This window comes from Pseudomonas sp. TR47 (genome assembly GCF_044143025.1).
GTDB lineage: Bacteria > Pseudomonadota > Gammaproteobacteria > Pseudomonadales > Pseudomonadaceae > Aquipseudomonas > Aquipseudomonas putida_E.
In genome coordinates, this window is record NZ_JBHFCS010000001.1 from 225,949 (window position 1) to 283,619 (window position 57,671).

At 62.0% G+C, this 57,671-nt stretch carries 53 protein-coding genes (2 of these 53 only partly in view); 21 read left to right on the top strand and 32 right to left on the bottom strand.

Going from position 1 to position 57,671, the window contains the following annotated elements; translation table 11 throughout:
• The 3 genes from ACEWE8_RS01080 to ACEWE8_RS01090 form a co-directional block, all read right to left on the bottom strand.
• On the bottom strand, positions 1-840 hold the 5' portion of the coding sequence (locus tag ACEWE8_RS01080) for an AEC family transporter (protein ID WP_046784456.1). 102 nt of this gene lie to the left of the window's left edge; 840 of the gene's 942 nt are visible here — the first part of the coding sequence; its start codon is at positions 838-840; its stop codon lies off the left edge, out of view.
• 207 nt (positions 841-1,047) lie between these two features.
• On the bottom strand, positions 1,048-1,608 hold the full coding sequence (locus tag ACEWE8_RS01085; RefSeq protein WP_039604181.1) for a response regulator transcription factor: 561 nt from the start codon (positions 1,606-1,608) through the stop codon (positions 1,048-1,050).
• On the bottom strand, positions 1,608-2,864 hold the full coding sequence (locus ACEWE8_RS01090) for an ATP-binding protein (protein WP_046784457.1): 1,257 nt from the start codon (positions 2,862-2,864) through the stop codon (positions 1,608-1,610). The genes ACEWE8_RS01085 and ACEWE8_RS01090 overlap by 1 nt, the downstream gene beginning before the upstream one ends.
• Positions 2,865-3,066: 202 nt before the next feature.
• On the opposite strand from ACEWE8_RS01090, the gene ACEWE8_RS01095 reads away from it, so the two are divergent.
• The 9 genes from ACEWE8_RS01095 (at position 3,067) to ACEWE8_RS01135 (ending at position 14,697) form a co-directional block, all read left to right on the top strand.
• Positions 3,067-3,783, top strand: coding sequence for an SIMPL domain-containing protein (locus tag ACEWE8_RS01095; RefSeq protein ID WP_046784458.1), 717 nt, complete (start codon positions 3,067-3,069; stop codon positions 3,781-3,783).
• Positions 3,784-4,091: 308 nt separating this feature from the next.
• The gene (locus tag ACEWE8_RS01100) at positions 4,092-5,717 is read left to right on the top strand and encodes an ABC transporter substrate-binding protein (protein ID WP_046784459.1); all 1,626 of its coding nucleotides are present in this window, start codon (positions 4,092-4,094) and stop codon (positions 5,715-5,717) included.
• A gap of 136 nt (positions 5,718-5,853) precedes the next feature.
• Positions 5,854-7,446 carry an ABC transporter substrate-binding protein gene (locus ACEWE8_RS01105; protein WP_395589207.1) on the top strand — a complete coding sequence of 531 codons (1,593 nt, stop codon included), beginning with the start codon at positions 5,854-5,856 and terminating at the stop codon, positions 7,444-7,446.
• 231 nt (positions 7,447-7,677) lie between these two features.
• Entirely contained in the window at positions 7,678-9,057 is a 1,380-nt protein-coding gene (locus ACEWE8_RS01110; protein ID WP_046784461.1) for an OprD family porin, read from the top strand.
• A 73-nt stretch (positions 9,058-9,130) separates the two neighbouring features.
• On the top strand, positions 9,131-10,726 hold the full coding sequence (locus ACEWE8_RS01115; protein WP_046784462.1) for an ABC transporter substrate-binding protein: 1,596 nt from the start codon (positions 9,131-9,133) through the stop codon (positions 10,724-10,726).
• A 76-nt stretch (positions 10,727-10,802) separates the two neighbouring features.
• Entirely contained in the window at positions 10,803-11,813 is a 1,011-nt protein-coding gene (locus ACEWE8_RS01120; protein WP_012316108.1) for an ABC transporter permease subunit, read from the top strand.
• Positions 11,814-11,823: 10 nt separating this feature from the next.
• Entirely contained in the window at positions 11,824-12,750 is a 927-nt protein-coding gene (locus ACEWE8_RS01125) for an ABC transporter permease subunit (RefSeq protein WP_012316109.1), read from the top strand.
• A gap of 10 nt (positions 12,751-12,760) precedes the next feature.
• The gene (locus ACEWE8_RS01130) at positions 12,761-13,729 is read left to right on the top strand and encodes an ABC transporter ATP-binding protein (RefSeq protein ID WP_046784463.1); all 969 of its coding nucleotides are present in this window, start codon (positions 12,761-12,763) and stop codon (positions 13,727-13,729) included.
• Entirely contained in the window at positions 13,729-14,697 is a 969-nt protein-coding gene (locus ACEWE8_RS01135; RefSeq protein ID WP_046784464.1) for a peptide ABC transporter ATP-binding protein, read from the top strand. The genes ACEWE8_RS01130 and ACEWE8_RS01135 overlap by 1 nt, the downstream gene beginning before the upstream one ends.
• 211 nt (positions 14,698-14,908) lie before the next feature.
• Here the strand turns inward: ACEWE8_RS01135 and ACEWE8_RS01140 are convergent, their stop codons facing one another.
• Positions 14,909-15,796 carry a hypothetical protein gene (locus ACEWE8_RS01140; protein WP_012316112.1) on the bottom strand — a complete coding sequence of 296 codons (888 nt, stop codon included), beginning with the start codon at positions 15,794-15,796 and terminating at the stop codon, positions 14,909-14,911.
• 443 nt (positions 15,797-16,239) lie between these two features.
• On the opposite strand from ACEWE8_RS01140, the gene metG reads away from it, so the two are divergent.
• The 5 genes from metG to ACEWE8_RS01165 all read left to right on the top strand — a co-directional run bounded on the left by metG (position 16,240) and on the right by ACEWE8_RS01165 (position 21,677).
• Complete coding sequence (metG, locus tag ACEWE8_RS01145) at positions 16,240-17,790, top strand: methionine--tRNA ligase (RefSeq protein ID WP_052750390.1); 1,551 nt, start codon at positions 16,240-16,242, stop codon at positions 17,788-17,790.
• A gap of 100 nt (positions 17,791-17,890) precedes the next feature.
• Positions 17,891-18,700, top strand: a complete 810-nt coding sequence (locus ACEWE8_RS01150) for a nuclear transport factor 2 family protein (RefSeq protein ID WP_046784465.1) — start codon at positions 17,891-17,893, stop codon at positions 18,698-18,700.
• A gap of 64 nt (positions 18,701-18,764) precedes the next feature.
• Positions 18,765-20,171, top strand: coding sequence for an FAD-binding oxidoreductase (locus ACEWE8_RS01155; RefSeq protein ID WP_039604407.1), 1,407 nt, complete (start codon positions 18,765-18,767; stop codon positions 20,169-20,171).
• 32 nt (positions 20,172-20,203) lie between these two features.
• Positions 20,204-20,545 carry a cupin domain-containing protein gene (locus ACEWE8_RS01160; protein WP_039604408.1) on the top strand — a complete coding sequence of 114 codons (342 nt, stop codon included), beginning with the start codon at positions 20,204-20,206 and terminating at the stop codon, positions 20,543-20,545.
• A 52-nt stretch (positions 20,546-20,597) separates the two neighbouring features.
• Positions 20,598-21,677: a polyamine ABC transporter substrate-binding protein gene (locus ACEWE8_RS01165; protein WP_046784466.1), complete on the top strand. Its 1,080-nt coding sequence runs from the start codon at positions 20,598-20,600 to the stop codon at positions 21,675-21,677.
• Between the two features lie 98 nt (positions 21,678-21,775).
• On the opposite strand, the gene ACEWE8_RS01170 is transcribed toward ACEWE8_RS01165, so the two are convergent.
• The 3 genes from ACEWE8_RS01170 to ACEWE8_RS01180 all read right to left on the bottom strand — a co-directional run bounded on the left by ACEWE8_RS01170 (position 21,776) and on the right by ACEWE8_RS01180 (position 24,141).
• Entirely contained in the window at positions 21,776-23,359 is a 1,584-nt protein-coding gene (locus tag ACEWE8_RS01170; RefSeq protein WP_046784467.1) for a peptide chain release factor 3, read from the bottom strand.
• A 100-nt stretch (positions 23,360-23,459) separates the two neighbouring features.
• Positions 23,460-23,789 carry an XRE family transcriptional regulator gene (locus ACEWE8_RS01175; protein ID WP_046784468.1) on the bottom strand — a complete coding sequence of 110 codons (330 nt, stop codon included), beginning with the start codon at positions 23,787-23,789 and terminating at the stop codon, positions 23,460-23,462.
• Positions 23,773-24,141 (bottom strand): type II toxin-antitoxin system RelE/ParE family toxin, encoded by a 369-nt coding sequence (locus tag ACEWE8_RS01180; RefSeq protein ID WP_046784673.1) that lies wholly within the window; start codon positions 24,139-24,141, stop codon positions 23,773-23,775. Before ACEWE8_RS01180 ends, ACEWE8_RS01175 begins: the two co-directional genes overlap by 17 nt.
• 399 nt (positions 24,142-24,540) lie before the next feature.
• On the opposite strand from ACEWE8_RS01180, the gene ACEWE8_RS01185 reads away from it, so the two are divergent.
• The 4 genes from ACEWE8_RS01185 to ACEWE8_RS01200 are packed head-to-tail and all read left to right on the top strand — an operon-like array spanning position 24,541 to position 27,985.
• Positions 24,541-25,254 carry an ABC transporter permease gene (locus ACEWE8_RS01185; RefSeq protein ID WP_012316118.1) on the top strand — a complete coding sequence of 238 codons (714 nt, stop codon included), beginning with the start codon at positions 24,541-24,543 and terminating at the stop codon, positions 25,252-25,254.
• Between the two features lie 15 nt (positions 25,255-25,269).
• Positions 25,270-26,181: a glycine betaine ABC transporter substrate-binding protein gene (locus ACEWE8_RS01190; RefSeq protein ID WP_046784469.1), complete on the top strand. Its 912-nt coding sequence runs from the start codon at positions 25,270-25,272 to the stop codon at positions 26,179-26,181.
• Positions 26,178-26,831: an ABC transporter permease gene (locus tag ACEWE8_RS01195; protein WP_012316120.1), complete on the top strand. Its 654-nt coding sequence runs from the start codon at positions 26,178-26,180 to the stop codon at positions 26,829-26,831. Before ACEWE8_RS01190 ends, ACEWE8_RS01195 begins: the two co-directional genes overlap by 4 nt.
• Positions 26,828-27,985, top strand: coding sequence for a betaine/proline/choline family ABC transporter ATP-binding protein (locus ACEWE8_RS01200; protein ID WP_046784470.1), 1,158 nt, complete (start codon positions 26,828-26,830; stop codon positions 27,983-27,985). The genes ACEWE8_RS01195 and ACEWE8_RS01200 overlap by 4 nt, the downstream gene beginning before the upstream one ends.
• A gap of 60 nt (positions 27,986-28,045) precedes the next feature.
• On the opposite strand, the gene ACEWE8_RS01205 is transcribed toward ACEWE8_RS01200, so the two are convergent.
• From ACEWE8_RS01205 to ACEWE8_RS01215, 3 genes are all read right to left on the bottom strand, one after another.
• On the bottom strand, positions 28,046-30,475 hold the full coding sequence (locus tag ACEWE8_RS01205) for a TonB-dependent receptor (protein WP_046784471.1): 2,430 nt from the start codon (positions 30,473-30,475) through the stop codon (positions 28,046-28,048).
• A 108-nt stretch (positions 30,476-30,583) separates the two neighbouring features.
• A complete protein-coding gene (locus ACEWE8_RS01210) occupies positions 30,584-31,546 on the bottom strand; it encodes a FecR domain-containing protein (protein ID WP_367903740.1) in 963 nt (320 codons plus the stop codon).
• Between the two features lie 17 nt (positions 31,547-31,563).
• On the bottom strand, positions 31,564-32,052 hold the full coding sequence (locus ACEWE8_RS01215) for an RNA polymerase sigma factor (protein ID WP_046784675.1): 489 nt from the start codon (positions 32,050-32,052) through the stop codon (positions 31,564-31,566).
• 508 nt (positions 32,053-32,560) lie between these two features.
• Between ACEWE8_RS01215 and ACEWE8_RS01220 the strand changes: the two genes are divergently transcribed.
• Positions 32,561-33,724: a type III PLP-dependent enzyme gene (locus ACEWE8_RS01220; protein WP_046784472.1), complete on the top strand. Its 1,164-nt coding sequence runs from the start codon at positions 32,561-32,563 to the stop codon at positions 33,722-33,724.
• A gap of 46 nt (positions 33,725-33,770) precedes the next feature.
• Here the strand turns inward: ACEWE8_RS01220 and ACEWE8_RS01225 are convergent, their stop codons facing one another.
• Both ACEWE8_RS01225 and ACEWE8_RS01230 read right to left on the bottom strand, forming a co-directional pair.
• On the bottom strand, positions 33,771-34,520 hold the full coding sequence (locus ACEWE8_RS01225; protein WP_046784473.1) for a tetratricopeptide repeat protein: 750 nt from the start codon (positions 34,518-34,520) through the stop codon (positions 33,771-33,773).
• 3 nt (positions 34,521-34,523) lie between these two features.
• The gene (locus tag ACEWE8_RS01230) at positions 34,524-35,204 is read right to left on the bottom strand and encodes a Fe2+-dependent dioxygenase (RefSeq protein ID WP_039602751.1); all 681 of its coding nucleotides are present in this window, start codon (positions 35,202-35,204) and stop codon (positions 34,524-34,526) included.
• 221 nt (positions 35,205-35,425) lie between these two features.
• On the opposite strand from ACEWE8_RS01230, the gene ACEWE8_RS01235 reads away from it, so the two are divergent.
• Both ACEWE8_RS01235 and ACEWE8_RS01240 read left to right on the top strand, forming a co-directional pair.
• Complete coding sequence (locus ACEWE8_RS01235; protein ID WP_046784474.1) at positions 35,426-37,708, top strand: TonB-dependent siderophore receptor; 2,283 nt, start codon at positions 35,426-35,428, stop codon at positions 37,706-37,708.
• Between the two features lie 102 nt (positions 37,709-37,810).
• A complete protein-coding gene (locus tag ACEWE8_RS01240; RefSeq protein ID WP_046784475.1) occupies positions 37,811-40,366 on the top strand; it encodes a sulfite reductase flavoprotein subunit alpha in 2,556 nt (851 codons plus the stop codon).
• Between the two features lie 163 nt (positions 40,367-40,529).
• On the opposite strand, the gene ACEWE8_RS01245 is transcribed toward ACEWE8_RS01240, so the two are convergent.
• The 20 genes from ACEWE8_RS01245 to cysE all read right to left on the bottom strand — a co-directional run.
• Positions 40,530-41,321, bottom strand: coding sequence for an amidohydrolase (locus tag ACEWE8_RS01245; protein ID WP_046784476.1), 792 nt, complete (start codon positions 41,319-41,321; stop codon positions 40,530-40,532).
• The gene (locus ACEWE8_RS01250) at positions 41,309-42,457 is read right to left on the bottom strand and encodes a pyridoxal phosphate-dependent aminotransferase (RefSeq protein ID WP_046784477.1); all 1,149 of its coding nucleotides are present in this window, start codon (positions 42,455-42,457) and stop codon (positions 41,309-41,311) included. Before ACEWE8_RS01250 ends, ACEWE8_RS01245 begins: the two co-directional genes overlap by 13 nt.
• Positions 42,458-42,576: 119 nt before the next feature.
• Positions 42,577-44,040, bottom strand: coding sequence for a ribosome biogenesis GTPase Der (gene der / locus ACEWE8_RS01255; protein ID WP_012316132.1), 1,464 nt, complete (start codon positions 44,038-44,040; stop codon positions 42,577-42,579).
• 117 nt (positions 44,041-44,157) lie between these two features.
• The gene (gene bamB / locus ACEWE8_RS01260) at positions 44,158-45,300 is read right to left on the bottom strand and encodes an outer membrane protein assembly factor BamB (RefSeq protein ID WP_046784478.1); all 1,143 of its coding nucleotides are present in this window, start codon (positions 45,298-45,300) and stop codon (positions 44,158-44,160) included.
• 1 nt (position 45,301) lies between these two features.
• Entirely contained in the window at positions 45,302-45,943 is a 642-nt protein-coding gene (locus ACEWE8_RS01265) for a tetratricopeptide repeat protein (RefSeq protein WP_039602044.1), read from the bottom strand.
• Positions 45,944-45,982: 39 nt separating this feature from the next.
• Positions 45,983-47,272 (bottom strand): histidine--tRNA ligase, encoded by a 1,290-nt coding sequence (gene hisS / locus ACEWE8_RS01270; RefSeq protein ID WP_012316135.1) that lies wholly within the window; start codon positions 47,270-47,272, stop codon positions 45,983-45,985.
• Positions 47,273-47,296: 24 nt separating this feature from the next.
• Positions 47,297-48,406 (bottom strand): flavodoxin-dependent (E)-4-hydroxy-3-methylbut-2-enyl-diphosphate synthase, encoded by a 1,110-nt coding sequence (gene ispG / locus ACEWE8_RS01275; protein ID WP_046784479.1) that lies wholly within the window; start codon positions 48,404-48,406, stop codon positions 47,297-47,299.
• 3 nt (positions 48,407-48,409) lie between these two features.
• On the bottom strand, positions 48,410-49,441 hold the full coding sequence (locus ACEWE8_RS01280) for a RodZ domain-containing protein (RefSeq protein ID WP_046784480.1): 1,032 nt from the start codon (positions 49,439-49,441) through the stop codon (positions 48,410-48,412).
• The gene (gene pilW / locus ACEWE8_RS01285; RefSeq protein WP_046784481.1) at positions 49,438-50,199 is read right to left on the bottom strand and encodes a type IV pilus biogenesis/stability protein PilW; all 762 of its coding nucleotides are present in this window, start codon (positions 50,197-50,199) and stop codon (positions 49,438-49,440) included. The genes ACEWE8_RS01280 and pilW overlap by 4 nt, the downstream gene beginning before the upstream one ends.
• Before the next feature lie 13 nt (positions 50,200-50,212).
• On the bottom strand, positions 50,213-51,358 hold the full coding sequence (gene rlmN, locus ACEWE8_RS01290) for a 23S rRNA (adenine(2503)-C(2))-methyltransferase RlmN (protein ID WP_012316139.1): 1,146 nt from the start codon (positions 51,356-51,358) through the stop codon (positions 50,213-50,215).
• 28 nt (positions 51,359-51,386) lie between these two features.
• On the bottom strand, positions 51,387-51,812 hold the full coding sequence (gene ndk / locus ACEWE8_RS01295; protein ID WP_033701183.1) for a nucleoside-diphosphate kinase: 426 nt from the start codon (positions 51,810-51,812) through the stop codon (positions 51,387-51,389).
• 89 nt (positions 51,813-51,901) lie between these two features.
• On the bottom strand, positions 51,902-52,102 hold the full coding sequence (gene iscX / locus ACEWE8_RS01300; protein WP_003248529.1) for a Fe-S cluster assembly protein IscX: 201 nt from the start codon (positions 52,100-52,102) through the stop codon (positions 51,902-51,904).
• Positions 52,103-52,112: 10 nt separating this feature from the next.
• Complete coding sequence (gene fdx / locus ACEWE8_RS01305; protein ID WP_039604293.1) at positions 52,113-52,454, bottom strand: ISC system 2Fe-2S type ferredoxin; 342 nt, start codon at positions 52,452-52,454, stop codon at positions 52,113-52,115.
• Positions 52,455-52,457: 3 nt separating this feature from the next.
• Complete coding sequence (gene hscA / locus ACEWE8_RS01310) at positions 52,458-54,320, bottom strand: Fe-S protein assembly chaperone HscA (RefSeq protein ID WP_046784482.1); 1,863 nt, start codon at positions 54,318-54,320, stop codon at positions 52,458-52,460.
• Positions 54,321-54,362: 42 nt separating this feature from the next.
• Positions 54,363-54,884, bottom strand: coding sequence for a co-chaperone HscB (gene hscB / locus ACEWE8_RS01315; RefSeq protein WP_046784483.1), 522 nt, complete (start codon positions 54,882-54,884; stop codon positions 54,363-54,365).
• 8 nt (positions 54,885-54,892) lie between these two features.
• The gene (gene iscA / locus ACEWE8_RS01320; RefSeq protein WP_008092567.1) at positions 54,893-55,216 is read right to left on the bottom strand and encodes an iron-sulfur cluster assembly protein IscA; all 324 of its coding nucleotides are present in this window, start codon (positions 55,214-55,216) and stop codon (positions 54,893-54,895) included.
• A gap of 42 nt (positions 55,217-55,258) precedes the next feature.
• Positions 55,259-55,645, bottom strand: coding sequence for a Fe-S cluster assembly scaffold IscU (gene iscU, locus ACEWE8_RS01325; RefSeq protein WP_007929523.1), 387 nt, complete (start codon positions 55,643-55,645; stop codon positions 55,259-55,261).
• Between the two features lie 46 nt (positions 55,646-55,691).
• Positions 55,692-56,906 carry an IscS subfamily cysteine desulfurase gene (locus ACEWE8_RS01330; RefSeq protein ID WP_012316144.1) on the bottom strand — a complete coding sequence of 405 codons (1,215 nt, stop codon included), beginning with the start codon at positions 56,904-56,906 and terminating at the stop codon, positions 55,692-55,694.
• A 51-nt stretch (positions 56,907-56,957) separates the two neighbouring features.
• Positions 56,958-57,449 carry a Fe-S cluster assembly transcriptional regulator IscR gene (iscR, locus tag ACEWE8_RS01335; protein WP_046784484.1) on the bottom strand — a complete coding sequence of 164 codons (492 nt, stop codon included), beginning with the start codon at positions 57,447-57,449 and terminating at the stop codon, positions 56,958-56,960.
• 179 nt (positions 57,450-57,628) lie between these two features.
• On the bottom strand, positions 57,629-57,671 hold the end of the coding sequence (gene cysE, locus ACEWE8_RS01340) for a serine O-acetyltransferase (RefSeq protein WP_046784485.1). It continues 743 nt past the right edge of the window; 43 of the gene's 786 nt are visible here — the last part of the coding sequence; its start codon lies beyond the right edge, outside the window — the gene reads right to left on this strand; the stop codon is at positions 57,629-57,631.

A 57,671-nucleotide genomic window follows, 5' to 3' on the forward strand; every position in this document is an offset into this window, starting at 1 on the left:
GCCGTTGGCTGCCCGTGCCATGACGTAACTGGCCGCCGCAGTGGGGCTGCCGATGTACAGGAACAGAATGCCCAGCTCGGCCCCGCGAAAACCGCAGAGCCAGGCACCGAGCGTGCCGAACAGCGGCAACCAGAGCATCTTCACCAGGCTGGCATCGATGGCCAACTTGCCGCTGTCGCGCAGGGCGTTGAGCGACAGGGTGCCACCGATACAGATCAGCGCCAGCGGCAGGGTCATCTGCGCGAGGTAGTCGCCCGAGGTGAGCAACCAGTTGGGCAGGGGTACCTGCCCGTAGGCCATGGGCGTGGCCAGTAGCACGCTGATGATCAGCGGGTTGCTGAAAATGCTCTTGCAGATGCTCCACGGGTCGGACTTCAGGTCCGGGCTGTATACCGCCAGCACTACGGCTGAAAGCGAGTTGTACAGGAGGATCACCAGGCCTGCGAGCACTGCCCCCAGCGAGATACCGTAGTCCCCGTAAAGGCTGGCGGCCAGGGCCAGGCCGATCACGCCGTTGTTGCCGCGAAACGCACCCTGGGTGTAGATGCCGCGGTCGGCCAGCGGGCTGCGCCAGATTGCCAGGCCCCAGGCCACGGCGAAGCCGACCAGGGTGGCAGCGACGAAATAGAGGATGACACCCGGTTTGATCGCCGTTGCCAGGTCGGCATGGTAGATGCCGAGGAACAACAGCGCAGGCATGCAGACGTTGAACACCAGTTGCGAGGCAACCCGGTTGAAATTGTCGTCGATCAGGTGAATGCGTTTGAGCAGCACGCCCAGGAACAGCATGGCGAAGACGGGCGCCGTGATGTTCAGCGTCTGGATAAGAAGGGCGAGCATGCGCTAGCGATCCTGAAGGGTTGCCGTTAGGGGGCTAATGATACGCCAACGCGTCAGGAGTTGCGGGGATCAGCCGCAATATAAAGAAATTTCTGTTAGGCCCTATCGCCGGCAAGCCGGCTCCCACTGGTCCCCATCAAGCCTGAATACTGTGGAGCACCTGTGGGCCGGCTTGCCGGCGATAGGGCCGGTACTGCCAGGATAAGTTCAGCGCCGCACAGGCCGTTTCTGCAGCTTGCGCTGCAACGTGCGCCGGTGCATGCCCAGCGCCCGCGCGGTAGCGGAGATATTGCCCTCGTGCTCGCTGAGCACGCGCTGGATGTGCTCCCACTGCAAGCGGTCCACCGACATGGGGTTTTCCGGCACCAACGTATCCAGGTCCGTATGCTCCGAGAGCAGTGCCGCCAGCACATCGTCGGCATCGGCCGGTTTGCACAGGTAGTTGCACGCCCCGCGCTTGACCGCCTCGACCGCCGTGGCAATGCTCGAGTAGCCGGTGAGGATCACCACGCGCATTTCCGGGTCCAGCTCCAGCAGCTTGGGCAGCAGCACCAGGCCGGAGTCGCCCTCCATTTTCAAGTCCAGCGTGGCGTAGTCCGGCAGATCATTCTGCGCCAGGACCAGGCCTTCCTCGGCGGAGCTTGCAGTGCTCACGCGGAAACCGCGACGGCTCATGGCACGGGCCATGACCCGCGTGAAGGTGGCATCGTCATCCACCAGCAGCAGGTGCGGCAGCTCTTCGCTTTCGACCTGGTTTTCTTCGCTCATCATTCATCTCCTCGCTTGCCATGGGGCAGGCGCAGTTCGGTCAGGGTGCCACCCTGCTCATGACTATAGAGTTTCACCGAACCGCCCGCACGGGTCACGCTGGCTTTGCTCAAGAACAGGCCCAGGCCGAAGCCTTTGCCTTTGGTGGTAATGAAGGGTTTGCCGATTGCTTCGGCAATGGCCGGCGGCACGCCGGGGCCATGGTCGCGGATGCTGATGACGATGTCCTGGGCGTCCCAGTCCAGGCGTACCTCCAGGTCGTCAGGGCACGCATCGGCGGCATTGTTCAACAAGTTCAGCAGCGCCTGGGTCAGGTCCGGTGGCGGGGTCAGGCGGGGCACCTGGCCGTCGCGCAGACGCTGGAAGCGATAGCTGGCTTCCGGACGCATCAGGTGCCAACGGTTCAGCGCCTCATCGAGCCACTCGGTCACATCCTGCTCCACCATCGCCAGGCGGCGATTGGCTTCGGCGGCACGCACCAGTTGCTGCAGGGTTTCCTTGCACAGCTTGACCTGGTCCTGAAGGATCTGCAGGTCCTCCTGCAACAGCGGGTCGGCGTGGTCCTGGCGCATTTCGTTGAGCAGCACGCTCATGGTCGCCAGCGGCGTACCCAGCTCATGGGCGGCACCGGCGGCCTGGGTGGCCACGGCCAACAATTGTTCGTCGCGCAGGCTTTCTTCGCGCCGTTCGGAGCGCAGTTTTTCCTGGCGGCGCAGCTCTTCGGCCATGCGCGCGGCGAAGAAGGTGATCACCGCAGCCGCCAGCGCGATGCTCAACCACATGCCGTAGACCTGCATCTTGTCCCGCGCCATCGGCAGGCCTTCAAGTGGGTAGAACTGCACCAGCAACAGGCTGTAGGCGGTCAGGGCGATACCCGACAGGATCAGCGAGTAGAGCCAGGGCAAGGTCACGGCGGCAATGGCCAGCGGCACCAGGTAATAGGAGACGAAGGGGTTGGTCGAGCCGCCCGAGTAATAAAGCAGCGCGCTGTGGATCAGCAGGTCGCAGGCCAGCTGCAGCGCGTATTCCAGTTCGGTGACCGGCAGCGACAGGCGCAAGCGCAACGCGGTGAAGGCGCACAGCAGGGACGACAGAGCCAGGGTCGCGGCCAGGGAAAACCACGGCAGCGGCAGCAGTTCGGTCCAGTAGGCAACGCCCACCGAGCCTGCCTGAGCGGCCAGGACCAGAACGCGAATGACAGTCAGGCGCCAGAGGTTCTGGCGGGTAGCGGACAGCGGTTGTGCGGCGGCGAGCATGAGCTCTCCTGATGAGTGCTCCAGGACAATCGGCTGGAGTATACCGAAGGCGCGCGCCCAGCTGCAGCGATGCGGCAAAGCGCCACAGTTTGTCACAGCTTCATGATGGCACTTTTGAACCCACTACACTGATCCCGGTCTGATGGGCCATGCGTGGGATGGATGGCCAGAACCCACGCCTTTCATTGCCAAGGAGTATCACATGCCTAACCCTCGTCGCGGCGCTGCCCTGATCCTGTCCTGCGGCCTGCTCGCCAGCCTGCCGGCGCTGGCGGCTGATGAGCCGCGCTACAACCAGATATCGCTGCGTGCAGAAGTCAGCAAGGAAGTGCCCCGTGACCTGATGGTCGTGACCCTTTATAGCGAAGCGCAGAACACCGACCCGGGCAAGCTTGCCAAACAGATCACCGAAACCATGAACAAGGCCGTGCAGCAGGCCCGCCAGGTCAAGGACGTGAAAATCAGCCAGGGCAGCCGCAACAGCTACCCGGTCTACGACAGCAAGGGGCAGAAGATCACCGGCTGGCGCGAGCGTGCCGAAGTGCGCCTGGAAAGCGCCGACTTCCCGGCCCTCTCTCAGCTCAGTGCCGACCTGCTGCAAGACCTTAAGATGGGCGGCATGGACTTCTCCATCGCCCCGGCCACGCGCAAGGCCAGCGAAGACGCCTTGCTCAAGGATGCGGTCAATGCCTTCAAGGCCCGTGCGCAACTGGCCACCGAAGCCCTGGGTGGCAAGGGCTATAAAGTGGTCAGCCTGAACCTCAACAGCAGCGGCTACCCACGCCCCTATCTGCGCAGCGCGCCAATGGCCATGAAAGCCATGGGTGCCGACGAAGCAGCACCGGCGCCGGATATCGAGGCGGGTACCAGCGAAGTCAGCATGAACGCAGACGGCCTGATCGAAGTGCAGATGCCTTGATCAACGCAGGCGATACAAGGGGCGCATTGCGCCCCAGCAGCACAAATAGAGACATTTCCTACGCACTCAAATAGTGCTTCCTACAAATTCCCTCCCGCGAAACATCCCGAAAAAGCCATCATTTTGCCCTCGCAAACGTTCAACTTCCTCGAAAGTTATACATATGCGACATCCATGTACGCCCGTACTACTTTTCTGACGCCAACTATCCTTCGCAGTGTTGCATTGGGAACACACCCTGCATAAGTATCCGCAGGTCGGCTCACGAGGCCACCTCGAATCAGAAAAATGACAACAATGAGGCCACCATGCTCAAACACGCAGTCATTCCGTTCCTGCTCGGCGCAGGCTTGCTGACCGGCGCTCCGCTTGCCCACGCCGCGTCCAACCTGGTGTTCTGCTCCGAAGGCAGCCCCGCCGGCTTCGACCCGGGGCAATACACCACCGGAACCGACTTCGACGCCTCGGCCGAGACCGTGTTCAACCGCCTGACCCAGTTCGAACGTGGCGGCACCGCCGTTATCCCCGGCCTGGCGACCAAATGGGAGGTGTCCGACGACGGCAAGACCTACACCTTCCACCTGCGCGAAGGGGTCAAGTTCCACACCACCGATTACTTCAAGCCAAGCCGCGAATTCAACGCAGACGACGTGCTGTTCACCTTCAACCGCATGCTCGACAAGAATCACCCGTTCCGTAAGGCCTACCCCACTGAGTTCCCCTACTTCACCGACATGGGCATGGACAACAACATCGCCAAGGTGGAGAAGCTCGACGAGCACACCGTCAGGTTCACCCTCAACCAGGTGGACGCCGCATTCATCCAGAACCTGGCGATGAGCTTTGCCTCCGTGCAGTCGGCCGAGTACGCCGACCAGTTGCTCAAAGAAGGCAAGGCTGCAGACATCAACCAGAAACCGATCGGCACCGGCCCGTTCGTGTTCAGCAAGTACCAGAAGGACGCCCAGATCCGCTTCAAGGGCAACAAGGATTACTGGAAACCCGAGGACGTGAAGATCGACAACCTGATCTTCGCCATCACCACCGACGCCTCGGTGCGCATGCAGAAGCTGAAGAAGAACGAGTGCCAGGTGACCTTGTTCCCGCGCCCTGCCGATATCGAGCCGCTCAAGGCCAACGACAAGCTGCAGATGCCGCACCAGGCCGGTTTCAACCTGGGCTACATCGCCTACAACGTGATGGACAAGCTCAAGGGCAGTGACCAACCCAACCCGTTGGCTCAACTGAAGGTGCGCCAGGCACTGGACATGGCCGTCGACAAGCAGAAGATCATCGAATCGGTCTACCAGGGCGCCGGCCAGCTCGCCGTCAATGCCATGCCGCCGACCCAGTGGTCCTACGACGAAAGCATCAAGGATGTGCCGTACGACCCGGAAAAGGCCAAGCAACTGCTCAAGGAAGCCGGGATCAAGGAAGGCACCGAAATCACCCTGTGGGCCATGCCGGTGCAACGCCCGTACAACCCCAACGCCAAGCTGATGGCCGAGATGCTGCAGGCTGACTGGGGCAAGGTCGGCATCAAGGCGAAAATCGTCAGTTACGAGTGGGGCGAGTACATCAAACGTTCCAAAGGCGGCGAACAAGGCGCCATGCTGATCGGCTGGAGCGGCGACAACGGTGACCCGGACAACTGGCTAGGCACCCTGTATGGCTGTGATGCCATCGAGGGCAACAACTTCTCCAAGTGGTGCTACAAGCCCTACGACGACCTGATCAAGCAGGCCAAGGCCACTTCCGACCAGGCCAAGCGCACCGAGCTGTATAAACAGGCGCAGCATATCCTCAAAGATCAGGTACCGATCACGCCAATCGCCCACTCCACGGTCTACCAGCCGATGAGTGCCAAGGTGAAGGGCTTCAAGATCAGCCCGTTCGCACTGAACTCCTTCTACGGCGTCAGTGTGGAGAAATAGCGCCGGGCACACGCACCACCCTCGCCCACTTCCACCCTTCGAACTCCCCCCGGCGCTACCCGCGCCGGGGTTGGGGGCCCTGTTGCCGCATTTCGTATCCCGAAGCGGCAAAAACAGACGGAAAAAAGGATTTGCCATGCGCCACACCACACTGTTTTCCACGCTGCTCGCCGTGGGCCTGCTGAGCCAGGCATCAGCCCCTCAGGCCAGTAGCCTGGTGTTCTGCTCCGAGGGTAGCCCGGCCGGGTTCGACACAGCCCAATACACCAGTGCCACCGACAACGATGCGGCAGAACCGATCTACAACCGCCTGGTGGAATTTCAACGCGGCGGTACGGCAGTGCATCCCGCCCTGGCAACGAAGTGGGAAGTATCCGACGATGGCCTGCGCTACACCTTCCACCTGCGCGAGGGGGTGAAATTCCACGCCAACAAGGCATTCACCCCCAGCCGCGACTTCAACGCCGATGACGTGCTGTTCACCTTCAACCGCATGCTCGACCGCGAGCACCCGTTCCGCCAGGCCTACCCCACCGAGTTCCCCTACTTCGTCAGCATGGGCCTGGACAAGAACATCGCCGGTATCGAAAAGACCGGCCCGATGACCGTGGTGTTCACCCTGAACAAGGTCGATGCCGCCTTCGTGCAAAACCTGGCGATGAGCTTCGCTTCGGTGCTTTCGGCTGAATATGCCGAGCATCTGATGGCGAGCGGGCGCCCCAGCGACATCAACCAGCAGCCTATCGGCACCGGCCCGTTCGTGTTCCAGCGCTACCAGAAGGATTCGCAGATCCGCTTCAAAGGCAACAAGGACTACTGGGCACCGGACGAGGTGAAACTCGACAACCTGGTGTTTTCGATCAACACCGACCCCTCGGTGCGCATCCAGAAGCTGCGCCGCGGTGAATGCCAGGTCACCCTGCACCCACGCCCGGCCGGCCTGCCAGCCCTCAAGCAGGACAGCAAGCTGCAGGTGCTGCAACAACCAGGCTTCAACCTCGGCTATATCGCTTACAACACCCAGCACCCGCCGTTCGACCGCCTGGAGGTACGCCAGGCCATGGACATGGCAGTGAACAAGCAGGCGATCCTGCAGGCGGTGTATCAGGACTCCGGACAACGCGCAGTCAACGCCATGCCACCAACCCAATGGTCCTATGACGACAGCTTGAAGGACGCGCCCTACGACCCTGAGCAGGCCCGCCAGCTGCTCAAGCAGGCCGGGGTCAAGGAAGGCACCGAAGTCACCCTGTGGGCCATGCCCGTGCAGCGCCCGTACAACCCCAACGCCAAGCTCATGGCCGAGATGCTTCAGGCCGACTGGAGCAAGCTGGGCTTGAAAGTGCGCATCGTCAGTTATGAATGGGGCGAATACCTCAAGCGCATGAAAAGCGGCGAGCACGACATCGCCCTGATCGGCTGGACCGGTGACAACGGCGACCCGGATAACTGGCTGGGCACCCTCTACAGCTGCGATGCCATCGGCAGCAACAACTACTCGCAGTGGTGCGACCGGCAGTACGACAGCCTGGTCAAGCAAGCCAAGCAGGTAACCGACCGCGAGCAGCGCACAGTGCTGTACCAGCAGGCCCAGCAACGCCTCAAACAGCAGGTGCCGATCACGCCGGTGGCGCACTCCACGGTGAACCAGCCGCTCAGCATCAAGGTGGCCGGCTTCAAGGTGAGCCCCTTTGGCCGCAACGACTTTTCCGGAGTGAGCGTTGATTGAGCGTTAGCCGGTAGCGGCCCTCTCGCCGGCAAGCCGGCTCCTACAAAAATGGCACAAGCCTGGGGATCTTTATTGATTCCTGTAGGCGCCGGCTTGCCGGCGAAAGGGCCAGCACTGGCCACACACCTCCCCCTGATTGGCCCGGCAACCCCGGGCAACCCTGGCAACACCGCAACAACCCGGCCCACAAGGCCAGGCAATAACTAAAAGAACAGAAAGGGAGCTTTCATCTTGAGACTATTCACGTTCACCACACTGGCGTTATCCATCGCCACCTTCGCCGCCATGGCCCAGGCCGACACCCAAAGCCAGGACTACGTCCCGTTCAGCCTCAAAGGCACCAGCGAGCAGGATGAGGCCAAAGGTTTCATCGACGGCCAGAGCCTGTCCGGCAGCACCCGCAACTGGTACGCCCGCGAACGCGCCACCCGCGCGCCGTTGTTCAAGTACTACAAAAGCGACGGCACACGCCACGACAGCCACAGCCGCGACAACTGGCTGCAGGGCACCATCCTCAACTACAGCTCAGGCTTCACCCAGGGCACCGTGGGTTTTGCCGTGGAGGCAGCCGGCTACAACGCCATCGCTCTGGAGCAAGGCCGCGCCGCAGTCGCCGGGCCGAACAACCGTACCCTGACCCATAGCGATGGCGACCCCATCGGCCAGTGGAGCAAGATGGGCCTGGCCAACCTCAAGGCACGGGTGTCCAACACCACCCTCACCGTCGGCCGCCAGTCCGTGGACACGCCGATGATCGCTTACATCGGCAACCGCGCCCTGCCCTCCAGCTTCCAGGGCGCGTTCCTGCACAGTGCAGAGTTCGACAACCTGTCATTCGACCTGGGCACCTTCGACCGTGTCTCGCCGCGCACCGAACAGAGCCTGAGCAAGTTTCGCAGCGAGTATGGCGCAGCGGGCGTGGAAACCGACCGTGCCAGTACCGCCGGGGTCAACTACCAGCCGCTCAAGAGCCTGACCACCAGCCTGTACGCCACCAAGGTCGACGACTTCTGGAACCAGTACTACTTCGGCGCCAGCCACGTGCTGGGCGACAGCGCGGTGCTGAGCCTGACCACCGGCCTGAACTACTACAAGACCGTGGACGCAGGCAGCCAGAAGATGGGCGAGATCGACAACGACACCTACAGCCTGTCGTTCGGCCTGACCCACCAGGCCCACACCCTCAGCGCTTCGTGGCAGCAGGTCAACGGTAACGAGTACTTCGACTACCTGCACGAAACCAACGGCATTTACCTGGCCAACTCCCTGCTCTCGGACTTCAACGGCCCGAACGAGAAATCCCTGCAGATTTCCTACGTGCTGAACATGGCGCCGTATGGCGTGCCGGGCCTGAAGTTCAACCTGTACAACGCCCGCGGCTGGGGCATCGACGGCACCCATTACCGCGGTACGGCCTATGACGTGAACGGCCTGGATGGCGAAACCCACTATGAGTGGGGTATCGGCACCAGCTACGCGGTGCAGAGCGGGCCGCTGAAAGACACCAGCATCCGCGCTACCTATACCGCGCATCGCGCCAGCAAGGCACAGGCCGATGGCAGCCTGGATGAGTTCCGCGTCGTGACCACCATTCCGTTCAACATTCTCTGACCGCTTACGCCCAGGTCCGCTTCAGTGCGGGCCCGGGCGGCTACGCTGGAATCATTGCAAGCAAGGAGGACACATGACATCGCTACCGCTACGCGCTGCCCTGGCAGCGGTCATCCTCGGCGCCGCCGGCAACCTGGCGGCCAAGCCGCTGGTGGTGTGCACCGAAGCCAGCCCGGAAGGCTTCGACATCGTTCAATACACCACGGCGGTCACCGCCGATGCCTCGGCTGAGACGGTGTTCAACCGCCTGGTCGACTTCAAGCCCGGCACCACCGACATCCAGCCAGCCCTGGCCGAACGCTGGGACATCTCGGCCGATGGCCTGACCTACACCTTTCACCTGCGCCAAGGAGTGAAGTTCCACACCACCGACTACTTCAAACCGACCCGCGATTTCAACGCCGACGACGTGCTATGGAGCCTGCGCCGCCAGCTCGACCCCAACCACCCGTGGCACGACAAAACCAGCGTCGGCTACCCGTATTTCGAGAGCATGGCCTTCAAGGACCTGCTCAAATCGGTGGACAAGACCGACGACCACACCGTGGTCATCACCCTGACCCGCCCGCAAGCACCGTTCCTGCGTGACATGGCCATGGCCTTCACCTCGATCTACTCCGCCGAATACGGCGACCAGTTGCTAAAGGCAGGCAAGACCGGCGACCTCAACAGCAAACCGATCGGCACTGGCGCGTTCATCTTCCAGCGCTACAACAAGGACGCCCAAGTGCGCTTCAAGGCCAACCCGGACTACTTCCGCGGCAAGCCGCCGGCCGACTCGCTGATCTTCGCCATCGCCACCGACAGCAACGTGCGCCTGCAGAAGCTGCGCGCCAATGAATGCCAGGTGGCGCTTTACCCGAAACCGGACGACGTGGCGTCGATCAAGGCTGATCCCAAGCTCAAGGTCGCCGAAATCGAGGCCCTGGTCACCGGCTATATCGCCATGAACACCGAGCACAAATACCTCAGCGATGTGGGCGTGCGCAAAGCCATCAACATGGCCTTCGACCGCCAGACCCACGTCGACCAGCTGTTCGGCAAGGGCAATGCGCTGGTGGGGGTAAACCCTTACCCGCCAACCATGATCGGCTACAACAGTGCCAACCAGAACCCACCCCGTGACCTGGCCAAGGCCCGTGAACTGCTCCAGCAGGCCGGGGTGCCGCAAGGCACGGTCATCACGCTGTTCACCCGCAATGGCGGCGGCGCGACCAACCCCAACCCACGGCTGTCGGCGGAAATGCTCCAGTCCGACCTCGCCAAAATCGGCCTGAAGCTGGACATCCGTGTGATGGAGTGGGCCGAGATGCTGCGCCGGGCGAAAAACGGTGAGGCCGACCTGGTCTCCACCGGCTGGGCCGGCGACAACGGCGACCCGGACAATTTCCTCAGCCCCCTGCTCAGTTGCGATGCGGTCAAAAGTGGCGAGAACTACGCGCGCTGGTGCAACTCGAAGTTTCAGGACCTGATCACCCGCGCCCGTGAGGTGATCGACAACGACGAGCGTGCCAGGCTCTATGCCGAGGCATTGAAGGTGTACGATGACGACCAGCCCTGGATCAGCATGGCGCACCCGAAGATGTTCACTGCCATGCGTGACAACGTGGAGGGTTATGTGATCAACCCTCTGACCAACAACAACTTCGCCACCACCCAGGTGAAGTAGAACAACAACGACCGCCGGCAACCCACACGGGCAACGGCGGCACCGCCGTACAACGGCTGATGAGGTAACCCTGACAATGTTGAGTTTTATTGCCCGGCGCCTGGGCCTGCTGATACCGACGTTTTTCGGCATCACCTTGCTGACCTTCGCGCTCATACGCCTGATCCCCGGCGACCCGGTGGAAGTGATGATGGGCGAGCGCAGGGTCGACCCCGAGATGCACGCCCAGGCCATGGAGCGCCTGGGCCTGAACAAGCCACTGCCGGTCCAGTACCTGGATTACGTGGGCAAGCTCGCCCAGGGTGACCTGGGCGAGTCGCTGCGCACCCGTGAAAGCGTATGGAGCGAGTTCCTCACCCTGTTCCCTGCAACCCTGGAACTGGCCTTTGCCGCGCTGCTGTTCGCCGGCATCGTCGGCTTATTGGCCGGCGTGATCGCTGCGCTCAAGCGTGGCTCGCTGTTCGATCACGGGGTCATGGGCATCTCCCTGGCCGGCTATTCGATGCCGATTTTCTGGTGGGGCCTGATCCTGATCATGTTCTTCTCGGTGAGCCTGGGCTGGACGCCGGTCTCCGGGCGCATCGACCTGCTGTACGACATCGAGCCGAAAACCGGCTTCATGCTCATCGATACCCTGCTCAGTGACGAAGAAGGCGCGTTCAAGGATGCGGTGATGCACCTGATCCTGCCGGCCATCGTGCTCGGCACCATCCCGTTGGCGGTAATCGCCCGCATGACCCGCTCGTCCATGCTCGAAGTGCTGCGCGAAGACTACATTCGCACTGCGCGCGCCAAAGGCCTGTCACCGGCCCGCGTGGTGTTCGTGCACGGCCTGCGCAATGCGCTGATCCCGGTGCTGACCGTGTTCGGCCTGCAGGTCGGCACGCTGCTGGCCGGTGCGGTGCTGACCGAAACCATCTTCTCCTGGCCGGGCATCGGCAAATGGCTGATCGAAGCTATCGGCGCCCGTGACTACCCCGTGGTCCAGAACGGCATCCTGTTGATCGCCTGCCTGGTGATCCTGGTCAACTTCGTCGTGGACATCCTCTACGGTCTGGCCAACCCACGCATCCGTCATCAGCGCTGAGGCCTTCGCCATGACTAGCCCGATTCCGAAATCCGTGACGCCGGCCAGCCCGGTGGACCAAAGCCTGCTCTACCCCTCGCCATACAAAGAGTTCTGGCACGCCTTCTCGCGCAACAAGGGCGCGGTGATGGGCCTGGCCTTCATGTGCGTGGTGGTGTTCTGTGCGCTGTTCGCGCCCTGGGTGGCGCCGCATGACCCAAGCGAACAATACCGTGACTTCCTGCTGACCCCGCCGGTATGGCTCGAAGGCGGTACCTGGCAATTCATCCTCGGCACCGACGAACTGGGCCGTGACCTGCTCTCGCGGCTGATCCAGGGCGCCCGGCTGTCGCTGCTGATCGGCCTGTCGTCGGTGGTGATGTCGCTGATCCCGGGCATCCTGCTGGGCCTGCTGGCCGGTTTCTTCCCGCACTTCCTTGGTCCGTCGATCATGCGCCTGATGGACGTGATGCTGGCCCTGCCGTCGCTGCTGCTGGCCGTGGCGATCGTCGCCATTCTCGGCCCAGGCCTGATCAACACAGTGATCGCCATCGCCATCGTGTCGCTACCGTCCTACGTGCGCCTGACCCGCGCTGCGGTGATGGGTGAACTGAACCGCGACTACGTGACCGCCGCACGCCTGGCTGGCGCCGGGTTGCCACGGCTGATGTTCGTCACCGTGCTGCCCAACTGCATGGCACCGCTGATCGTGCAGGCCACCTTGAGCTTCTCCTCGGCCATCCTCGACGCCGCTGCGCTGGGCTTCCTGGGCCTGGGTGTACAACCGCCGACCCCGGAGTGGGGCACCATGCTCGCCTCGGCCCGGGACTACATCGAGCGCGCCTGGTGGGTGGTGAGCCTGCCCGGCCTGACCATCCTGCTCAGTGTGCTGGCAATCAACCTGATGGGCGACGGCTTGCGCGATGCGCTGGACCCGAAACTCAAGAACGCCGCCTGAGGAGAGCGCCATGTCACTGTTGCAGATCAACAACCTGAGCGTGCGCTTCGGCGACGCCAATGCAGTCCCAGTGGTGGACGGCCTGGACCTGGCGGTGGACGCCGGTGAAATACTGGCCATTGTCGGTGAGTCCGGCTCGGGCAAATCGGTCACCATGATGGCCCTGATGGGCCTGATCGAGGCCCCCGGGCGCATCACCGCCGATACGCTCACCTTCGACGGCACCAACATGCTCAAACTCAGCTCCCGCCAGCGGCGCAAGGTGGTGGGCAAGGACATCGCCATGGTCTTCCAGGACCCGATGACCGCGCTCAACCCCAGCTACACCGTGGGCTACCAGATCGAAGAAGTGCTGCGCCAGCACCTGGGCCTCAAAGGCAAAGCCGCGCGCCAGCGTGCCCTGGAGCTGCTGAAAAAGGTCGAGATCCCGGCTGCCGAAAGCCGCCTGGACGCCTACCCGCACCAGCTGTCCGGTGGCATGAGCCAGCGCGTGGCGATCGCCATGGCGATTGCCGGGGAGCCCAAGCTGCTGATCGCCGACGAGCCGACCACGGCGCTGGACGTGACCATCCAGGCGCAGATCATGGAACTGCTGGTCAACCTGCAGAAAGAGCGCAACATGGCGCTCATCCTGATTACCCACGACCTGGCCGTGGTCGCCGAAACCGCCAAACGCGTCTGTGTGATGTATGCCGGCCAAGCTGTGGAAGTGGGCCAGGTGCCAGAGCTGTTCGACGTGCCCGCGCACCCCTACAGCGAAGCACTGCTGGCGGCCATCCCCGAACACAGCATCGGCGCCGAACGCCTGGCCACGCTGCCGGGCATCGTCCCTGGCCGGTACGACCGCCCGGACGGCTGCCTGCTGTCGCCACGCTGCCCGTACGTGCAGGACAACTGCCGGCGCCAACGCCCACCCCTTGACCCTCAGGCCCATAGCCTGGTGCGTTGCTTCTACCCGCTGAACCAGGAGGTGGCGTGATGAGCGTCGTTCTAACCGCACGGGAGCTGACCCGGCATTACGAAGTGTCCCGCGGGCTGTTCAAGGGCCATGCCTTGGTGCGCGCACTCAATGGCGTGTCATTCGAGCTGGAAGCTGGCAAGACACTGGCCGTGGTAGGTGAGTCGGGTTGCGGCAAGTCCACGCTGGCGCGCGCACTGACGTTGATCGAAGAGCCCTCTTCCGGCTCGTTGCAGATCGACGGCACCGAGGTCAAAGGCGCCAGCAAAAGCGAGCGCAAACAGCTGCGCCGCGACGTCCAGATGGTGTTCCAGAGCCCCTATGCCTCGCTCAACCCACGGCAGAAGATCGGCGATCAGTTGGCCGAACCGCTGCTGATCAACACCTCGTTGAGCAAGGCCGAGCGGCGCGAAAAAGTGCAGAAGATGATGGAGCAGGTGGGGTTGCGGCCTGAGCATTACCAGCGCTACCCGCACATGTTCTCGGGCGGCCAGCGCCAGCGCATCGCCCTGGCCCGGGCGATGATGCTGCAACCCAAAGTGCTGGTGGCCGACGAACCGACCTCGGCGCTGGATGTGTCGATCCAGGCACAGGTGCTGAACCTGTTCATGGACCTGCAGAAGGAATTCAACACGGCCTACGTGTTCATCTCCCACAACCTGGCAGTGGTACGCCACGTGGCGGATCAGGTGCTGGTGATGTACCTGGGCCGGCCGGCGGAAATGGGGCCGAAGGAAGATATCTACGAAAAGCCGCTGCACCCGTACACCCAGGCGCTGCTTTCAGCGACACCGGCGATCCACCCGGACCCGTTGAAGCCCAAGATCCGCATCGCCGGCGAGCTGCCCAACCCGCTCGACCCGCCGGATGGGTGCGCATTTCACAAACGCTGCCCGTATGCGACGGAACGGTGTGGTGTTGAAGTGCCGGCGTTTCGCCAGGTCGGGACCAGGCAAGTCGCCTGTCACTATGCCGAGCAGTTTCTTTAGGTCGGCATAGCCTCAATCGCCGGCAAGCCGGCCCCCACAGGTAGTTCACTGCTCCTGAGAACGGTGATGTACCTGTAGGAGCCGGCTTGCCGGCGATGGGCCGCACAGCGGCCCCAACCACTCAATGCATGAATATCGCGATCAGAATGATCACCGGAATCGGCACCCCAAGCATCCACAGCAGTAATGAGCGCATGATGTTTCTCCTTACTCAACGTTGAACAGTACGACGCGCGGTGTAATCAACCCCTTCCCCTTCCAGCCACATCACGCGATCACGCTGGCGACCACCGTACAGGGCTGCCAGGCTGGCGAAGAAAGCCCCACACAACAGCGCAACGAAGGTCCACAGCGCGGTCCATGCCGCCACTTTGGCTGCGGTGTCGGCTGCTTTTTTTGCCTCGACCTTGGCTTGCTCGACCTGGGCGAACACCTGGTCTACGCGTGCTTCGGCTTCAGGCTGGCTCAGGCGGGTACGCTGGGCCACCAGTTGCGCCAGGTAAGCGCGGTCATCTTCGGCGAGCGTCCCCTGCGCAATGGACCTGGCGATAATCCGTGCGGCCACGCCATTGGCGGCGTCGTCACTCACAGGCGCCGGGCCATCACTGCGGAACAGGCTGTCGACGAAATAGCCATTGGCGTCAGGCTTGGGCGCCATGCTGGCTGCGGCCCCCACGGCATTCGCGCCCGCCTGCACACCGGCACTGGCCAGCCCCCCGGCGGTACTCACGATCAGCATCGCCGCTACCAGGGTGGCGATTGCCCAGGCGAGAAAACCATGCGCCGTGTCGCGGAAGTACACCTCGTCACCGTGCAGGTTCGCCCACTTCACCCGCAGGCGCCCGGCAATATAGCCACCCAGCCCGGAAGCAAGAATCTGGGTCAGCAATAGCCAGATGATGGTCGAGATGCCCAGTGCCTTGGCGCTGGCGCCTTCATCGGCCCAAGGCGAGGTAGCGGCAAAGCCGAGCCCCGCACCCAGTACCATCAGGATCAGTGAAAGGGACGCCGCGGCGGCTGCCCCGGCGAAGATGGCCGCCCAGGACACGCCTGAGCGGCTCTGGGAATCGACATGCGGGTAGTCGGCAGAGGGAATCATGAGGTTTTCGCCTTTATTGTTGATAACAGGTCCATTGCCCTGTAATCGGTGCAGAGGCTGTGCCAGTTGTGTCAAAAAATGACATGCTGCCAAATCAATGGCTTAGCTCAAGCGTGCGTCCTAGGACCGTGCAAAACACCCGAATCGAGGCTCACCACTCAGGGTTTATGCAACGCCCGCGAAGATCCGACCCGGCGATTTTAAGAAGCAGGCCATGAAAGTAAGGTCCTTAACGGAGTGTCGGGGAGGTGCGGTATCGAGAAGTGCATGCTGCAGGCTCATACAGCGCCCGGGCGCCACCAACTGCCTGTGAACAACCCACAGAAGCGCATATAGGAGCTTTTATAGGAAAAATCATACGAAGCAATCTAAACATTCTGTTTATTTACTATGTTCACCCTACCCGCTACCTTGCCTTATTCCACCTCCCCCGGATGTAGGCAATGAGATCAACTCGCTATTTCACAACTCCCATTTACTACGTGAATGACGCCCCACATATTGGCCATGTATTTTCAACCCTGCTCGCCGATATCGGAGCTCGCACGGCGCAGCTCGAAAATAATGAGTCATTCTTATTGACCGGGACGGATGAACACTCGACCAAGGTAATAGAAGCAGCGCGAGCTCAAGAAGTGCCTGTAGAAACATGGGCACAGAACAATGCCGATGCATTTCGTCAAGCATTCACAATGTTCAATATCGACTTCAATGATTTCATCAGGACCAGCGAACCCCGTCACAAGGCAACTGTACGCAAACGTATTGAACAGCTTATGACTACCGGGGATGTTTATTTAGGTGAGTATGTAGGCTGGTATGACGCGGGCCAAGAGGAATACATATCCGATACCAAGGCAAAGCAGTATGAATACAAGTCACCAATCAATAAAAAGCCTCTGATTCAGCGCAGTGAAAATAACTATTTCTTTCGCCTAAGTCGCTACCAAGAGCAATTGTTAGCGCTGCTCGACACCGGTCAACTGAGAATTCATCCAGCTAGCCGTAGTGCTGAAATCGTTGCAAGGATACAAGATGGAGTCAGCGACATCCCTATTTCAAGACATAACGCCGACGCTTGGGGAATCAATGTTCCCGGCGACACTTCGCATGTGGTTTACGTCTGGGTCGACGCACTGTTCAACTACCTTACCGCAATCGACACCCTAGAGCGTCGTCACCTCTGGCCGGCGACACTCCAGGTGGTTGGCAAGGACATCCTCTGGTTCCATGCCGTAATCTGGCCTGCCATGTTGCTGGCCCTGAAACAGGTAGAGGGTAACCAGTGGCTGGATCTGCCACGCAACATCCTCGCCCACGGTTTCTGGATACGCGAAGGCGAAAAGATGTCGAAAAGCATGGGCAATTTCGTAGGCACCGACCTTTTGCGCCATTACTGTGAAAAATTTGGGGTGGACAGCATTCGTTTCTATCTCGCCAGCGCGGGGCCAGTGGGCGCCAGCGACTCGGATTTTGCGCATTTGCGTCTCATAGAAAGCTACAACGCGAACCTCGCCAATACCGTGGGAAATTGTTTCAGTCGAATCATAGGAATGGTCAATCGCTATTTTGAGGGTATCGTACCCGCAAAATCGGCTGTTGCCAGCGATTTCTCCAAGGCCATCAGAGAGCTTAGCCTATCGTCCCGAGAAAAGGCCCAAGCATTCCAATACGACAAGATGATTGCATCAGCACTCACAATCTTTCGTACAATCGATCAGTACGTGAACCTCACCGAGCCCTACCGGCTAGTCAAGCAGCCTGAAAACCTCGTATACGTAGGTCATATCCTGCATGATTGCCTGGAAGCCCTACGCCATGGCGCGCTTACGTTGTGGCCAGTCATGCCCGTCAGCATGGCCGAGTTGCTGCAAAACCTGGGCTGCTTAGATGCCGGCCAGTCCCCCAACTTCTATCATGGTCGCTCGGTAGCACCGGGATTTCGCATCAACGAAACTCGAGTACTGTTCCCCCGCTATCAGGAAGCTGAGTAATACCCGAGCCCCCAGAGACTTCAGCCTCTGGGAATGCGGCTTAAAATGCTAGATTCAGTTGGCTCTTGCTTGACGTTGCAAGCCTCGGCACTATCGCTGAATGACATTGAATGAATTATCGGACGGCCCTGAACAAACTCCGATCACCGCCGAAACCGTGCTGCGCTACCACCTGTGCTGGAAGCATCGCGACCTCGACGGGGTAATTGCGCTCTATCACCCGGACGTGCAATACCACGATTTTTTCCAGAACCGCGTGCTCGGTTACGACGCGCTGCGTGACTATGTCCGCGCTTGCCTGCCCCACCAGGCAGGCGAGGACATCGTCCATGGCGACCGTATCCGCGTTGACGGCAGCACGGCATTCATCCAGTACCAGGTCACGGTGCAGGGCGGCGAAGGCCTGGTGGCGTTTCAGTCCAGCGAAGCGATCACGGTCAAGGACGGGCTGATCTGGCGGGTCAATGAGTACGCCACCCTGGTCCGGCAGAACAGCCAGGGGCTTGCCAGCAGCGGCCCGCGCCCAGCCGTCAGCCGCCTGGGCCTTTCGCCGCGACAGCTGTCGACCATGGCCCAGGACCTGGAGCACTACTTCCAGCGCCAGCGCCCCTACCTTGACCCGGAACTGGACCTGCAACAGGTGGCCGATGCCAGTGGCTACAGCCGCAACCAGATCTCCTACCTGCTCAACCAGGTGCTGGGGCAAAGCTTCTACCGCTACGTCAACCAGGCCCGCCTGCAGCACCTGATGGCCAGCCTGGATGACGACAGGGTCGGGGCGCCGATCGACGACCTGGCGTTCAGCGCGGGCTTCAACTCCCTGTCGGCATTCTACAAGTGCTTCCGCGAACACACCGGGCTTACGCCCAAGGCCTATCTGAAGCAAATTTCCCTGCGTGCACGCACGTAAGACAGCCAGCGCTGAACGCCACTAGGATCGCCCACAGACCTTGACGGATGTGGAGCCGAACCCGATGCAACCTTTGCGCACGCTCAGCCTGTGGATGGACCAGCTTGAAGAGCCGCTGTGCGCCCGCCCGGCCCTGCGCGAAGACCTCGACGTCGATGTGTGCATCATCGGCGCTGGCTACACCGGGCTTTGGACCGCCTACTACCTCAAGCGCCAGGCGCCACAGCTGAACATCGCCGTGATCGAGGCCAACATTGCCGGCTTTGGCGCCTCTGGGCGCAATGGCGGCTGGCTGATGGGCAACATGCTCGGTGAAGACCGCCTGCTCGCCACCCTGTCGCCGCAACAACGCCGCGCCAGCATCGACCTGCTGCATGGCATCCCCGACGAAGTCCACCGCGTGCTGCAACGCGAAGGCATCGATTGCGACTACCGCAAAGGCGGCGTGCTGTATTGCGCCGCGCGCTACCCGGAACAGGAGCGCAGCCTGCGTGCCTACCTCGATGACCTCTACCGCCAGGGCATGACCGAGGATGACTACCGCTGGCTGCGCCCCGAGCAACTGGACGCCCAGCTTCGCGTGAGCAACGCCTACGGCGCGATCTACAGCCCGCATACCGCGACCATCCAACCGGCCAAGCTGGTGCGTGGCCTGGCCCGGGCAGTTGAAGCGCTGGGCGTGCCGATCTACGAGAACACCCCCGCCGTCGACTGGCAGCCCGGTGAAGTACGGGCACCCCTGGCGCGCATCCGCTGCCAGTGGATGGTCCCTGCTGTGGAGGGCTACGCCGCCAGCCTGCCACCGCTGGGCAAGCATCAACTGCCGGTGCAGAGCCTGCTGGTGGCCACCGAGCCCCTGCCCGAATCGACCTGGGAGCAGATCGGCCTGTCACAAGGCCAGGCCTTCAGCGAGAGCAGCCGCCAGGTCACCTATGGCCAGCGCACCGCCGACAACCGCCTGGTGTTCGGCGCCCGCGGCGGCTACCGCTTCGGCGGCAGGCTGCGCGAAGACTTCACCCTGACAGAGGCCGAAGTCGAACTGCGCCGCTACCTGTTCAGTGAGCTGTTCCCACAACTCAAGCATGTGCGCATCACCCATTCGTGGGGTGGCAACCTCGGCATGGCCCGGCGCTTCCGCCCGCACATGCTGTGTGACCGCCAGCGCGGTATTGCCCTGTCCGGCGGTTATGGCGGTGAAGGTGTCGGCGCCACCAACCTCGGTGGGCGCACCTTGGCCGCGCTGATCCTCAACCAGCACAACGAACTGACCGCGCAACCCTGGGTGCTCGACAACCGTCCGCTGTCGAGCCTGGCCAGCTGGCCGCCCGAGCCCTGCCGCTGGCTGGGCTACAACGCGATCATCCAGAGCTTCGTGCACGAGGACCGAACCCTCGCCAACCCCGCCACCGTGCCATGGCGGCGGCGCCTGGCCAGCTCGCTGGCGGACTTCATGGAAGGCTTCATGCACTGACTTCCCTTTCACCCACACAGGATCCAACGGTAATGAGCATCACCCAGTTCAAACACACCGAAAGCGCCGTGCTGGAAAGCTCCAACCCGGTCGCGGTGCCGCTTGGCGAACCCGTGGCAGTGACCTCGGTCACCTGCGTGGAACGCAGCGATGGCGTCGAAACCGGCATCTGGGAATGCACGCCCGGGCGCTGGCGGCGGCAGATCGCGCAGCAGGAGTTCTGCCACTTCATCAAGGGCCGCTGCACCTTCACACCCGACGGTGGCCAGCCCCTTCACATAGAAGCCGGAGACGCACTGATGCTACCGGCCAACAGCATGGGCATCTGGGATATCCAGGAAACCGTGCGCAAGACCTACGTTCTGATCTTCTGATCCGCTGATCGCCTGCCTTCGAAAACAACAGACAAAGCAAGGTAAACCCGACATGCGTACCCTCCTTCTCGCACCCCTGATGCTGGCCGCCAGCGTGGCCAATGCCGCCGACTCGGTAAAGATCTACAACTGGTCCAGCTACGTGGCCCCCGACACGTTGAAGAACTTCCAGCAGGCCACCGGCATCAACCCGACCTACGACGTGTACGACAGCAACGAGACCCTCGACGGCAAGCTGATGACCGGCAACTCAGGCTACGACGTGGTGTTCCCCTCCAACCACTTCATGGCCCGACAGATTCAGGGCAAGGCCCTGAAGAAGCTGGACAAGTCGCAGCTACCCGGCTGGAACAACCTCAACCCGGTGCTGCTCAAGGCGCTGGAGGTCAACGACCCCGGCAACCAGTACGGTTTCCCGTACCTGTGGGGCAGTACCGGCATCGGCTACAACATCGACAAGGTAAAGGCCGTGCTCGGTGACAACGCCCCGGTGGATTCGTGGGACCTGATCTTCAAGCCCGAGTACATGAGCAAGCTCAAGAGCTGTGGGGTCGCCGTGCTCGACAACGGCCCTGAACTGTTACCCATCGCCCTGCACTACCTGGGCTTGCCGCACCACAGCAAAGACCCGAAGGACTACGAAAAGGCCAAGGAACTGCTGATGAAGGTGCGCCCGTACATCAGCTACTTCCATTCCTCCAAGTACACAGGTGACCTGGCCAATGGCGATATCTGCGTGGTGGTAGGGTTCTCGGGTGACGTGCTGCAGGCGAAAAACCGCGCCGATGAAGCGAAGAACGGGGTGAAGGTCGGCTATTCGATCCCCAAGGAAGGCGCACCGATGTGGTTCGACATGGTTGCCATGCCGGCCGATGCACCGGATGAGAAGGCGGGTTATGCCTACATGAATTACCTGTTGCAGCCACAGGTGATGGCCAATATCAGTAACCATGTGCAGTACGCCAACGGCAACCTCAAGGCCGACGCTCTGGTGGACCCGGCACTCAAGGGCAACACCATGATTTATCCGAGCGAAGAGATGATGGGCAAGCTGTATGCGCTGGAGGCGATGCCGGCCAAGATCGACCGCATTCGTACGCGCATCTGGACCAGTATCAAGGCGGGGAACTGAAATGGGGCCGCTTTGCGGCCCTTTCGCGACACAAGGCCGCTCCTACAGCTGTAGGAGCGGCCTTGTATCGCGAAAAGGAGGGCATAGCCCTCCCAGGATCAGTGATGCTCGCGAGTAGCGCGGAACTTGACGTCCGGCCAGCGCTCTTCCATCAGCGACAGGTTGACCCGGGTCGGGGCCAGGTAGGTCAGGTGACCGCCACCGTCGATGGCCAGGTTTTCCATGGCCTTGACCTGGAAGTCTTCGAGCTTCTTCTTGTCGTCGCAGCTGATCCAGCGTGCCGACCACACGGTGATCGGCTCGTAGGCGCACTCGACCTTGTACTCTTCCTTCAGGCGGCTGGCGACCACGTCGAACTGCAGCACACCGACCGCACCAAGGATGATGTCGTTGCTGCGTTCTGGGAAGAACACCTGGGTCGCGCCCTCTTCGGCCAGCTGCTGCAGGCCCTGGCGCAGCTGCTTGGACTTGAGCGGGTCCTTCAGGCGCACGCGGCGGAACAGTTCCGGGGCGAAGTGCGGGATGCCGGTGAAGCCCAGCGCCTCGCCTTCGGTGAAGGTGTCGCCGATCTGGATGGTGCCATGGTTGTGCAAGCCGATGATGTCGCCAGCGTAGGCTTCTTCGAGCTGCTCGCGCTCGGACGAGAAGAAGGTCAGCGCGTCACCGATGCGCAGGTCCTTGCCGGTACGCACGTGGCGCATCTTCATGCCTTTCTCGTACTTGCCCGAGCAAATGCGCATGAAGGCGATACGGTCGCGGTGTTTCGGGTCCATGTTCGCCTGGATCTTGAACACGAAGCCGGTGAACTTCTCTTCAACCGGCTCCACGGTACGCTCGTGGGCTACACGGGCCAACGGGCGCGGCGCCCAGTCGACAACGGCGTCAAGTACATGGTCGACACCGAAGTTGCCCAGTGCGGTACCGAAGAACACCGGCGTCAGCTGGCCATTGATGAACTCGTCCTGATCGAACTCATGGCAGGCGCCCTGCACCAACTCGAGCTGCTCGAGGAAGCGCTCATACTCGTCACCCAGGTGGGCACGGGCTTCATCAGAGTCGAGTTTCTCGATGATCTTCGCCTCGGTACGCTCATGACCGTGGCCCGGGGTGTAGACAATGATGTAGTCGCCGGCGAGGTGGTACACACCCTTGAAGTCGCGATAGCAACCGATCGGCCAGGTGATCGGCGCGGCCTTGATCTTCAGTACCGCTTCGATCTCGTCGAGCAGTTCGATCGGGTCGCGGATATCACGGTCGAGTTTGTTGATGAAGCTGACGATGGGCGTGTCGCGCAGGCGGCAGACGTCCATCAGGGCGATGGTCCGCGGCTCTACACCTTTACCGCCGTCGAGCACCATCAGCGCCGAGTCCACTGCAGTCAGGGTGCGATAGGTATCTTCCGAGAAGTCTTCGTGGCCGGGGGTGTCGAGCAGGTTGATCATGTGCTCGCGGTACGGGAACTGCATCACCGAGGTGGTGATGGAAATACCGCGCTGCTTCTCCATTTCCATCCAGTCGGAGGTGGCGTGGCGGTCGGACTTGCGCGACTTCACGGTACCGGCGACGGCAATGGCCTTGCCCATCAGCAGGAGTTTCTCGGTGATGGTGGTCTTACCGGCGTCGGGGTGGGAAATGATTGCGAAAGTGCGGCGCTTCGCGACTTCGGCGGCCTGGTTGGTCATGGGAAATCGCCTGACTGGGGGATTCAAAAAGGGGCGATATCATACCTGAAGTTGGGCGGGGACCAAAATTTGATCCCCTCCGTTGGTAACCGATGGTCAGTCAGGCGCGTTTCGCCTGGCTTTCACAAAAACCGTCAAGCGTCACAGGAGGGCGGCCAGGTATATTCACAACGAGTTCCAGAGTGCCGCCCAAGGCTTCCACATAGCTGCGCAGGGTCGAAATCAACATGTCACTGCGCTTCTCCACCTTGGAGATGTTGCCCTGACGCATGTCCAAGCGCTCTGCCAAACCTTCTTGCGTGAGTTCAAGCTGCTTACGCAATGCCTGAAGCGTCATTTCTTCGCGAATCAATTGACGACCCAGCTGCTCCACCCGCTCCCTGCGCTCAGGGGACAATTCGTTGATGACATCATCAAGCGTCTTGGACATCTTTCTCTCCTCTGGACAAGTGGTTTTCAAAGCGAGTGTCTGCTTGCTTGATCAACACCTGATAAAACCTGTGCTCCCTGACCCCGCACTTGTCACCGGCCACCAGGATGACTGCCTGACGATCAGGGTCGAAAGCAAATGCAACCCGCCAAACCGCATTACGCTCAGTGAATCTCAATTCCTTCATGTTCGGATATCGGGATCCATTCAAGGTATCGACATGAGGACGCCCAAGCGCCGGCCCGGATGATTGCAGCAGGCGAAGGTGACCCAGCATGCGTTCCTGAACGCGGTCATCCAGCGTATAGAATTCGCTGATGAACTCCTCACAGAATCTGATCGTCCACGCCAATAAAATACCCTCAGAGGAATATTCCCTCAAGCAAATATTGATAATCGAGAAGGGAAATTCTGTCCATCAGCACAGGTAGACAGATAGCAGGTAAACCAACGCCTTTATGTAGGATTCACGCTGTTTTTTAGTACGAAAAAACACTCGCCCCAGTGATTAACACTGGCCAAATGCCGCCCCAGATGGGAACCTTTACGCCCTCGGAGACGTCCACTCCCCTGCAACCCGCTTCGCTTGGGGACTGGTTTGATCAGCATTTTCGGGCCCGACGGGGTTCGGCTCATGGCCTGATTGCTGCCTTGCGCAAGCGTCACGCTGCTAATCGCGAACACACCACTCGCCGCCAGCCATGGCCGGCCATAAAAAGAGTGTGCTCGCCGACAACACAAGGAGTCCGCTGTGGCTACACGCTACGGAAAAGGGCTGTTGGGATGGGCCGCCGTGCTCGTCATCCTGGCCCTGCTGGTCCACTGGATCGGCATCGACACGATCGCGCGTTACCGCGACGATCTTGGGTTCTACCTGCAAGCGCACCTGGTACTGGTGCTGGCTTCGATGGCGGCGGCATTGGCCGTGGGCATCCCCGCCGGCATTGCATTGAGTCGACCACACCGGGTCGACAAAGCCGAGCGCTTCATGCAGTTCTTCAACGTTGGCAACACCATTCCCCCTCTGGCCGTTCTGGCCATCGCCCTCAGTATCCTGGGCATCGGCGCCGGGCCCGCGATCTTCGCGCTGTTCCTCGCCTCCCTTCTGCCTATCGTGCGCAACACCTACGAAGGCCTGAAAAACGTCCCCGCCTCGCTCAAAGAAGCCGCCACCGGCATCGGCATGACCCCGCGCCAGCAACTGTGGCAGGTGGAACTGCCCAATGCCGTGCCGATCATCGTCGGCGGTGTGCGCGTGGCCCTGGCGCTGAACGTGGGCACTGCGCCCCTGGCGTTCCTGATCGGTGCCAACAGCCTGGGCAGCCTGATTTTCCCCGGCATTGCCCTGAACAACCAGCCACAGCTGCTGCTTGGCGCGGCCTGCACGGCGTTGCTGGCACTGGCGCTGGATGCCGCGGTGAGTTTCTCCAGCAAGCGCTGGCTGGAACGTGGCCTGGCCCAATAAAAAAAGAGGCAACGTATGAAGAAGAGAATCGCCTTGCTGCTGGGCGCGGCCCTGCTGTTCGCAGGCTTTGCCCAAGCGGCGGAAAAACCCCTGGTGCGCATCGGCGCACGGGTGTTCACCGAGCAGACCGTACTCGCTGAAATCACCGCCCAATACCTGCGCGCCAATGGCTTCGATGTGCGCGTCACCAGCGGCCTTGGCAGCAGTCTCGCCCGCCAGGCCCAGGAGACCGGCCAGTTGGACTTGATGTGGGAGTACACCGGCGTGTCGCTGGTGTCGTACAACCACATCGAAGAGCGCATGCCCAGTGCCGAAGCCACCTACGCCAAGGTCAAGGCGCTGGATGCCAAGAAGGACCTGATCTGGCTGACCCCCACCAAGTTCAGCAACACCTACGCCCTGGGCCTGCCCAAACAGGTCGCCGAGGCCTACCCACAGATCAACACGATCAGTGACCTCAACCAAGTGCTGCGCGACGAGCGCCAGCGCAACCACCTGGTAGCCCTGGACACCGAGTTCGCCAACCGCCCGGACGGCCTGGTAGGCCTGAAGGAGATGTACGACCTGCAAGTCGGCCGAGCCAACATCAGGCAGATGGACGCCGGCCTGGTCTACACCGCCATGCACAACAACCAGGTGTTCGCCGGCCTGGTGTATACCACTGACGGCCGCCTGAGTGCGTTCAACCTCAAGCTGCTGGAAGACGACAAGCACTACTTCCCCGATTACACCGCAGCCCCAGTGGTGCGCAAGGCCGTGCTCGACGCCAACCCGCAACTGGCCGCCCTGCTCAAGCCACTGGCCGAGCAGCTCGATGACGAGACCATGCGCCAGCTCAATGCCAAGGTCGACGTCGATCACCAGAGCCCGACTGCCGTGGCCGCAGCATTCCTGCGAGAGCACCCACTCAAGGAGGTGCAGCCATGAGCCTGCTCGATACGTTCGCCCACCTCGACTGGGCCCTGGTGCTGCAACTGACCTGGCAGCACATCATGCTGGTCGGCATTGCCGTTGGCCTGGCAATCCTGGTCGGCGTGCCGCTGGGCATCCTGATGACCCGCTTCCCGGTGGTGGCCGGGCCATTGCAGGCCAGCGCCACAGTGCTGCTGACCATCCCGTCGATTGCCCTGTTCGGCCTGCTGCTGCCGTTCTACTCCAAGTTCGGCCAGGGCCTGGGGCCATTGCCTGCGATCACTGCGGTGTTTCTTTATTCACTGCTGCCCATCCTGCGCAACACCTACCTTGCCCTGACCAACGTCGAGCCTGGCATCCGTGAAGCCGCGCGCGGTATCGGCATGACCTTCGGCCAGCGCCTGCGCATGGTCGAGCTGCCCATTGCCGTCCCCGTCATCCTCGCCGGCGTGCGCACTGCCGTGGTGATGAACATCGGCGTGATGACCATCGCCGCGACCATCGGTGCCGGTGGCCTGGGCGTACTCATCCTCACCTCCATCAGCCGCAGCGACATGTCGATGCTGCTGGTCGGCGCCGTACTGGTCAGCCTGCTGGCAATCATCGCCGACCTGCTCCTGCAAACCCTGCAACGTGCCCTGACTCCAGAAGGACTGCGCTCATGATCGAACTCAAGAACCTCAGCAAAACCTTCAACGTCAACGGCAAGGACGTCAAAGCCGTCGATTCGGTCAGCCTGACCGTCAACGAAGGCGAAATCTGCGTGTTCCTCGGCCCCTCGGGCTGTGGCAAGAGCACCACGCTGAAGATGATCAACCGCCTGATCACGCCAACCTCCGGCCAGGTGTTCATCAATGGCGAAGACACCAGCGGCCTGGACGAAGTGACCTTGCGCCGCCATATCGGCTATGTGATCCAGCAGATCGGCCTGTTCCCCAACATGACCATCGAGGAGAACATCACCGTGGTCCCGCGCCTGCTCGGCTGGGACAAGCAGAAGTGCCACGACCGCGCCCGTGAGCTGATGCACATGATCAAGCTCGAGCCCAAGCAGTACCTGCAACGCTACCCGCGTGAACTGTCCGGTGGCCAGCAACAGCGCATCGGGGTGATCCGTGCGCTGGCTGCAGACGCGCCGGTGCTATTGATGGACGAGCCATTCGGCGCAGTCGACCCGATCAACCGCGAGATGATCCAGAACGAGTTTTTCGAAATGCAGCGGGCGCTGAACAAGACCGTGATCATGGTCAGCCACGACATTGACGAAGCGATCAAGCTGGCCGACAAGATTGCCATTTTCCGCGCTGGCAAGTTGCTGCAGCTGGACCACCCGGACACCTTGCTGGCGCACCCGGTGGATGACTTTGTCAGCAACTTCGTGGGCCAGGACAGCACCTTGAAACGCCTGTTGCTGGTGCGCGCCGAAGATGCGGCGGACAACGCCCCGTCGGTAAGCCCAGAAACGCCCGTGAGCGATGCGCTGGAGCTGCTGGACGAGCACGACCGCCGCTATGTGGTGGTCACCGATGCGCAGAACAAGGCGCTGGGGTATGTACGCCGGCGCGACATGCACCGCCAGCAAGGCACGTGTGCGAACTTCCTGCGCCAGTTCAATGCAACGGCTTCCCACGATGAGCATCTGCGCATCCTGCTGTCGCGGATGTACGAGTTCAACCGCGCCTGGTTGCCGGTGCTCGATGCCGAGCAGGTGTTCCTGGGCGAGGTGACGCAGGAGTCGATCGCGGCTTACCTGAGCTCGGGGAGATCGCGCGGGGCCAAGACCAGCATCGTGTCGCCGGCTGAGGCGGTGGTTTCCTGATCAAAGGGAGCGCTTCGCGCTCCAATCGCCGGCAAGCCGGCGATTGGGGCACTGCTGCTATCAGAACCCCACGCTGGCCTGCACATAGAAGGTCCGCGGCTCGCCCACATAAATGCCGGCATTGTTGTCGCTGGAGCGGGTGAAGTACTGCTTGTCGAAGAGGTTCTTCACCCCCGCCGCCAGCTTCAAATTGGCCATCTTCGGTCCGAACTCATAGCCACCACGCGCATGCCAGGTCACATAACCCGGAATGTCGCCATACTGCCCATCAGCGCTCGGCTCGGTGATGTAGTCGCCATTGAAGCTCCCGTCGGCATTGATCCCCGTACCCGGCGCGCGCTGCCTGGATTGGGCGTAGGCGTCCAGGTTCCAGGTCCAGTGGTTGACCGCGTAGCGCAGGCCGGCGGTAGCCACCTGGCGTGAGTAGAACGGTAGGTCGCGCCCCTTGAAGCCAGGAATCTCCCCTTCATAAGTCGCGCGGGTGTAGGTGTAGCCACCATTCACCGACAGCCCTTCCAGGCGCGGGTCCAACCCGGCCAGGTCGTAGCGTACAGACGCCTCGATACCCTGGTGCTTGGTGGCGCCCAGGTTGGTCCAGCCCACATCATTGCTGATGTATTGCAGCTCGTCGTCGAAGTCGATGTAGAAGGCCGTCAGCTCCCCGGCGAAAGCGCCGTTGTCATAGCGCGTACCCACCTCGTAGGTCTTGGCCTTTTCCGGCTCCAGGCCGTTAGCCGTGCTGTTACCGGTACCGCCTTGGCCCAGCTGGAAGTACTGCAGGCTGCCGAACGACGTTTCGTAGTTGGCAAACACCTTCCAGGCATCGGAGATGTGATACATGACGCTCAGCGCAGGCAGCGGTTCATTGCTGGTGATGCTGCGCTTCTTCTCGGCCACCGGGCGGTTGTTGGCGCCCAGCACCGGGCGGTCGCGCCAGTCAGTGTTGATGTGCTCGAAGCGCACACCCGGGGTGATGGTCCAGTTGCCGACGTCGATCTTGTCATCGATGTAGTAGGCGCTGGCCTCGGTGCCGCCGCTGCGGTCCTGGAATACATGGCCGTCGGACGTCGGGGTAGGCGTCGGAACGTTGTCGATCAGCGCCAGGCGGGTCGACTGTTCGCGCATGGCTTCTTTGAGGTAGCGGTAACCGACACTGACTTCCTGGGTGGTGGGGCCGGCGAAGAAGATCCGCGAAACGCGCGGCTCGATGGCGAAGGTGTGGTAATTGCGCGGGTAGGACGACAGGGTCTTCATGTCACGCGAGGCGATGGTGCTGCCGCGGAAGCTGTCGGTGTAATACGTCAGCACTTCGAACTGGGTGGCCTCGTCGAGTTGGCGCTGCCATTTGAACGACACGTCCTTGCGGCGCCCGGCGAAGTAATCGTAATCACGCAGTGACTGGTACGGATTGCTGTCGTACTGGGCCTGGGTCAAACCACCGGGCATGTCGGCACGGCCATCGTAGTAATGGAAGTTGAGCCAGAACTCGTCAACGTCGGTCGGTGCCCAGTGGGTCTTGAGGATGACGTCGTCGATGTCGTTGCCATTGTTGCTCTGCCGGTAGCCGTTGCCGTTCACCCCGGTGTACAGCAGCGCTACACCCATGCCGTTGTCGGCAGTGCCGCCGACGAAGGCCGACTCGGTGTGCTTCCAACCGCCGTGCTGCGAGGTCTCCAGGGTGGTGGAAAGCTCCGCCGAAGCCTGCTGCGGGATCGCCCGGGTGACGAAGTTGATCACCCCACCGACGTTCTGCGGGCCATAGCGCACCGAACCGGCACCACGCACCACATCGATGCTGTCGAGGTTGCCCGAGGAGATCGGCGCCATGGACAGCTGCGGCTGCCCATAAGGGGCGAAAGCGGCCGGGATGCCATCGATCAGCACGGTAGAGCGAGGCGACAGGCGCGACGTCAGGCCGCGTACACCTACGTTGAGCGACAGGTCGCTGCCACCTGTGCCGTTGGAGTCCTGCACTTGCACGCCCGGGATGCCACGCAGTGCGTCGCGCACGTTCATCGTGCCCTTTTCCACCATGGCCTCACGGCGCACCACGGTGCGCGCACCGGGGTGGTTCTGCACAACGGCCTGATCGGCATCACCCAGCCAGTCACCAACCACGTTGATATCGGTGGGCGCCAGTTCCAGGCTACCGCTGCCCAGGTCGAGGGTGGTCGGCAGCGGCTTTACCACCACGGTATCCTGGGACATTTCGAAGGTCAGCCCGCTGCCCTGCAGCAACTGTTGCAGGGCCTGCACCGGCGCCAGCTTGCCGGACACCGCCGGGGCCTGCTTGCCGGCCACAAGCTCAGGGCTGTAGAACAGCTGCAGGTGGGTTTGCTGGCCCAATTGGCTGAGCGCCGAAGCCAAAGGTTGAGCCTGGATCTGGATGGCGGTGTCGGCCTGTTCGGCATGGCTGTTGACGGCCACGGCACTGACCGCCAGGGCCAGCGCCATAACGCGCAAGCGTGGCAAAGGTTTGTTGTTGTTCACGTCGTCAAGACATCCTGAAGTTCGGGATAAACGCCAACTGCATGCAAATGGAAATGCTTGGCAGTTGCAGCTGGCGAGGAAGACGAACGAGCCGAAAAAAACCTGAATCTATTTCGCGATTATTTCGCGAGAGCCGTCTTCACGGGTTTTGATCGCCACCGGCAGGATGCTCGGCAAGGCGCGCAGCAGTGCATCGGTATCATCGATGCTGAAGGTGCTGGACAGGCGCATCTGCGCCACCTTGCCGGGGGCAACGCGCAATGGCTCGGTGCGATAGCGCGAGGCTTCGGCCACCACTTCAGCCAAGGTGGCGTTGTCGAAGACCAGTTTGCCCTGGCGCCACGCCGTCAGCGCCGCGGCGTCGACCGCATAGGGCGAAGCAAGCTTGCCTTGTGCATCTATATGTATGCCCAGGCCCGCCGTCAGTTGCGCCAGCGAAGCATCCTTGCCCTGCACGCGTACCGAGCCCTGCTCCACTGCAACACGGGTGGCGCCAGGGTCCAACCGCACATCGAAGCGGGTACCGGTGACGGTCACACTGCCCTGTACGGTATCGACCACGAACGGCCGGTTGCTGTCGTGGGCGACAATGAACATCGCTTCGCCGGCATCAAGCCGAATTTGCCGTCGCCCCGGGCTGTAGTCGACCTGCAACTGCGTAGCGCCGTTGAGTTCCAGCTGTGATCCGTCCGGCAGTAATACCTGACGGCGCTCGGCAAAGGCGGTCTGCAATTGCGCCTGGTGATTGAGGCGCTGGTACTGCCAGCCACTGAAGCCCAGCCCCAGGGCAACTACCGCCACGCCGGCTGCCAGTGCCTGGCGCAGGAAACGCCGCCGAGGCAACTGCTGCGCTGGCTCAGGTTGGCACAGCGCTTCGAGGCGCTGGCGCGGTATGAAGTCGGCGGCCCGCCACAGGCTGACGAGATGCTCATACTCCTCGCTGTGTTGCGGATCAGCCTCCAGCCAGGCATGCAGCTGTGCCAGCAGCACGGCATCGCCCGGTGCATCCTGCACGCGTGCGAACCACTCGGCCGCCTGCTGGCGGACGGTCTCGGTACCGTGCTGTTTCATGGACAAGGTCTCCTGACTCATCTTGCCGACACATCCAGGTGCTCACGCAAATGCCGGAGCGTGCGGATCATATACTTTTCGACCATGTTCTTGGTCACACCCATGCGCTCGGCGATCTCGGCCTGGGTCAGCCCCTCGAGCTTCTGCCAGATGAACACCCGTCGGCAATTGAGCGGCAGCTCGGCCAGCGCCCGCTCGACGCTGGCGGCCAGTTCCAGGGCATGGACATACGCCTCGGGGTCGCCCGTGCCGCCGGCCCCTCCATCGAAGGCTTCCTGCTCGAGCGCCTGGCGCCGGTCTTCGCGGCGAAAACCGTCCACCGCAATGTTGCGGGCGGTCTGGTGAAGGTAGGCGCGTGGCTGCTCGACCTGCTCGCGCGGGTTTTCCAGAACCCGTATGAAGGCGTCATGGGTGAGGTCCTCGGCCTGCTGACGACTGCGCAGCTTGCGCGTCCAGGTGCCGATCAGCTCTTGGTAATGGTCGAGGAAGCCTTTGTGTCCGGACACGGTCGGGGTCGTCAGCAAGGGGGCAGATAATGGCGCGAATAGTAATATTTCTCATAAAGCACAGCAAATCCGCCAGTCGGTAACAAAAAATTTATGAGTGATTTCAGGCACTGCACTGCCCATGAACGTGGCCATAAATATGAACACCTTCGCCTTTCTCGCGGGTATGGGCGCCGCTATAGAAACCGCACTATCCCTGTAGGGGCGGGCTTGCCCGTAACGGGCCCGAAACGGTCTATTCCACAATTTTTTACGCCTGCCAACGCGCGGGGAACATCTACCGGTCACACGAGTCGGTTATTCAAGTGGCAACGCGTCGATCTTGGGTCGACACGCCCGGATTACCTGTTGATCTTGCGTTCTTCACGCCCTAAAGTGCGCGCCGAACGTCCATGCTGGAAACGATCCATCCGGCTCAAGTACTGAGTAGGCGAACCAAAGTGGGGATACGGAGGACGTTCAGTTTGCAGCCACTTATCTTTTCAGTTTGCCCATGGAGTCCCTGAGCATGTCGATCCAGGTCGAAGACTATTTCGCGCGTGACACCTTCCAGAAAATGAAGGCGTTCGCCGACAAGCAGGAAACCCCGTTCGTACTCATCGATACCCAGATGATCAGCCAGGCCTACGACGACCTGCGCGCCGGTTTCGAGTTCGCCAAGGTCTACTACGCGGTCAAGGCCAACCCGGCGGTCGAGATCATCGACCTGCTCAAAGAGAAAGGTTCGAGCTTCGACATCGCCTCGATCTACGAACTGGACAAGGTGATGGACCGTGGCGTCAGCGCCGACCGTATCAGCTACGGCAACACCATCAAGAAGTCCAAGGACATCCGTTACTTCTTTGAAAAAGGGGTGCGCCTGTACGCCACCGACTCGGAAGCCGACCTGCGCAACATCGCCAAGGCCGCGCCGGGCTCCAAGGTCTACGTACGCATCCTCACCGAAGGCTCCACCACCGCCGACTGGCCACTGTCGCGCAAGTTCGGCTGCCAGACCGACATGGCCATGGACCTGCTGATCCTGGCCCGCGATCTGGGCCTGGTGCCATACGGCATTTCCTTCCACGTGGGTTCGCAGCAGCGCGACATCAGCGTGTGGGACGCCGCCATCGCCAAGGTCAAGGTGATCTTCGAGCGCCTGAAGGAAGAAGACGGCATCGAGCTGAAGCTGATCAACATGGGTGGCGGCTTCCCGGCCAACTACATCACCCGCACCAACAGCCTGGAAACCTACGCTGAAGAGATCATCCGCTTCCTCAAGGAAGACTTCGGTGACGACCTGCCGGAAATCATCCTCGAGCCAGGCCGTTCGCTGATCGCCAACGCCGGTATCCTGGTCAGCGAAGTAGTGCTGGTTGCGCGCAAGTCGCGCACCGCCGTCGAGCGCTGGGTGTACACCGACGTGGGCAAATTCTCCGGCCTGATCGAAACCATGGACGAGTCCATCAAGTTCCCGATCTGGACCGAAAAGAAAGGCGAGATGGAAGAAGTGGTCATCGCCGGCCCGACCTGCGACAGCGCCGACATCATGTACGAGCACTACAAGTACGGCCTGCCGCTGAACCTGGCGATCGGTGACCGCCTCTACTGGCTGTCGACCGGTGCCTACACCACCAGCTACAGCGCGGTGGAATTCAACGGTTTCCCGCCGCTGAAGGCCTACTACCTGTAATGCAGAACGGGGCCGAAAGGCCCCGTTTTCATTCAGGTTGACCCCATCACGCTTCGCGCTGTTCTATCTCTGCGGCATACCGCGCCGCAAAGGCCATCAACCCTGGCCCCGCCCCCTGCAAGGTCGCCAAAGCACTGCGCAGAAAATTCATGTTCCCCTCAACCCGCGCCTGCTCCAGCCACTGCCCTGCCTCGGCCATCTGCCCACGCTCTACCAGCACCAGCGCCAGGCTGAACATCCCACGAAAATCCCCCGCTTCGGCGGCACGCCTGTACCAGCGCACTGCCCGCGCCGGGCTGGGCGCCGTAGCGATACCCTGCTCCAGGTAACGCCCATACAGGTTCATCGACTTGGCATGCCCCAGCCGCGCAGCCTTCTCGTAGCACATCAATGCCTGCGCCTGATCGGCCGGTACCCCACGCCCGGTAGCCAGCAGGTTGCCCAGGTTATACAGGCCCCAATCCAACCCGGCATCGGCTGCGCGGGCATAGTGAACCGCAGCCTGCGCCACATTCACCTCGCCGCCCCAACCATGCTCCAGGCAACGCCCGAGCATGTTGTGCGCCATGGCGCTGCCACCCTGGGCAGCAATGCCGAACCAGCGCCGGGCCACTTCGGCATCCGCTTCGATGCCACGGCCGTCGAGCAGGATCTGCCCGAGCAGCACCTGAGCTTCGATCACGCCCTGCCCTGCCGCCGCGAGAATCGCCTGGGCGGCCTTGCCCGGACTGTCTTCGAGCATGGCCTTGAGGCCAGCGACATCCAGCACTTCTTCACGGCGCAACTGATAGGACACGGCTCAGACCTCTGCCCAGCGGCGCAGCAGGTTATGGTAGGTGCCGGTCAATTGCAGCAACGAGGGGTGCTCGGGCACATCGGCGGTGAGTTGCTGGATGGCATTGTCCATCTCGAACAGCAACGCCCGCTGGCTGTCCTCCCGTACCAGGCTCTGGGTCCAGAAGAACGCCGCATAACGCACGCCGCGCGTCACCGGGTTGACCTTGTGCAGGCTGGTGCCCGGGTACAGCACCAGGTCACCGGCAGCCAGCTTGACCTGCTGCTCGCCATAAGTGTCCTGGATCACCAGTTCGCCGCCGTCATAGCTGTCCGGGTCGCTCAGGAAAAGCGTCGAGGACAGGTCGGTGCGCACCCGCTCCGGGCTGCCTTTTGGCTGGCGCAAGGCATTGTCGATGTGGAAGCCGAAGTTGCCACCCTCGCGGTAGCAGTTGATCAGTGGCGGGAAGACCTTGTGCGGCAGGGCCGCCGACATGAACCGTGGGGTTTTCCACAGGCGGTCGATCAGCGCGCTGCCGATTTCCTTCGCCAGCGCGTGGCCCTCTGGCAGCTGCAAGTTGTGCTTGGCCTTGGCCGACTGATAGCCGGCCGTGACCTTGCCATCGGCCCAATCGGCCTGCTCCAGGGCCTCGCGAATGCGGGCAAGCTCATTGGCGTCGAACAGGCCGGGGATATGAAGCAGCATGGCGGCGGCACCGTTAAGGAGTGTAAAGGTGGCAATGATATTGATTCCCTTTTACGCCGTACAAGCCCTTTCTTCACCCGAGACGTTTCAGCTTGATTAAACCGTAAAGAGAATTTGTAAAGATTGTAAGTTCGAAGTGAATGGTAACGAATCTCAATTGTGACCTGCAATCAATTGCATTATGATCCGCGGCCTTCACACCTTGGGGAAGGTCCATAACAATGCGTCAATACGTGCCATCTGCAGTGAGTTCTCCACGTCTGATCGTGTCCGCCATCGGCGTCGCCCTGAGCGCTTCGTCCGCCTACGCCGCCGATCCGGCTACCAACAGCGCCATCACCCTCGATGCCACCAGCGTCAATGGCAAGGCTGAACAGGCCAGCACCGATTACAAGGTCGAAAAGGCCTCCTCGCAGAAGTACACCGCGCCGTTGGTGGACACCCCACGCTCGGTTACCGTAATCCCCCAGCAAGTCATCAAGGACACCAATGCCCTGAGCCTGCAGGATGCCCTGCGCACTGTGCCAGGCATCACCTTTGGTGCAGGCGAAGGCGGCAACCCGCAAGGCGACCGTCCGTTCATTCGTGGTTTTGACGCCCAGGGTGACACCTACCTGGATGGTGTACGCGATACCGGTGCGCAGACCCGTGAAATCTTCGCCATCGAATCGGTGGAAGTGGCCAAAGGCCCCAACTCGGCCATCGGTGGCCGCGGCGCGGCAGGCGGCACCATCAACCTGGTGAGCAAGCGTGCACACCTGGGCAACTCGCTGGACGGTGCCTGGACCTGGGGCAGCGACCAGACCCAGCGCTACACCTTTGACGGCAACTACCAGTTCAGCGACACCGCTGCCGGCCGCCTCAACCTGATGACCCACGAGAGCAACGTTGCCGGCCGGGACAAGGTCAACTACGACCGCTGGGGTATCGCCCCATCCTTGGCCTTCGGCCTGGGCACGCCAACCCGCGTCAACCTCGACTACTACCACCTGGAAAGCGACGACCTGCCGGATTCGGGCATCCCGTACAGCATCCCTACCGGTGGCAACAGCGCACGCACCTCGGCGCACCCCAGCAAGCCGATCGACGGCGGCGACAGCGACAACTTCTACGGCCTGACCGGTCGCGACTTCCGCAAGACCCGTGTGGACATCGCTACTATCGCCGTGGAACACGACCTGAGCGAATCGTTGACCATCAAGAACACCCTGCGTCATGGCAACAGCATGCAGGACTACATCCTGACCCAGCCAGACGACAGTTTGGGCAACGTCAACAACAACGGCGTATGGCGTCGTGCCAATACCCGTGTGGGCAACACTGCCACCACCACCAACCAGACCGACCTGTTCGGTGAGTTCTTCGTGGGCGGTTTCAAGAACAACTTCTCCACCGGGGTCGAGTTCAGCAAGGAAGACTCGGACCGTCAAAGCTACACGGTGTCGCCAAACAGCAAGCTCACCTGCACCGGCCCGGGCAATGGTGGCAGCTGTACTTCGCTGAGCGACCCGAACCCCGACGATGCCTGGGATGGCACGATCTCGCGCAACTACGCCGGCACCAAGACCAGCAGCAAGACCCGCGCAATCTACGCCTTCGACACCCTGGAGCTGACGCCTGAGTGGCTGTTGAACATGGGCCTGCGTTACGACCACTTCGATACCAAGTTCCGCACTTACGATGCCTCCGGCGCGACAGTGGTGAACAAGAACGGCGTCCCGACCAAAGGCCGCGACACCAGCGAGTTCTTCACCGGCCAGTTGGGCCTGGTCTGGAAACCGGCCGAGAACGGTAGCATCTACGTGTCCTATGCCACCTCCGCCACCCCGCCCGGGGCGTTGCTCGGTGAAGGTATCGAAGGCAACCCGATATCGGGTACCACCGACCGTGGTGGCAACCTCCTGGCCAGCGACATGGAGCCGGAAGAAACCGCCAACTACGAAATCGGCACCAAGTGGGACCTGCTCGACGAGCGCCTGTCGCTGGCCGCTGCGCTGTTCCGTACCGAGAAGGAAAACGCCCGTGTACAGGTGAACACCAACACCTACGAAAACGTCGGCGAAACCCGTGTGCAGGGCATCGAGCTCTCGGCCAGCGGCAAGCTCACCGACAAGTGGCAGGTGTTCGCCGGCTACACCTACCTGCAGGCCCGCCAGATCGACGGCGGCCCGCTGGGCAAGGCCAACGATGGCAACCAGTTGCCAAACACGCCTAACAACAGCGCCAGCCTGTGGACCACATACTCGATCACGCCGAAGCTGACGGTCGGCGGCGGCGCCTTCTATGTGGATGACGTCTACGGCAACGTAGCCAACACCACCATGGTCGACAGCTATGTACGTTACGACGCCATGGCCGCCTACAAGCTGACCAAGAACGTCGACCTGCAACTTAACGTGCAGAACCTCACCAACGAGGTGTATTACGACAAGGCGTTTTCCACCCACTTCGCCAACCAGGCGGCGGGCAGGACTGCATTGCTGACCACCAGCGTCCACTTCTAAAGCAGCAACCCGGAGCCCCGTTCATTCCAATGAGCGGGGCTTTTGCGTATCAAGGCATAATGCACCCCGCGCAGGGCGCGGCAGCAACACAAGGTGAACGATGTGGTGAAGAAGACGCTGTTCCAATTGCACTGGTTCTTTGGCATCACCGCTGGCCTGGTGCTGGCCTTGATGGGTATTACCGGTGCGCTCTATTCGTTCCAGGAAGAATTGCTGCGCGCCTTCAACGCTGACGTGTTGAAGGTCGAGGTGCGCGCCGAGGGCGTGCTGCCTCCGGCTGAACTGGTGCGCAGGGTCGAGGCCGCCCAAGGCGACAAAGTGTCGATGCTGTGGGTCGATGTACGCGAAGGCAACGCCGCACGGGTCTTCTTCACACCGCCGCCGGGCGAGCGCCGCGGTGAGTTGCGCTATGCCGACCCCTATACCGGTGAGCTCAAGGGCCAGGCCGCCGGGCAAGACTTCTTCAAACTGATGCTCACCCTGCACCGGTTCCTGGCCATGGGTGACACCGGCCGGCAGATCACGGGCGCCTGCACCCTGATGCTGGTGTTCTTCTGCCTCTCCGGCCTGTACCTGCGCTGGCCGCGCAAAGCCCTGAACTGGCGCACCTGGCTGACCTTCGACTGGGCCAAAAAAGGCCGCGCCTTCAACTGGGACCTGCATGCCGTAGCCGGCACCTGGTGCCTGCTGTTCTACCTTCTGTTCGCGCTGACCGGCCTGTTCTGGTCCTACGAGTGGTACCGCGAAGGCCTGAACAAGTTACTTGCCGACGCGCCTGGCGCAGGACAGCAGCACAAGCGCGGCGAAGGCCGTGGCCGCCATGGGCCGCAGAAGGTGGACAAGAACGCACCGCCGCTGGTGGTCGACTACGACGCCATCTGGGCCAACCTCAAGGACGCTGCCGGGCCAGGGCTTGCCATGTACAACCTGCGTCTGCAACCTGCTGGCGGCCAGCCCGCCAGCCTGTTCTACCTGCTCGACAGCGCCGCGCACCCACGCGCCTTCAATACCCTGACCCTGGACCCGGCCACCGGCCAGGTGAAAAACCACGACCGCTACACCGACAAGTCCTTCAAGGCCCAGCTGCTGCAAAGTGTTTATGCCTTGCACGTGGGTGAATACTTCGGCCTGCCGGGGCGGATCATCGTCACCCTCGCCAGCCTGACCATGCCGCTGTTCTTCGTCACCGGCTGGCTTTTGTACCTCGACCGCCGCCGCAAGAAGCGCCAGGTGCGTGCCGCCCGCGGCCACGTCGCCAACGCCAGCGCCAGCGGCGACAGCTGGCTGATCGGCTTCGCCAGCCAGAGCGGTTTCGCCGAGCAACTGGCCTGGCAGAGCGCCGGGCAGTTGCAGGCCGCTGGCTTGCCGGTGCAAGTACGTGCGCTTGCTGACCTTGGCGAAGAGGACCTGCGCCAGACGCGTCGCGCGCTGTTCGTGGTCAGCACGTTCGGTGACGGCGAAGCGCCTGACAGCGCCCGCGCCTTCGAGCGCAAGGTGCTGGGCCAGCCTTGGGCCCTGAACGGGCTCAGCTATGCCGTGCTGGCGCTCGGTGATCGCCAGTACCCGCACTTCTGCGGCTTTGCCCGGCGCCTGCAGGCATGGCTCGGCGAGCGAGGTGCCAGCACGGCGTTCAGCCCGGTGGAAGTGGACAACGCCGACCAGGCTGCCCTGCAGCAATGGCAGCAGGAACTGGCGCAACTGACTGGCGCCCAACCCGTCGCTGCCTGGCAACCGCCAAGTTTCGGCAACTGGAACCTGGTCAGCCGCGATCTGCTCAATCCAGGTAGTCAAGGACAACCGGTCTACCTGATCAGCCTGCGCCCTGAAGAGCCCGCCAGTTGGGAGGCCGGTGACCTGGTAGAAGTTCTGCCGCTCAATGGCCAGCCACGCGTGGATGCATTCCTCAGCGGCATGGCCCTCGACGCCAACGCCACTGTGCAGCTTCACGGCCTGAACGAGACCCTCGGCCAAGCCCTGGCAGGCCGCCAGCTACCAACCCGTCGGGACCACCTGATCGGCTTGCAGCCACAAGCGCTGATCGATGCGCTGGCACCGATCGGCAGCCGCGAATACTCCATCGCCTCGATCGCCAGCGATGGTGTGCTGGAGCTGATCGTGCGCCAGGAGCGTCACCCCGACGGCAACCTTGGCCTGGGCTCTGGCTGGCTGACCGAGTACCTGCCAGTCGATGGCACCCTTGGCCTGCGCCTGCGGCGCAACAGTGGCTTCCATCTGCCCGAAAGCGCCGCGCCGATGATCCTGATCGGCAACGGCACTGGCCTTGCGGGCCTGCGCTGCCTGCTGCGGGCGCGGATCAATGCCGGCGAGCAGCGCAACTGGCTGCTGTTCGGAGAGCGTAACCGCGCGCATGACCTGTTGTGTGGCGATGAGCTGCAAACCTGGCTGGAGAGCGGCGACCTGGCACGCCTGGACCTGGCGTTCTCGCGCGATCAGGCCGAAAAGGTGTATGTGCAGGATGTATTGCTGCAGCAGGCTGAGGAGTTCAAGCGCTGGGTTGCCAATGGCGCTTATGTGTATGTCTGCGGCAGCCTGCACGGGATGGCGGCCGGTGTTGATGCGGCGCTCAAGGGCATGCTCGGTGAAGAAATGGTCGAGCAGTTGATCGAAGACGGGCGTTATCGGCGGGATGTTTACTGATCAGGGATTGAACTGACACAGCTGGCCGCTGTAGGAGCGGCCTTGTGTCGCGAACGGGCCGCGAAGCGGCCCTCGATGTTTCGGCATTGATGCAACAATTGCTGGGGCCGCTCTGCGACCCTTTCGCGACACAAGGCCGCTCCTACCGGGGGGCGGTGCTGGCTCAGTGCAGCTCGAAGGTATCGGCATCCAGGTTGGCCGGGAAGCGGGTACGGTAGTTGGCAAGCTCAGCCGCCCTCAGCACGACCGTGAACACCCCGTCTGCCTCGCCCGCACTGAGCAAGCTTTCACCCTGGAAATCCAGCACCTGGCTGTCGCCGGAATACGCGAAACCCTTGCCATCGGTGCCCACCCGGTTCACCGCCGCCACGAAGCACAGGTTCTCGATACCCCGCGCCGGCAGCAGCCGGTTCCAGTGCTGGCGGCGCGCCGCCGGCCAGTTCGCGGTGTACAACAGCAGGTCGGTATCCTGGGCATCGCGGCTCCACACCGGAAAACGCAGGTCATAGCAGATCAGCGGGCGTACCCGCCAGCCCTTGATCTCGAACTGCACCTGACGCTCACCCGGGGTGTAGTGCTTATGCTCACCGGCCATGCGGAACAGGTGGCGCTTGTCGTAGTGCAGGATCTCGCCGTCCGGGCGCGCCCACAGCAAGCGGTTGCGGTGGCTGCCATCGGCGGCCTGGATGATCACGCTACCGGTAACCACTGCGTTGATGCGCTTGGCCTGAGCCTTGAGCCATTTGTAGGTCGGGCCGTTCTCGGGCTCGGCCAAGCTTTCCGATTCCATCGAAAAACCAGTGGTGAACATCTCGGGGAGGATCACCAGGTCGGCATCTCCAGCCTGGTCGAGCAACACCTCGAAATGCGCGTAATTGGCCTCGCGGTCGTGCCAGGCCAGGGCCGTTTGCACCAGGGCGATTTTCAGGTTGGGCAGTGCACTCAGATCGCGCATAGTTTTTCCGCTGCCTGACGCAGCGTCTCCTCACGTTTGGCAAAGCACAGGCGTACCAGGCGTTGCTCGGGGATGGGTTGCTGGTAGAACACCGACACCGGAATGGTCGCCACGCCGTGTTCACGGGTGAGCCAAAGGGCCATTTCGACGTCGTTCAGGTCTGGCCGGATCTGCGAATAGTCCACCAGCTGGAAATAGGTGCCGGCCGTGCGGGTAAAGCTGAAACGCGAACCTTTGAGCAGGTCGCAGAACAGGTCGCGCTTGGCCTGATAGAAACCTGGCAGTTCGTCGACATGCTGAGGGTGTTCGGCCATGAAGTCCGCGAGTGCACACTGCAGCGGTGTAACTCCGCAAAAATTGACGTACTGATGCACTTTGCGCAGCTCCGCGCTCAAGGCAGGTGGCGCGACCACGTAGCCGGTCTTCCAGCCGGTCACGTGGTAAGTCTTGCCGAACGAACTGACCACGAACGCGCGGCGGTACAGCTCTGCATGGGCCAGAACGCTGGCATGACGTACGCCATCGTAGACCAGGTGTTCATACACTTCGTCGCTGACCAGGTAGATATCGCGGTCAGCGATCAGGCGCGCCAACTGGTCCAGGTCTTCAGCCGTGATCAGCGCACCACTGGGGTTATGCGGCGAATTGAGGATGACCATGCGTGTGCGCGGGCTCAGGGCATCGCTGAACCTCTGCCAGTCGATACCGAAGTCGCCATCACTGAGCTGTACGTGCACGCAGCGTCCGCCGGCAAGCGCCACGGAGGGCTCATAGCTGTCGTAACAGGGGTCGAAGACGATCACCTCGTCACCCGCGTGGATCACCGCCTGGATGGCACAGAAGATCGCCTCGGTGGCGCCCGGGGTGATGGTCACTTCCTGATCGGCATCGACCTTGGTCCCATACAGGCGCTCGACCTTGGCCGCCACCTGCTGGCGCAGGGCCGGCAAACCGGTCATCGGCGCATACTGGTTATGCCCGGCGGACACATGGCGGCCAACCGCATCGAGCAAAGCCTGCGGGCCATTGAAGTCTGGGAAACCCTGGGAAAGGTTGAGCGCGCCCGTCTGCACGGCGAGCTGGGACATGGTGGTGAAGATGGTCGTGCCGACGTTCGGCAGTTTGCTGCGGATCATGAAGCCCTCTTTCCTGCGGGACGGAGAGCTATAAGCTACAAGCTCCAAGCCACAAGAAAAAGCGACATGTATCAGCGTCCGCTCATTCTTGCAGCTTGCGACTTGAAGTTTGCCGCTTGTCAGCGCTTGTCGCGGCGCTTCTTCTCGGCCTTCTTGTGGTGCGACATCAAGCGGCGCTTCTTGTTGACCTGGCGGTCGGTGAGGGTGTTCTTCTTGCCCTCGTACGGGTTCTCACCGCCTTTGTACTCGATGCGGATCGGCGTACCGACCAGTTTGAGCACCCGGCGGTAAGTGTTTTCCAGGTAACGCGAGTACGACTTGGGAATCTTCTCGGTCTGGTTGCCGTGGATCACGATCAGCGGCGGGTTGGCACCGCCGAGGTGGGCATAGCGCAGCTTGATGCGGCGGCCGTTGACCAGCGGTGGCTGGTGCTCACTGACGGCATCTTCGAGGATCTGCGTCAGACGGCTGGTTGGCCAGCGGGTGACCGCCGATTTGAACGCGGCCTGCACCGACTTGTACAAGTGGCCCACGCCGGTGCCGTGCAGCGCCGAGATGAAGTGGATGTCAGCAAAGTCGACGAAGAACAGCCGGCGCTCCAGCTCGGTCTTGACGTAGTCGCGCTCACCCGACTCCATGCCGTCCCACTTGTTCAGGGCGATGACGATGGCGCGGCCCGCTTCCAGGGCGAAGCCCAGCAGGTTGAGGTCGTGGTCGACCACACCCTCGCGGGCGTCCATGACGAAGATCACCACGTTGGCGTCCTTGATCGCCTGCAGCGTCTTCACCACCGAGAACTTTTCGACTTCCTCGTGGATCTTGCCGCGCTTGCGCACGCCAGCGGTGTCGATGAAGGTGTACTTCTCGTTATCGCGCTCGAACGGGATGTAGATACTGTCACGGGTGGTACCCGGCTGGTCGTAGACGACCACGCGCTCTTCGCCGAGCATGCGGTTGACCAGGGTCGACTTGCCCACGTTGGGGCGGCCGATGATGGCGATCTTGATGCCATCCTTTTCGCTCGGGCCGGGGATGCGTACCGCTTCCTCGCCTTCGGCAACCTCCTGGTCGAGGGCTTCTTCCTCAGCATCGCGAGGAATGTGGCCCAGCACCGACTCCATCAACTGATTGATGCCGCGGCCCTGCGAGCCGGCCACCGGAATGGCATTGCCCATGCCCAGCGGCGAAAACTCGGCGCGGGCGACGTCGGCGTCGATGTTGTCGATCTTGTTGGCCACCAGGATGGCCGACTTGTTCCGCTTGCGCAGGTGCTCGGCGATCATCTGGTCGGCGGCAGTCATGCCGGCGCGGGCGTCGACCAGGAACAGCACATAGTCGGCTTCTTCGATGGCCATCAGCGACTGCTCGGCCATCTTCTCATCCATGCCCACTTCGTCACCGGTGATACCACCGGTGTCGATCAGGATGAAGGAGCGACCCTGCCAGCTGGCATCACCATACTGGCGGTCACGGGTCAGACCCGACAGGTCACCCACGATGGCATCGCGGGTTTTGGTCAGGCGGTTGAACATGGTGGATTTGCCGACGTTCGGCCGTCCCACCAGGGCGATTACGGGAACCATGCGGCTCTCCACTCTTGAATTCTTGAAAATGCAAAGGCCGCTGCAAGGCAGCGGCCGGAGTTCGGGCGGCGTGTCCTACGCCGCAACTCAAGACCTGTCGTGGCCTTGAGCATAGCTTCAGCGGATGGTCAGTGCCTCGAGCTTGCCGCTGTTGCCAAAGACATAGATGGTGTCGCCGACCACCAGGGGCCGGGCGCGCAGGCCATCGCTGTCGATACGCTCACGGCCGACGAAACGGCCGTCGACCTGGCTGAGCAGGTGCAGGTAACCTTCGAAGTCACCTACAGCCACGTAGCTGGAAAACACTTCCGGTGCCGACAATTGGCGGCGCGCCATCGAGTCGTTGGTCCACAGCGCGCTGGAAGAGCGCTCGTCGACACCCTCGACACTGCCCGAAGCTTCGCTGACATAGACGTTGCCGAAACCTTGGGCGACACCCACGTAGCTCGAGGCATCACGCTGCCACAGCACACGGCCGCTTTCCAGGTCCAGGCCCGCTACGCGCCCCTGGTAGGTGCTGACGTACAGCGTACCACCGGACAGCAGCAGGCCGCCGTCGATGTCGACCACACGGTCCAGCTCGGAACGGCCCTGCGGGATCGCCACACGGCTCTCCCACACCGGCACGCCGTTGTTGATGTCGACCGCGACCACTTTGCCGGTGGACAGGCCGGCTACAGCCAGACGGTTGGTGACGATCGGCGCACCGGTGCCCCGCAGGGTCAGTACAGCCGGGGTGCTCTCGTAGATCCAGCGGCGGTCGCCGGTAGCGGCATCGAGGCCGATCAGACGGTCGTCCTGAGTCTGCACCACCACAACGTCACCGTTGTTGGCAGGCGGCGCCAGGACTTCGCTGGTTACGCGCGAGCGCCAGCGCTCTTCACCGGTGCTGGAGTCCAGGGCAATCACTTCACCCTTGAGGGTGCCGAGCATGACCAGGCCATAGCCAACGCCGACGGCGCCGGAAACCGGCAGCTCCAGATCCTGCTTCCACACTACGTCGCCGGTAATGCGGTCGAGGGCGAAGACTTCGCCATTGACGTCGCTGGCGTAGATGCGGTCGTTCTCGATGGCTGGCACCAGGGTATTGTAAGTCTCGCCCTGGCCGTCACCGATCGAACGGCTCCACTGCTTTTTCAGTACCACTTCTTCGGTGAACTTGGTCAGCTCGGCCGGAGGCAGTTCCTTCTTGCTGTTGCTGCTGCAACCTGCGGCCAGTACGGCCAGGGTCAGCACTGCTGCTTGTTTCCAACCGATCACGTCACGCGTCCCCTTTGGCCAAGTCATCCAGCTTCAGTTGCAAGCCACCGACCGCCGCCTCATCGGACAGCGCGGCCTTGGCTTTTTCATAAGCGCTGTGGGCATCGTCGGCACGACCCAACTGCACCAGCAGGTCGCCCTTCAATTCTTCACGGCTGGCCAAAAACGCCTTGTCGGCGTCGCCGTCGAGCAGCTTGAGCGCATCTTCAGCCTTGTCCTGGGCCGCGAGCACGCGTGCCAGGCGCTGGCGCGAAATTTCGCCCAGGGTGTCGTCAGCAGGCTTGTCGAGCACATTCTTGAGCTCGGCAGCGGCGTCGTCGAGCTTGCCGCTCTCTACCGCGACCTTGGCCACGAACAGGCTGCCGTACTGGGCGTAGGCGGTACCACCGAACTCGCTCTTGAGCTTGCCGGACAGCTCCGCGACCTTGGTCGCGTCCGGCTGCCCGCTTGGCGTCAGGCTGGTTTCAAGCAGGGCCTGATACAGCTGCGATGCGCCTTGCGACTGGTTGTCCTGGTACTTGTGCCACGTGTTCCAGCCCAACACCACTACGCCAGCCAGCAGCGCACCGGTCAGCAGTGGCTTGCCGTTACGGTTCCACCAGTCCTTGACCCCTGCCAGGTCATCATCATCGGTACTCGACACCCCAATACTCCTTTTCGCCTATTCGCTTGTTGAACCGCGTTACGCCTGAGCGATCGCGGTTTCCAGGTGCTCAGCCAGAGCATCCCAGGCAATGTTCTGTTGTTCGCCCTGACCACGCAGGGGCTTGAGGCCAATCTCTTGCTTGGCCAGCTCGTCGTCACCCAGGATCAGGGCGAACAACGCGCCGCTCTTGTCGGCTTTCTTGAACTGGCTCTTGAAGCTGCCGCCACCGGCGTTGACCGCCAGGCGCAGGCCCGGCAGCCGGTCGCGCAGGCTCTCGGACAAGCGCAGGCCAGCCAGCTCCGCCTGCTCGCCGAAGGCGCACAGGTAGACATCGATCTGACGGTTGATGGACGCCGGTACCTTGCCCAGGGTCTCCAGCAGCAGGATCAGGCGCTCGATACCCATGGCGAAACCAACGCCGGTGGTTGGTTTGCCACCCATCTGCTCGACCAGGCCATCGTAGCGGCCGCCTGCACAGACGGTGCCCTGGGCGCCGAGCTTGTCGGTGACCCACTCGAACACGGTCTTGCTGTAGTAGTCCAGGCCACGCACCAGCTTGGTGTTGATCACGAACGGAATGCCGGCGGCATCCAGACGGGCCTTGAGGCCCTCGAAGTGCACGCGGGAGTCTTCGTCGAGGTAGTCTTCCAGCTTCGGCGCGCCGACCAGCACCGCCTGGGTGTTCGGGTCCTTGCTGTCGAGGATGCGCAGCGGATTGCTCTTGAGGCGGCGCTGGCTGTCTTCGTCGAGTTGTTCCAGGCGCGCCGAGAGGAACTCGACCAGCGCGTCGCGGTAGCGGGCGCGGGCCTCGCTGGTGCCCAGGCTGTTCAGCTCGAGCTTGACCGCATCCTGGATGCCCAGCAGGCCCCACAGACGCCAGGTCAGCATGATCAGCTCGGCATCGATGTCCGGGCCGTCCAGGTTGAACACCTCGACGCCAATCTGGTGGAACTGACGGTAGCGGCCCTTCTGCGGGCGCTCGTGGCGGAACATCTGGCCGATGTACCACAGCTTCTGCACCTGGCCGTTGCCAGTGATGCCGTGCTCGAGCACTGCACGTACGCAGGCAGCGGTGCCTTCAGGGCGCAGGGTCAGCGAATCGCCGTTGCGGTCCTCGAAGGTGTACATCTCTTTTTCGACGATGTCGGTGACTTCACCGATGGAGCGCTTGAACAGCTCGGTGAACTCGACGATCGGCGTGCGGATCTGGCTGTACCCATAGGTGTCCAGCAGCCCGGCGACGGTGCCTTCGAAGTAGCGCCACAGCGGCGACTGCTCTGGCAGGATGTCGTTCATGCCACGGATGGCTTGCAGCGATTTGCTCACGAAAAGTCCTTACGAATCTGTGTGTCAGCCGCGGGCGATCAGCGCCGCGTCGGCCTCGACCTTTTCGGCCGCTTTCTGGCGGATGAGCTTTTCCAGCTCATCGACCAGGTTGTCATTGGTCAGTTTCTGCGCCGGCTTGCCGTCGATGTAGATCAGGTTCGGCGTGCCGCCGGTCAGGCCAACGTGGGCTTCCTTCGCTTCGCCAGGGCCGTTGACCACACAACCGATCACCGCCACGTCCAGCGGTACCAGCAGGTCTTCCAGGCGCCCTTCCAGTTCGTTCATGGTCTTGACCACATCGAAGTTCTGCCGCGAGCAGCTCGGGCAGGCGATGAAGTTGATGCCACGCGAACGCAGGTGCAGCGACTTGAGGATGTCGTAGCCGACCTTCACTTCCTCGACCGGGTCGGCCGCCAGCGAAATGCGGATGGTATCGCCGATGCCTTCGGCCAGCAGCATACCGAGGCCGACGGCGGATTTCACCGTGCCGGAGCGCAGCCCACCGGCCTCGGTGATGCCCAGGTGCAGCGGCTGGATGATCTGCTTGGCCAGCAAGCGATAGGCTTCGACGGCCATGAACACGTCGGAGGCCTTGACGCTGACCTTGAAGTCCTGGAAATCCAGGCGGTCCAGGTGCTCGACATGGCGCAGTGCAGATTCGACCAGCGCCGCCGGGGTCGGCTCGCCATATTTCTTCTGCAGGTCCTTTTCCAGAGAGCCTGCGTTGACACCGATACGGATCGGGATGCCACGGTCACGAGCGGCATCGACCACAGCACGAACACGGTCCTCACGGCCGATGTTGCCCGGGTTGATACGCAGGCAGTCGACGCCCAGCTCGGCCACGCGCAACGCGATCTTGTAGTCGAAGTGGATGTCGGCGACCAGCGGTACGCTGACCAGTCGCTTGATTTTGCCGAACGCCTCGGCGGCGTCCATGTCCGGTACCGAAACACGGACGATGTCGACCCCCGCATCGACCAGGCGCTGGATCTGGCCAACGGTGGCGGCGACATCATTGGTGTCGGTGTTGGTCATGCTCTGCACCGCGATGGGGGCATCACCACCCACCGGCACATTGCCGACCCAGATTTTGCGGGATTCGCGACGTTTGATCGGAGATTCGCCGTGCATGACTTACTGTCCCAACTTCAGGCGAGCGGTTTCGCCACTGGTGAACGGGGCAACATCGACGGCCTGGCCGTTGTAGCTGACCTGGGCGCCGCGGGCAAAGCCCAGGCGCACCGCGAACGGCGGCTTGCCGGTCAGCTCGAGGTTGTCGCCCTTGCGCTTGATGGCGCTGAACAGCACCTTGCCGTTGCCATCGGACACCTGGGTCCAGCAATCGGCGGTGAACTGGATTGCAACCTTGGCGCTGCCGGCCGGCACGGCGGCAGGCTCGGTGGCAATGGCCGGCACGCTGGCGGCAGGCGCCACAGGGGCGGCTTGGGCTACGGGGGCGGCTGGCGCGGCTGGTACAGCAGGTGCTGCCGTTGTCGGCGCAGGCGCTTCAGCCTGTGCAGGCGCCTGCTGGACCGGCGCGGCTGCTGCGGCAGCCGGGGCGGCCTCGCTGCTGGCCTCGGCAACCGGCTCGGCAGGTGCCTGCTCCAGCGGCAGCGGCGCGCTTTCGCCCTGCTGGCCTAAGGTAACAGCCTGGTCTTCAGGCTCATCCAGCGGGTGGATCTGGGTGGTACCGTCGGCGCTTTCGACCTCGACATGCTCCAGGGCGATATTGGCCAGGTCCTTGCCGCGCAGGCTGCCCTGGTCCTGCCACCACAGGAAGCTGCCACCGACCACCGCAACCAGCAGCAACAGGCTGACACCGCGCAGGATGTTGTGCGAAAGGCGCACCGGCTCTTCGATGCGGCCCAGTGAATGTACGTCGCTGCCCTTGGCATGGGTGCCGGTGTACTGGTCGAAGGCCTCGACCAGCGGCGCCTGGTCCATGTCCATCAGCTTGGCATAGGCACGGATGTAGCCACGGGCGAAGGTATGCCCTGGCAGCTTGTCGAAGGCACCGGTTTCCACGTGGTTCAGCGAACTTACGGTGAGGTTGAGCTTGCGGGCCACCTCGGCTTGCGACCACTCCCGTCTTTCGCGGGCCTGGCGCAACAATTCACCGGGGTTCTGGCCAGTCGCTGCTGCTACTTCGGGATGCGCGGCTTTCATCGTTGCTCCGACAGGTATTGCTGATATTCCGGCGTACCGGGATAAAGTCGTTGTAATTGCTGGCCCAGTTCGGCCTGTGTGCCCTGCTCGTCGAACACCCGGGCAAGACGGCTACCCAGCAGGAGGCTACGGGCATTGTGATCGCTCAACTGGCTGAAACGATCGTAGAAACCCCGTGCCGGCACATAATGCCTGTTTTCGTAGGACAACTCAGCCATTTCCAGCAACGCCCTGGGTTGCCGCTGGTTGAGTTGCAGGGCCTTGCTCAGATACGCCTGCGCCTGGTCACGGTTGCCGAGTTTCAGGGCGGTCAGGCCAAGGTTCTCGTAGACGCGCGAACGTTCAGGATACAGGGTATCGGCGCTGGCCAGGCGAAACATCTGCTCGGCTTCGGCAAAACGCTGCTGAGCATATAGGAAACTGCCGTAATTGTTGCGAATTCGCGTGTCGCCGGGGCTTGCCGACAACGCTTTCTTGAAGTGTTCCTCAGCCAGCGCAGCTTCACCTTCGGCCTGAAACACCAGGGCCAAGGCTGCGTGAGCATCGCCATCCTTGGCATCGAGCACCAGTGCCTTGCCCAACGGAGCCTTGGCCTGCTCGGTCAAACCTTGTTGCAAATAGCCAAGCCCAAGCTGCACATAGGCACGCCCCGCCTCCACTCGCCCCTGTCGAGTTGCCAGTGGGTCATTCGCACCACCCGACACGCAGCCGGCCAGCAGCGAAAGCGCAAGGATCGACAGCGCGGCGCGCAGGCTCATGGCGGGCCCGGACTCAGTGGCGCACGGCGCTGTCTTGCAGCTCGGCGTCGGCAGACAGCTGACGTACGGCGATGTAGCGCTCGCTGCGGCGGGTACGGTCATTGACCTGGCCGACCAGCTGGCCACAGGCGGCATCGATGTCATCGCCACGGGTGGTACGGGTGGTGACGTTGAAGCCACCGTGGTGCAGCAAGTCCTGGAAGCGGCGAATAGCGTTGTTGCTAGGGCGCTCGTAACCGGAATGCGGGAACGGGTTGAACGGGATCAGGTTGATCTTGCACGGTACATCGCGCAGCAGTTCGATCATCTGCGCGGCATGCTCGGGCTGGTCGTTGACGTCCTTGAGCAGGGTGTACTCGACCGTCAGCACGCGCTTGCCACCCAAGGTGGCCATGTAGCCCATGCACGACTCCAGCAACATCTTCAGCGGGTACTTCTTGTTGATCGGCACCAGCTGGTTGCGCAGCTCGTCGTTCGGCGCATGCAGCGACAGGGCCAGGGACACGTCGATGTGCTTGGCCAGTTCGTCGATCATCGGTACCACGCCGGAGGTGGACAAGGTGACGCGACGCTTGGAAATGCCATAGCCCAGATCATCCATCATGATCTTCATGGCAGCGATGACATTGTCGAAATTCAGCAGAGGCTCGCCCATGCCCATCATGACCACGTTGGTAATCGCGCGGTCGATCTTGGCCGGGACGGTCCCGAAGGATTTGTTGGCAAGCCACACCTGGCCGATCACTTCGGCGGCGGTGAGGTTGCTGTTGAAGCCTTGCTTGCCGGTGGAGCAGAAACTGCAGTCCAGGGCGCAGCCGGCTTGCGACGAAACGCAGAGAGTGCCGCGATCGTCGGTTGGGATGTAGACGGTCTCGACGCAGCTGCCGGAGGCAACGCGGATCACCCATTTGCGGGTGCCGTCTGCGGAAATGTCTTCACTGACCACTTCCGGAGGACGAATTTCGGCAACAGCCTCGAGCTTTTCGCGCAAGGCCTTGCCGACGTTCGTCATGGCGGCGAAATCATCGACGCCAAAATGGTGAATCCATTTCATCACCTGGCCGGCACGGAAGCGCTTCTCCCCGATTGAGTCGAAGAATTGTTCCATTTCCGGCTGGGTCAGGCCCAACAGGTTGATTTTGCCAGTAGATGTCGTCATGGATTCACCCTCACCCGTAAGCTTTCGCTTAGCGAGTGGTTACCTCGGTAGCAGCGAAGAAGTAAGCGATTTCGCGAGCAGCAGCAGCTTCGGAGTCCGAACCGTGAACGGCGTTGGCGTCGATCGACTCGGCGAAGTCAGCACGGATGGTGCCGGCAGCAGCTTCTTTAGGGTTGGTGGCGCCCATCAGCTCACGGTTCAGAGCGATGGCGTTTTCGCCTTCCAGAACCTGAACGACAACCGGGCCGGAAGTCATGAAGGCAACCAGGTCACCGAAGAAGCCGCGCTCGCTGTGCTCAGCGTAGAAACCTTCGGCTTCGGCTTTGGACAGTTGCTTGATTTTCGAAGCAACGATTTTCAGGCCGGCGTCTTCGAAGCGAGTGGTGATCTTGCCGATGACGTTTTTGGCAACTGCGTCAGGCTTGATGATCGAGAAAGTACGTTGAACAGCCATGGAAAACTCCAGAATATGAGTGTTGCGAAAAATTAAACCCGCGAATTATACGCGGGTTCCAGGGGATTGCCTAACCTGCAGCGCCACGCTTAGTCGGCTTCGTCTATCCAGGCCGCCTGGATGGCCTCGAGCACTTTCTCACCGCCGCGTGACGGATCGTCGCTGAATTCCGGCAAGGCCAGCACCCAGCGATGCAGATCGACGAAATTCACATAACGAGGATCGACTTCCGGCTTGCTTTCTGCAAGCTGGATAGCGATCTCAAGTACATCAACCCATTTCAGACTCATTGAAAAATCCTCAGTGGGGCGCTTCGGCAGCGTGGTTGAGCGAGTATTTGGGGATCTCGATGGTCAGGTCCTGATCACCGACGACCACCTGGCAGCCGAGACGCGATTGCGCCTCCAGGCCCCAGGCCTTGTCCAGCATGTCCTCTTCGAGTTCGTCCGCTTCTTCAAGCGAGTCGAAACCCTTGCGCACGATGCAGTGGCAGGTGGTGCAGGCCTTTACGCCACCGCAGGCGCTTTCCATCTCGATGTGATGGTCGTGGGCCAGCTCCAGGATATTGGTCCCGGGCTCGACCTCCACGCTCAGCCCCTCTGGGCAGAACTTCTCATGCGGCAGGAATGTCACCAGCGGCATCGGTTACTCCTCGATCTCATTCAGGTTGCGCCCGGCCAGTGCGGCTTTGACCGTCGAATCAAGGCGACGGGCGGCAAATGCATCGGTCACCTGCGACAGACGCTTGGTCTGTTGCTCGATGGCAGGGCCATCGGTGCCGGTCAGCAAATCACGTAGTTCTTGCATCTGGAACTCGATGGCTTCGCGCTCTTCACTGCTGAGCAGTCGCTCGCCATCAGCATCCAGGGCACCCTGGACAGCTTCAAGCAGGCGCTCGCCGTCGACCTGGTGCTCACGAAGCTGACGCGCCTGCTTGTCGGAGCCTGCGTGCTCGAAGGAGTCCTTGAGCATGCGTGCGATCTCACCGTCGGTCAGGCCGTAGGACGGCTTGACCTGGATACTGGCTTCTACGCCGGAACCCAGCTCACGGGCCGCGACGCTGAGCAAACCGTCGGCATCGACCTGGAAGGTCACGCGGATTTTCGCGGCGCCGGCAACCATGGCCGGAATGCCACGCAGCTCGAAACGCGCCAGCGAACGGCAGTCGCTGATCAGCTCGCGCTCACCCTGCAGAACGTGAATCATCATGGCCGACTGGCCATCTTTATATGTGGTGAATTCCTGCGCGCGGGCCACCGGAATGGTGGTGTTGCGCGGGATCACCTTTTCCATCAACCCCCCCATGGTCTCAAGACCAAGGGACAGCGGAATGACGTCGAGCAGCAGCAGTTCACCGCCTTCGCGGCGGTTGCCGGCCAGGGTGTCAGCCTGGATGGCGGCGCCGATGGCTACCACCTGGTCGGGGTCGATCGAGGTCAGCGGGGTACGGCCGAACAGCGTACCTACTGCTTCACGCACACGCGGTACGCGGGTCGAACCACCCACCATGACCACCGCACCCACTTCATCCAGCTCGACGCCACTGTCGCGCACGGCGCGGCGGCAGGCCTTGAGGCTACGGGCAATCAGCGGCTCGATCATGGCCTCGAAAGCGGCGCGGCTGAGCTCGCCCTGCCAGGCGCCATGGCGGACACTGACCACGTCGGTGTCGGTCAGGGCCTCCTTGGCGGCGCAGGCGGCCTGGAGCAGCTGGCGCTGGGTAGCAGGGTCGAGGTCGGCGGACAGGCCGGCCTGCTCGATGATCCAGCTTGCAATGGCGTGATCGAAGTCATCGCCCCCCAGGGCGGTGTCACCACCGGTGGCAAGCACTTCGAACACACCTGCAGTCAGGCGCAGGATGGAAATATCGAACGTACCGCCGCCCAGGTCATAGATGGCCACCAGGCCTTCGGCATTCTGGTCCAGGCCATAGGCCACGGCAGCAGCGGTCGGCTCATTGAGCAGGCGCAGCACGTTCAGGCCAGCCAGTTTGGCTGCGTCCTTGGTCGCCTGACGCTGGGCATCGTCGAAATAGGCAGGCACGGTGATCACCGCGCCCACCAGCTCGCCGCCCAAGGTCGCCTCGGCGCGCTCGCGCAGCACCTTGAGGATATCGGCGGACACTTCCACAGGGCTCTTCGGCCCCTGGACAGTATCGATGAACGGCATGTGCGACTCGCCGCCAATGAAGCGATACGGCAGCTGTTCACCCAGTTGCTTGACGTCGGCCAGGCCACGCCCCATCAGGCGCTTGACCGACAGCACGGTGTTCAGCGGGTCGCTGGCGGCAGCTTCACGCGCTGCCAGGCCGACCTCATTGTGGCCCGCCAGATAGCGCACTGCGGAGGGCAGAATGACGTTGCCCTGCGCATCGGGCAGGGGTTCACTGCGACCGCTGCGCAGGGCAGCGACCAGAGAATTGGTAGTACCCAAGTCAATGCCCACCGCCAGGCGACGCTGGTGCGGCTGGGGGGTTTGACCGGGTTCGGCGATCTGCAGTAGGGCCATGTTTATCTGAATACCTTAGGCGTCATCACGGGCAACGCCGGGTTAATCGTCGAGGCGCTCTTCTAGTTGGCGCACTTCCTGGGCGAGCTTGTCGAGGAACTGCATGCGGCGCATCAGGCGCTCGGCCTTGTCGCGCTCGGCAGGCACATCCCAGCAGGCGGCAAAATCCTCGTTGAGCTGTTCCTGAGCAGCCCTCAGGCGCTTCTTGAACACGGCGACACCGTCGAGGTCGGCTTCGTCCTGCAGCTCTTCGAGTTCCTCGCGCCACTGCATTTGCTGCAGCAGGAAGTCAGGGTCGTGGACCGTGACTTCCTGAGGCACCTCGTGGCCACCGATGGCCAGCAAATAGCGGGCACGGCGCGGGGCACTGCGCAGGGTCTGGTAGGCGTCGTTGAGGGCGGCGGATTTTTCCAGCGCTACCCGCTGCTCACGCTCGGAAGCGTCGGCGAAGCGGTCAGGATGAACCTCGCGGGCCAGCTCGCGATAGCGAGTGGCCAGCTTGTCGAGGTCCAACCGGAAGCACGGCTGGAGGTCGAACAGAGCGAAATGACAAGGAGTACCCACAGCCAGCCTCAGACGTTGAAGCTTTCGCCGCAGCCACACTCACCGCGTACGTTGGGGTTGTTGAACTTGAAGCCTTCGTTCAACCCTTCCTTGACGAAATCCAGCTCAGTGCCGTCAAGGTAAACCAGGCTCTTGGGATCGATGATCACCTTGACGCCATGGTTCTCGAACACGGTGTCCTCGTCCGCCAGTTCATCGACGAACTCCAGCACGTAGGCCAGGCCCGAGCAACCGGTGGTGCGCACGCCCAGGCGGATGCCCTCGCCCTTGCCGCGCCCTTCGAGGGAACGCCGCACGTGGTTGGCGGCGGCTTCTGTCATGCTGATAGCCATCGGTACTTTTTCCTCAACGTCGGTTACTTCGCAACAGGCGACTTAGATCAAGCCTTTCTTCTGCTTGTAATCGCGAACGGCTGCCTTGATGGCATCCTCGGCGAGTACCGAGCAGTGGATCTTGACCGGCGGCAACGCCAGTTCTTCAGCCAGCTGAGTGTTCTTGATGGTTTCAGCTTCGTCCAGGGTCTTGCCCTTCATCCACTCGGTGGCGAGGGAGCTGGAAGCGATGGCCGAACCGCAGCCGTAAGTCTTGAACTTGGCATCTTCGATGATGCCTTGCTCGTTGACCTTGATCTGCAGACGCATCACGTCACCGCACGCTGGGGCGCCGACCATGCCGGTACCGACATCCGGGTCCTCGGCATTCATCTTGCCGACGTTACGTGGGTTTTCGTAGTGGTCGATGACCTTTTCACTGTATGCCATGGTGCAATTCCTTCCTCATCAGGGAGCCGCTCTTGCCGGCGACTGCTTAGTGGGCGGCCCACTCGATCTTGGAGATGTCAACGCCGTCTTTGTACATGTCCCACAGCGGCGACAGCTCACGCAGTTTGTTTACAGCCTCGCAGACTTTCTGCGCGGCGTAGTCGACTTCTTCTTCGGTGGTGAAGCGGCCGAAGGAGAAGCGGATCGAGCTGTGCGCCAGCTCGTCGTTACGGCCCAGAGCGCGCAGTACATACGACGGCTCGAGCGAAGCGGAGGTGCAGGCCGAACCGGACGATACCGCGATGTCCTTGAGCGACATCAGCAGCGACTCGCCTTCGACATAGTTGAAGCTCAGGTTCAGGTTGTGCGGTACGCGGGCAGTCTGGCTACCGTTGACATACAGCTCTTCGAGGTCCGAGACCTGCTTGAAGAAGCGGTCGCTCAGGGCCTTGATGCGCTGGTTTTCAGCGGCCATTTCCTGCTTGGCAATGGCGAATGCTTCGCCCATGCCGACGATCTGGTGGGTCGGCAGGGTGCCCGAACGCATGCCGCGCTCATGGCCACCGCCATGGATGATCGCTTCCAGACGCACGCGAGGCTTGCGGCTGACGTACAGCGCGCCAATGCCTTTCGGGCCGTAGGCCTTGTGCGCGGAGAACGACATCAGGTCGACTTTCAGCTTTTGCAGGTCGATTTCCACCTTGCCGGCCGACTGGGCGGCGTCAACGTGGAACAACACGCCGCGCGAACGGGTCAGTTCACCGATGGCGGCGATGTCGTTGATCGAGCCGACTTCGTTGTTGACGTGCATCAGCGAGACCAGAATGGTGTCGTCACGCAGCACCGCCTCGACCTGGGCCGGAGTGACGATGCCGTCTTCGCCTGGCTCGAGGTAGGTGACTTCGAAACCTTCACGCTCGAGCTGGCGAGCGGTATCCAGGACCGCCTTGTGCTCGATCTTGGAGGTGATGATGTGCTTGCCTTTGGACTGATAGAAGTGCGCCACGCCTTTGATGGCGAGGTTGTCGGACTCGGTAGCACCGCTGGTCCAGACGATCTCGCGCGGGTCGGCGTTGATCAGCTCGGCAACCTGGCGACGGCCGTTTTCGACCGCTTCCTCGGCTTTCCAGCCAAACACGTGGGAGCGCGAAGCCGGGTTACCGAAGTTACCGTCGACCAGCAGGCAGTCGGCCATCTTCTGGGCGACACGGGGATCGACCGGCGTGGTCGCGGAGTAATCGAGGTAGATCGGCAACTTCATTGAGTATCTCCTATCAGGCGGTGGCGTCGCTCGTCGCACTGTTAATAAAGGTCAGTCGACGGCGGACGTCTCAATCTTGTCCAGCTGGGCAGAACGGCCTGCGACACGACGCAGGTCCTGGCGTTGGGCGACTTCCTGCACCTCACGGCGCATGACGAGGTCGGCCAGGCTGATGCCGTTGAGGAATTCGTGGATCTGCTGGCTGAGGTCGCACCACAGGTGGTGGGTCAGGCAGGTGTCACCGGCATGGCAATCCCCAAGGCCCTGGCAACGGGTGGCATCGACCGACTCGTTGACCGCGTCGATGACTTGGGCCACCTGGATGGTTTCCATGCCACGGGACAGCTGGTAACCACCGCCTGGGCCGCGCACGCTGGATACCAGGCTGCTGCGGCGCAGCTTGGCGAACAGCTGCTCCAGATAAGAGAGGGAAATGCCCTGGCGCTCGGAAATGTCGGCCAAAGACACAGGCCCATGCTGCGCGTGCAAGGCCAGGTCAAGCATGGCTGTCACGGCGTATCGGCCTTTGGTAGTCAGTCGCATGGCTAATGGTTACCACGGGAGTTACAGGATGTGAGCGAGTATGCTATTCCCGAGCATTTAAGTCAACTATTAGACCTACTGCTTTAGTCGGGTTTGCATCTGGGAGGCGGGCGCGATTGTAGCAGCAAAGGGGCGTGAGCACACGCCCCACATGCCAGTATGACCTCCCTGCGGCGCGATCAATGCGACCGAGCGTCGCGCGGGGCAACTGCCGAGATCTCG

Coding starts and splice junctions, on each gene's coding strand:
- ACEWE8_RS01210 (WP_367903740.1), bottom strand. CDS start 31,546: ATGAAACAGCACGGTACCGAGACCGTCCGCCAGCAGGCGGCCGAGTGG.
- iscX (WP_003248529.1), bottom strand. CDS start 52,102: ATGAGTCTGAAATGGGTTGATGTACTTGAGATCGCTATCCAGCTTGCA.
- ispG (WP_046784479.1), bottom strand. CDS start 48,406: ATGCACGGCGAATCTCCGATCAAACGTCGCGAATCCCGCAAAATCTGG.
- ACEWE8_RS01175 (WP_046784468.1), bottom strand. CDS start 23,789: ATGTCCAAGACGCTTGATGATGTCATCAACGAATTGTCCCCTGAGCGC.
- ACEWE8_RS01250 (WP_046784477.1), bottom strand. CDS start 42,457: ATGATCCGCAGCAAACTGCCGAACGTCGGCACGACCATCTTCACCACC.
- ACEWE8_RS01200 (WP_046784470.1), top strand. CDS start 26,828: ATGATCGAACTCAAGAACCTCAGCAAAACCTTCAACGTCAACGGCAAG.
- ACEWE8_RS01195 (WP_012316120.1), top strand. CDS start 26,178: ATGAGCCTGCTCGATACGTTCGCCCACCTCGACTGGGCCCTGGTGCTG.
- ACEWE8_RS01100 (WP_046784459.1), top strand. CDS start 4,092: ATGCTCAAACACGCAGTCATTCCGTTCCTGCTCGGCGCAGGCTTGCTG.
- ACEWE8_RS01230 (WP_039602751.1), bottom strand. CDS start 35,204: ATGCTGCTTCATATCCCCGGCCTGTTCGACGCCAATGAGCTTGCCCGC.
- ACEWE8_RS01085 (WP_039604181.1), bottom strand. CDS start 1,608: ATGAGCGAAGAAAACCAGGTCGAAAGCGAAGAGCTGCCGCACCTGCTG.
- ACEWE8_RS01135 (WP_046784464.1), top strand. CDS start 13,729: ATGAGCGTCGTTCTAACCGCACGGGAGCTGACCCGGCATTACGAAGTG.
- ACEWE8_RS01280 (WP_046784480.1), bottom strand. CDS start 49,441: ATGAAAGCCGCGCATCCCGAAGTAGCAGCAGCGACTGGCCAGAACCCC.
- ACEWE8_RS01140 (WP_012316112.1), bottom strand. CDS start 15,796: ATGATTCCCTCTGCCGACTACCCGCATGTCGATTCCCAGAGCCGCTCA.
- ACEWE8_RS01235 (WP_046784474.1), top strand. CDS start 35,426: ATGCGTCAATACGTGCCATCTGCAGTGAGTTCTCCACGTCTGATCGTG.
- ACEWE8_RS01090 (WP_046784457.1), bottom strand. CDS start 2,864: ATGCTCGCCGCCGCACAACCGCTGTCCGCTACCCGCCAGAACCTCTGG.
- fdx (WP_039604293.1), bottom strand. CDS start 52,454: ATGCCGCTGGTGACATTCCTGCCGCATGAGAAGTTCTGCCCAGAGGGG.
- ACEWE8_RS01155 (WP_039604407.1), top strand. CDS start 18,765: ATGCAACCTTTGCGCACGCTCAGCCTGTGGATGGACCAGCTTGAAGAG.
- iscA (WP_008092567.1), bottom strand. CDS start 55,216: ATGGCTATCAGCATGACAGAAGCCGCCGCCAACCACGTGCGGCGTTCC.
- rlmN (WP_012316139.1), bottom strand. CDS start 51,358: ATGACGACATCTACTGGCAAAATCAACCTGTTGGGCCTGACCCAGCCG.
- ACEWE8_RS01120 (WP_012316108.1), top strand. CDS start 10,803: ATGTTGAGTTTTATTGCCCGGCGCCTGGGCCTGCTGATACCGACGTTT.
- ACEWE8_RS01105 (WP_395589207.1), top strand. CDS start 5,854: ATGCGCCACACCACACTGTTTTCCACGCTGCTCGCCGTGGGCCTGCTG.
- ACEWE8_RS01170 (WP_046784467.1), bottom strand. CDS start 23,359: ATGACCAACCAGGCCGCCGAAGTCGCGAAGCGCCGCACTTTCGCAATC.
- ACEWE8_RS01190 (WP_046784469.1), top strand. CDS start 25,270: ATGAAGAAGAGAATCGCCTTGCTGCTGGGCGCGGCCCTGCTGTTCGCA.
- metG (WP_052750390.1), top strand. CDS start 16,240: ATGAGATCAACTCGCTATTTCACAACTCCCATTTACTACGTGAATGAC.
- ACEWE8_RS01220 (WP_046784472.1), top strand. CDS start 32,561: ATGTCGATCCAGGTCGAAGACTATTTCGCGCGTGACACCTTCCAGAAA.
- ACEWE8_RS01165 (WP_046784466.1), top strand. CDS start 20,598: ATGCGTACCCTCCTTCTCGCACCCCTGATGCTGGCCGCCAGCGTGGCC.
- ACEWE8_RS01150 (WP_046784465.1), top strand. CDS start 17,891: ATGACATTGAATGAATTATCGGACGGCCCTGAACAAACTCCGATCACC.
- ACEWE8_RS01130 (WP_046784463.1), top strand. CDS start 12,761: ATGTCACTGTTGCAGATCAACAACCTGAGCGTGCGCTTCGGCGACGCC.
- ndk (WP_033701183.1), bottom strand. CDS start 51,812: ATGGCTGTTCAACGTACTTTCTCGATCATCAAGCCTGACGCAGTTGCC.
- ACEWE8_RS01115 (WP_046784462.1), top strand. CDS start 9,131: ATGACATCGCTACCGCTACGCGCTGCCCTGGCAGCGGTCATCCTCGGC.
- hscA (WP_046784482.1), bottom strand. CDS start 54,320: ATGGCCCTACTGCAGATCGCCGAACCCGGTCAAACCCCCCAGCCGCAC.
- der (WP_012316132.1), bottom strand. CDS start 44,040: ATGGTTCCCGTAATCGCCCTGGTGGGACGGCCGAACGTCGGCAAATCC.
- ACEWE8_RS01330 (WP_012316144.1), bottom strand. CDS start 56,906: ATGAAGTTGCCGATCTACCTCGATTACTCCGCGACCACGCCGGTCGAT.
- iscU (WP_007929523.1), bottom strand. CDS start 55,645: ATGGCATACAGTGAAAAGGTCATCGACCACTACGAAAACCCACGTAAC.
- ACEWE8_RS01125 (WP_012316109.1), top strand. CDS start 11,824: ATGACTAGCCCGATTCCGAAATCCGTGACGCCGGCCAGCCCGGTGGAC.
- ACEWE8_RS01160 (WP_039604408.1), top strand. CDS start 20,204: ATGAGCATCACCCAGTTCAAACACACCGAAAGCGCCGTGCTGGAAAGC.
- ACEWE8_RS01245 (WP_046784476.1), bottom strand. CDS start 41,321: ATGCGCGATCTGAGTGCACTGCCCAACCTGAAAATCGCCCTGGTGCAA.
- ACEWE8_RS01095 (WP_046784458.1), top strand. CDS start 3,067: ATGCCTAACCCTCGTCGCGGCGCTGCCCTGATCCTGTCCTGCGGCCTG.
- iscR (WP_046784484.1), bottom strand. CDS start 57,449: ATGCGACTGACTACCAAAGGCCGATACGCCGTGACAGCCATGCTTGAC.
- pilW (WP_046784481.1), bottom strand. CDS start 50,199: ATGAGCCTGCGCGCCGCGCTGTCGATCCTTGCGCTTTCGCTGCTGGCC.